Here is a 54,651-nt window from a genome sequence, read left to right on the forward strand (position 1 = left end):
CGCCCGGTCACATTCCGAACCCGGAAGCTAAGCCCTCCAGCGCCGATGGTACTGCACTCGTGAGGGTGTGGGAGAGTAGGACACCGCCGGACAATTTTTCGTCAGGGCCACCCCGCAAGGGGTGGCCCTGACGCATTTCCCACCTCAAGCTGCGCTTGGTCGACTCACTATCGCCGATGTGGGCCTGTCCCGTAGCGGGGTCACCGCCAGATCGGCGATACCGAGTCGATCAACGAAATGGTTACGCGACCGGCAATCCGGCGCGTGGTCAGTCCCGCGACTGCATGTCAGCGCGCAGGTTGCGCAGCAGGCCGCCGGCGTCGCTGACCGACCGTCCCGGGAACATCGCCATCACCACGCTGCCGTGGTCGGCCCAGCCGCACACCGCGAAGTCCCCGCCCTCGCCGCTGGTGTTGCCGCACTTCATCACACCGCCCAGGTCGCCTGCGGGCACCTCGCTCAGGCCGGTCACCGCACCGGTCTCGTCCGACATGAGGCCGAAGAGGCTGTCCAGGTCCCGCTCCGGCTGCCAGAGCAGGGTGGTGCCCCCGAAGATGAGCACGGAGCGCTTGTCGTCGGCCGGGTCGCGATAGACCGTGCCGAAGCTGCGATCCAGCTCAATGTCCGCAGCGAGGCCGCTGCGCAGGTAGTCGGCCGTACTCTTCGCCCGTTCGCTGTCGTCCCGGGTCAGGCCCGCCACCTGGTCGGGCGACGTCAGCTGCGTGTCCTTCTGCTGCGCCACCCGCCACCCACCGGCACCCAGCACCCCGGCGCCGGCGAGGCCGACCACCAGCGCGACCGTCCAGCCGACCTTGCGCCGTCGGGACCAGCCGCCGGAACCCTCGTCGGGGTCGCCCCCGGAGTCACGGGTGCTCAGCTGGATCGGCTCTTCGGTCAGCTCCACCGGCTCGCGACCGCCGTGGAGCGACCGCTCGGTGAGATGTGCGTCGGACATAGCCGACACCGTACGCGAACCACAGGTGGCGCACGTCCGGTCCGCAGAAGCCCTCCGTAGACTTGTCAGGTGACCGAGAGACTGGATGCCCGACGCCCCGACGCCCCCACCCTTGCCGGCCAGTACCAGCCCGGCGAGGTCGAGCAGCGACGGTACGAGCAGTGGGTAGCCGCCGGACACTTCCGGGCCTCCGCCGACAGCGACAAGCCCCCCTTCACCATCGTCATCCCGCCGCCGAACGTCACCGGCTCGCTGCACATGGGCCACGCGTTCGAGCACACGCTGATGGACGCGTTGACCCGGCGTAAGCGGATGCAGGGCTTCGAGGCGCTGTGGCTGCCCGGCATGGACCACGCTGGCATCGCCACCCAGAACCTGGTGGAGCGTCAGCTCGCCGCCGAGGGCCTTTCCCGACACGATCTCGGCCGGGAAAAGTTCGTCGAGCGGGTCTGGCAGTGGAAGGCCGAGTCCGGTGGGACGATCCTGGGGCAGATGCGGCGCCTCGGCGACTCCGTCGACTGGGACCGTGAGCGTTTCACCATGGACGAGGGGTTGACCCACGCCGTCCAGACGATCTTCAAGAAGCTCTTCGACGAGGGCCTCATCTACCGGGCCAACCGGATCATCAACTGGTGCCCGCGCTGTCTGACCGCGCTCTCCGACATCGAGGTCGAGCACACCGACGACGACGGTGAGCTGATCTCCATCCGGTACAGCGACGAGGTCGTGGTGGCCACCACCCGGGCCGAGACGATGCTGGGCGACACCGCCGTGGCGGTGCACCCGGACGACGAGCGCTACCAGCACCTGATCGGCACCGAGGTCGAGGTGCCGCTCACCGGCCGCCGCATCCCGATCGTCGCCGACCCGCACGTCGACCCGTCCTTCGGCACCGGCATGGTCAAGGTGACCCCTGCCCACGACCCGAACGACTTCGAGATCGGCCAGCGCCACGACCTGCCCGCGCTGACCGTGATGGATGAGCGCGGTGTCATCACCGTGCCCGGCCCGTTCGAAGGGCTCGACCGGTTCGAGGCGCGGCCCGCGATCGTGGCGGCGCTGCGCGAGCAGGGCCGGATCGTGGCCGAGAAGCGGCCGTACGTGCACGCGGTGGGGCACTGCTCGCGGTGTAAGACGACCGTCGAGCCTCGGCTGTCGCTGCAGTGGTTCGTCAACACCGCGCCCCTCGCCCAGGCCGCTGGCGACGCGGTGCGCGACGGTCGGGTCCGCATCGAGCCGGCCGAGCTGGCCAAGCGCTACTTCGCCTGGGTCGACAACATGCACGACTGGTGCATCTCCCGCCAGCTGTGGTGGGGGCACCGGATCCCGGTCTGGTACGGCCCGCAGGGCGAGATCGTCTGCGTCGGCCCCGGCGAGCAGCCGCCGACCGGCGATGGCTGGCGGCAGGACGAGGACGTGCTGGACACCTGGTTCTCCAGCGCGCTGTGGCCGTTCTCCACCCTCGGCTGGCCGGAGCGGACCCCGGACCTGGCCAAGTTCTATCCGACCAGCGTCCTGGTCACCGGCTACGACATCCTCTTCTTCTGGGTCGCCCGGATGATGATGTTCGGCCTGTACGCGATGGACGGCAAGCAGCCGTTCGACGTGGTGGCCCTGCATGGCATGGTCCGCGACGAGCACGGCAAGAAGATGTCCAAGTCGTTCGGCAACGTGGTCGACCCGCTGGACTGGATCGACCGGTTCGGCGCCGACGCCACCCGGTTCACCCTGGCCCGGGGTGCGAACCCCGGCCAGGACGTGCCGGTCAGCGAGGAGTGGTGCCAGGGCTCGCGCAACTTCTGCAACAAGCTCTGGAACGCCACCCGTTTCGCCCTGATGAACGGTGCGCACACCACGGGCGACCTGCCCGCCGCCGAGCAGCTCTCGACCGTGGACCGGTGGATCCTGTCCCGGCTGGCGCACGTCACCGCGGAGGTCGACGAGCAGTTCGAGGCGTACGAGTTCGCCAAGGTGTGCGACCTGCTCTACCACTTCGCCTGGGACGACGTCTGCGACTGGTACGTCGAGCTGAGCAAGCCGGTGCTGGCCGAGGGCGGCGAACGGGCGGACGCCTCCCGCCGGGTGCTCGGGCACGTGCTCGACCAGCTGCTGCGGCTGCTGCACCCGGTCATCCCGTTCGTCACCGAGGAGCTGTGGCTCGCGCTGACGGGCGGCGAGACGGTGCAGAGCGCCGCCTGGCCGGTGGCCGACCGTTCGCTGGTCGACGACGCCGCCGAGGCCGAGCTGGTCAGTGTGCAGCGCGTGGTCACCGAGATCCGCCGGTTCCGCTCCGACCAGGGGCTGCGCCCGACGCAGCGGGTGGCGGCCCGACTGGACGGGCTGCCCGGTGCGGGCATCGCCGCCCACGAGCCGCTCATCCGTTCACTGGTCCGGCTGGACCCGGCCGGCGACGACTTCCAGGCCAGCGCCACGCTGGCCATGCCCGGCGCGGTCGGTGTCGCGTTGGACACCCGGGGGACGATCGACGTGGCCGCCGAGCGGGCCCGGCTGACGAAGGACCGCGCGGCGGCCGAGAAGGAGGTCGCGCAGGCCCGGGCGAAGCTCGACAACCCTGCCTTCATCGGCAAGGCCCCCGAGCCGGTGGTCGCGAAGATCCGCGACCGGCTCGCCACCGCCGAGACCGACCTGGTCCGGATCGACGCTGCTCTGGAGACGCTTTCCTCGTGACCGACCGTAACGATTTCGCCGCCGTCGAGGCTGAGCTGGCCGCCCGCGGTTTCACCCGCATGGTCTTCGAGCTGGACCGGATCGAGTCGCTGCTCGATCTGCTCGGCAGCCCCCAGCGGGCGTACCCCTCGATCCACCTGACCGGCACCAACGGCAAGACCTCGACCGCGCGGATGATCGACTCGCTGCTGCGGGCGTTCGGGCTGCACACCGGGCGATACACCAGCCCGCACCTGGAGACCGTTCGGGAGCGGATCAGCCTCGACGGCGAGCCGGTCAGCGAGGAGCGGTTCGCGGCGGTGTACCGGGAGATCAAACCGCTGGCGGAACTGGTCGACGCGCAGTCGGACGAGCCGCTGACGTACTTCGACATGACCACTGCGCTGGCGTTCGCCACGTTCGCCGACGCGCCGGTCGACATCGCGGTGGTCGAGGTGGGCCTCGGCGGTGCCGAGGACGCCACCAACGTCATCCAGGCCGGGGTCTGTGTGATCACCCCGATCGGGCTGGACCACACCGAATGGCTCGGCGACACACTCCAGGACATCGCGCTGGCCAAGGCCGGCATCATCCACGCGGGCGCCACCGTGATCGCGGCGGCGCAGGAGGAGGAGGCGGCGCGTCCTCTCCTCGAACGCTGCGCGGAGGTCGGGGCCACCATCGCCCGGGAGGGCGCCGAGTTCGGCGTGCTGAGCCGGGCGGTCGCGGTCGGCGGCCAGGTGCTCAGCCTGCAGGGCCTGGGCGGCGTCTACGACGACGTGTTCATCCCGCTGCACGGTGCCCACCAGGCGCAGAACGCCGCGGTGGCGCTCGCCGCCGTGGAGTCGTTCCTGGGTGCGGGGACTCGACGGCAGCTCGACATCGAGGTGGTCCGGGAGGCCTTCGCCTCGACCAGTTCCCCAGGACGGCTGGAGCGGGTCCGCAACGCCCCGACCGTCCTGCTGGATGGCGCACACAACCCGCACGGCATGGCCGCCACCGTCACCGCCCTCCAGGAGGAGTTCGCGTTCAGCAAGCTGGTGGCGGTGATCGGCGTGCTCGCCGACAAGGACGCTGCCGGCCTGCTGGAGCTGCTGGAGCCGGTGGTCGACCAGGTGGTGGTCACCCGCAACAGCTCGCCACGGGCGATGCCGACGGCGGAACTCGCCGAGCTGGCCGCCGAGATCTTCGGCGAGGAGCGGGTGGATTCGGCCGAGGAGATGCCGGACGCGATCGAGTTGGCCGTGGCGCTGGCCGAGGAGAACGTCCCCGGTGAGCTCAGCGGGGTCGGGGTGCTGGTCACGGGTTCGGTGGTGACGGTGGCCGACGCACGTCGGCTGCTGAAGCGATGACCGGCCCGGAGCGGGACTCCCGCGCCACCGAGGACCTGACCGGCTCGCCAGCCGTCGGCTCTCCAGCCGATCAGCCCACCAGGGAAGAGCCCACCGGGGAAGAGCCCGCGGCCGGGCAGCCGCGACGCTCCGGGTTGCGCAACCCGGAGCGGGCGGTACGCGGCCTGGGCGCTGGCACCCTCAGCCTGGAGGCGCTGGTGCTGCTGCTGGCGATCCAGCCGATCCGGGTGGTCGGCGGTGACCTGAGCGGCGCAGCGATCGGTGCCGTGGTGGCACTGGCGGTGGCCGCCGTCGTACTCGCCGGCATGATGCGCCGCCCCTGGGCCTGGCACGCCGGCACCGTGCTCCAGGGTCTGCTGCTACTGGGCGGCCTGCTGCACTGGTCACTGTTCGGGCTGGGCATCATCTTCGCCCTGGTCTGGGCGTACGCGCTGCACGTCCGCCGGGTCATCCTCGGCTGACGCCCGACCCGGTTGGCGGCACCCCGAGAGGGGGACCGGGCCGGGTCAGGCGTCCGCGCGTTCGCGCCACTGGGTGAGCGCGATGCCGTGGCTGTCCGGGTCGCGGAACGCCGCCGCCCACACCTCCAGCCTGGTGCCTCGATTGACCACCCGGGGCGCGTACGTGAAGCGGATGCCCGACTCGCGTAACCGCTCGTACGCCGCTTCGATGTCGTTCACCTCGAGGTTGACGTGCACCAGCCGGCGGCTGATCGGCGCCGCCCCGGTGACCTCGCGCAGGACGAGCCGGGTCGTGCCCGAGGCGAGGACGGCGTTGTGAGCGCCCTGATCGACCTCGGTGAAGCCGAGCACGTCGCGGTAGAAGCCGAGCGAACGGGACAGGTCGGTCACCAGCAGGGTGAGGCCCACCCCGCTGATCGGGGCGGCCGGGTCCGCTGCCGCACCCGCGTCGAACCCGAAGATCGCCTCGTCCAGTTCCTCATCGGTGACGGTCTCGCGCGCCGTCCCGGCCGGGGCGGGATCGTCGAGCGGAAGGTCGAGTGGATCCAGCGGGTCTGTCACGCCCGGGCCGGAGCGCTGCGCGGGCGGCTGGTCGGAGCGCTGCACGCTGGGTTGGTCGAAGCTCTCCGCGCTGGGCGGGTCGAAGGAGTCCCCGGCGGGCGGGCGGACCCGGTCGTCCTCCGGGAGGTCGAACCGGTCGGCGTCGGGCTCGTCGAAGCGCTCCTCGGCGGGCGGGCGCGGCGCCGGGGTGGCCCGCCGGGGCAGCCCGCCGCTGGCCTGCTGCTCGACGACGACGCCCTCCAACACCACCGGGCCGCCCGGGCTCTGGTGCATCACCACGGGCTCGCGCTCCTCGGGCACGACGCCCGGGTCGTCCCGCAGGGGGTCGTCGCGCAGGGCGTCGGTGCGCAAGTGGTCAGGGCGCAGGTGGTCGGGGCCGAGTGGGTCACGGAACGGGTCACCGAGCGGGTCGCGGAAGTCGTCCCGGAAGTCGTCGTCCGGCGCGCGGTCGGCCCACGGCGGGGCATCCTGCTGGATCAGCACCTCGTCCACGACGTCGGCGTCGGCGAACTCCGGCGGGAGGTCGGCGACGGCGGCGGCGGTCTCGGCGTGGGTCGGCACCTCGTCCCAGAGGACCTTGACGTGCCGCTGGTCGTCCAACGCGACCCGGATCGGCAGGGTCTGGCCCAGTGACGGCCACTTGGAGACCGGCACCCGCGGCTCGATGATCTTCTTGGATCGGGGCGGCAGACCGGGCGCGTCGATCACCAGTTGCAGCTCGCAGCGGCCGAACGCGTACTGGGTGGGTGGTTCGGAGGCGCTGTGCACGTGCCCGACGCCGACCACCCAGGTGCGCCCGCCACCGCGTACGGTGGCCAGCGCGATCGCCAGCACCAGTAGGGCGACCCCGAGAGCCACGATGGCCCAACTGGTCATGCCCAGCCCGAAGAGGACGACGAACGTGGCCACGGTGCCCAGCACCGTGCCGATCAACTTGCGTACCGGCGCGATGGGTCGGTTCCCGCCATTCGCCACAGTGGACCTCCCGGGGGTCAGGGCCAGGCTAGGCCGGATCGGCCACCGGGGGGAAGACCGGCCGCCGCGCCGGCGCCGGGACCGGGTCGCTAGGCTGACCGTACCGATCCCAAGCGTTCAGCTCGTACAGGAGGAACCCAGCGTGTCCAGCAACAGCCCGGATGAGCGCAGCCTCGTTCTGATCAAGCCGGACGCGGTTCGCCGCGGCCTGGTCGGCGAGGTCCTCTCCCGCTTCGAGCGCAAGGGGCTGTGGATCGACGCGATGGTGCACCGGACGATGGACGCCGCGCTCGCCGACGAGCACTACGCCGAGCACGTCGACAAGGCGTTCTACCCGCCGCTGAAGGACTTCATGACCGGCGGCCCGCTGGTCGCTCTGGTGCTCTCCGGCGACCAGGTCATCGACGTGGTCCGTGGGCTGGTCGGCGCGACCGACGGTCGCAAGGCCGCCGCCGGCACCATCCGGGGTGACCTGTCGCTGTCCAACCGGGAGAACCTCGTGCACGCCTCCGACTCGACGGACAGCGCCAAGCGCGAGATCGCGCTCTGGTTCCCCGAGCTGGGCTGACGCGGCCGCACCGGAGTCAGTCGACCTGCGGCAGCTTCTCCGGGTTGCCGACCACGTAGACGCCGGTGATCCGGCCGTCGGCCGCGCTGACGGTCAGGGTGTAAAGGCTGCCGTCCCCATGGGTCATCAGTGCCGCCGGTTCCCCGTTCAGCTCCACCCGCCGCATCGTCCACGGGCGGCTCGGGCCGTAGATCCCAGCGAAGAACCGGGCGATCCGGTCCGCGCCGGTGACGGGGTTGCGTGCGGCCTTTACCCGACCGCCACCGTCGTTCCACGCGGTGGCGTCGGCGGCGACCAGGCCGGTGAGCGTCGCCAGGTCACCGTCGCGGGCGGCGGCGAGGAACGCGTCGAGCAGCCGTTCCCGTTCGGCACGGCTGGCGGTGAAGCGGCGCTGCTCCTGGCGTACCCGGGCGGTCGCGCGGTGGTGGAGTTGGCGGCAGTCCGCCGGGGACCGGTCCAGGATCTCGGCGATCTCGGCGTACGGCAGATCGAAGGCCGTGTGCAGGACGTACACCGCCCGCTCCGGCGGGGTGAGCCGCTCCAGGACGTGCAACAACGCGGTGGAGAGCGAGTCGCGTAGCTCCGCGCGATCCAACGGACCGAACGGCGAGGGCGCGGTCGGCACCGGCTCGGGAAGCCAGGTGCCGACGTACGTCTCGCGGGCCGCCTGCCGGACCCGCAACCGGTCCAGAGCCAGCCGGGTGACGACCCGCGACAGGTAGCGGCGCGGCTCGGCAACCGTCGAGCGATCCACGCCAAACCAGCGCAGGTACGCCTCCTGGAGCACGTCCTCCGCGTCGTGCCGGCTGCCGAGCAGGCGGTACGCGAGCCCGAGCAGCATGGGCCGGTGCTCCTGTAGAGCACCGGCCGCCTCTGCTGCCGCGGTCGTCACGCCTGGGCGGGAGGCTCCAACCGCATCGTTACCCCAATCCGATTCCACACGTTGATTGTGGCAATCGCGATGACGAGGTCGGCCAGTTCCTTCTCCGACCAGACCTTCGCGGCGGCGTCCCACACCTCATCCGGCACCCCGTGCTCGCCGAGCCGGGTGACGGCGTCGGTGAGGTCCAGCGCGGCCCGCTCCCGCTCGTCGAAGAACGGCGACTCCCGCCAGGCGGCCACCGCGAACAGCCGCCGGCTCGACTCGCCGTCGGCGAGCGCGTCCCGGCTGTGCATGTCCACGCAGTACGCGCACCCGTTGATCATCGACGCCCGTAGCTTCACCAGCTCCAGCACGGTGCGGTCGACGTTCGACTGGACGTACTTCTCCAGCCCCATGACGGCCTGGTACGCCTTCGGCGCCACTTCACCGGGATTCATTCGCTGCATGACTACCTCCCCTGATCGGTTCGACACCCTCACGACGGATGGGCCGGGGCAAGTCGTGACAGCCGAGGCTGTGACTCCGGTCATGCCGACCGGACAACCGGCGTTCCGGCCAACGTCACCCGCATCGCCGATCACGGTCATCTCGGGCCGGTAGACCGACGTGGTCAACCCTGATCGGGAGGAAACATGACCGAGCTTGATCGACGTACCCTGTTGCGTGCTGGCCTGGTGGCCGGTGTCGGAGTCGCCGGCGGCGGCCTGCTGGGCGGTGCCGGCGCGACCGCGGCCCCGGCCTGGCGCCCGTCGGGACGCCCGGTACTCACCCACGGTGTGCAGAGCGGTGACGTCACCGCGGACTCGGCGCTGGTCTGGACGCGGGCGGACCGGCCGGGTCGGATGCTGGTCGAGGTGAGCCGTCGGCCGGACTTCCGGGGCGCCCGGAAGCTGCGCGGCCCGGTGCTCGCCCCGAACGGCGACTTCACCGGGAAGGTCCGGCTGCGGGGCCTGCCGGACGCCGAGCGGCTGCACTACCGGGTCCGGGTGGAGAGCCTGGATCGGCACGGGGTGGTCAGCGAGCCCCTGACCGGATCGCTGACCACGGCACCGGGCCGGCACCGGCGACGCGACGTGAAGTTCGTCTGGACCGGGGACGTCGTCGGGCAGGGCTGGGGGATCGCCCCCGACTTCGGCGGGATGTCGATCTTCCGGGCGATGCGGCAGACCCGGCCGGACTTCTTCCTGTGCAGCGGCGACACGGTGTACGCCGACGGCCCGCTGGTCGAGTCGGTGACGCTGCCCGACGGGCGGATCTGGCGCAACCTGGTGACCCCGGAGAAGAGCAAGGTCGCCGAGACGCTGGCCGAGTACCGGGGGCAGTTCGCGTACAACCTGCTCGACGAGCACCTGCGGGAGTTCGCCGCGGCGGTGCCGCAGATCAACCAGTGGGACGACCACGAGGTCCTCAACAACTGGTACCCGGGTGAGGTGCTGGACGACCCGCGCTACACCGAACAGCGGGTGGACGTGCTCGCCGCGCGGGCCCGGCAGGCGTTCAACGAGTGGCTACCGGTGCCGGTTGACGGGCCGATGTACCGGCGGCTGTCGTACGGGCCCCTGCTGGACGTGTTCGTGCTCGACATGCGGACCCACAAGGACCGGAACGACGGCAACACGTACGCCGACCCGAAGCGCGGTCTGCTCGGCCGCGAGCAGCGGGCGTGGCTGATCCGGGAGCTGAAGCGGTCGACGGCGACCTGGAAGGTGATCGCCAACGACCTGCCGATCGGCGTCGTGGTGCCGGACGGTCCGGGGGCCCAGGAGGGTGTCGCGCAGGGCGACCCGGGCGCGCCGGCCGGGCGTGAGCTGGAGTTCGCCGAGGTGCTGCGGGCCACCCACCGGGCCGGGGTGACCGGCTTGGTCTTCCTCACCGCCGACGTGCACTACTCGGCCGCGCACCACTACGACCCGTCCCTTGCGGCGGTCGGCGACTTCACCCCGTTCTGGGAGTTCGTCTCCGGCCCGGCGCACGCCGGCGCGTTCGGCCCGAACGCGCTGGACGGGACGTTCGGCCCGCAGGCGGTCTTCGTGCACGCCCCACCGCGGGCCAACACCTCCCCGGCCGAAGGTTTCCAGCACTTCGGTGAGGTCTTCATCAACGGCGAGTCGGGGGCCCTGACGGTCCACCTCCGCGACCGCGACGGCGCCTCCCTCTGGAACACCACCCTCCCGGCCCCGTAACCCCACCTGGTCCGGCCCGCCCCTCTCCCGGTTGATCATGAAGTTGTTGCCACGACACGCCGGTATGGGCGGCGACAACTTCATGATCAACGGGGTCGGGCTGGGGTGGATTGGCACGCGGGATTACTCGGCGGCGGAGCGGTAGGAGGGTCGAGTATCGTTGAGCACCGTAAGGCGATGACCCGGCCATCACCGGTGAGCCTCCGGAAGAACAGCCGGGCAACCGGCCCAGTAGAACCGGACGGGTCCGGCCCGTCACAGCCGGCCAATGAGCGGGCGGTCGCACGTTGACCGCCAAGCGGGGTGGTACCGCGGACCACCCGGGAGCGCCGTTGCAGGCGTACCCCCGGAAGGTTCGTCCTCGCAGACCCACTGATGAGTGAGCTGCGCGAGGAGAGCGACCCCCGATGGCCTATCCGTTGCACGACCCGACCGCCGCCGGTGTGCCGGCGAGCCCGGACCTGCCCGCGGTCGAGCGCCGGGTGCTGGAGCACTGGACGGCCGACAAGACCTTCGAGGCCTCCATCGAGGCGAGGCCGACCTCCGGTCGGCAACCGGAGACGACGGGCTCCGCCGATGGCGGCGTCGCGGGCAACGCCGAGAACGAGTACGTCTTCTACGACGGCCCCCCGTTCGCCAACGGCCTGCCGCACTACGGCCACCTCTTGACCGGCTACGTCAAGGACGTGGTGCCGCGCTACCAGACCATGCGGGGTCGGCACGTCGAGCGGCGCTTCGGCTGGGACTGCCACGGCCTGCCCGCCGAGGTGGTGGCCGAGAAGCAGCTCGGCATCACCAGCAAGGCGGAGATCATCGACCTCGGTGTGGCCCGGTTCAACGAGGCCTGCCGCGCGTCGGTCCTGGAGTTCACCCAGGACTGGGAGCGGTACATCAACCGGCAGGCCCGCTGGGTCGACTTCGACAACGGCTACAAGACCCTCGACCTGGACTACATGGAAAGCGTCATGTGGGCCTTCAAGACCCTGCACGACAAGGGACTGATCTACGAGGGTTTCCGGGTGCTCGCGTACTGCTGGCGGTGCGAGACGCCCCTGTCGAACACCGAGACCCGGATGGACGACGTCTACCGGGACCGGCACGACCCGACCTTGACCGTGTGGTTCGGGCTGACCGCCGACGAGTCCGCGCCGGAGCTGGTGCGTGGGCCGGTCAAGCTGGGCGTCTGGACCACCACGCCGTGGACGCTGCCGTCGAACCTGGCGCTCGCCGTCGGCCCGGACATCGAGTACGCGGTGCTGGAGCGCGCGGGGGAACGTTACGTCGTCGGTGCGGCGCGGCTGGCCGCGTACGCCAAGGAGCTGGACGGGTTCGAGCAGGTCGGCACGGTGTACGGCCGTGACCTGGTCGGACGCCGCTACACCCCGCTGTACGACTTCCTCGTCGAGCAGGCCGGCGAGAACGCCTACCAGGTGCTCGGCGCGGAGTTCGTCACCACCGAGGACGGCACCGGGATCGTGCACCTGGCCCCGGCCTTCGGTGAGGACGACCAGAACGTCTGCAACGCCGCCGGCATCCCCACCATCGTCACGGTCGACGACCACACCCGGTTCACCGCGCTGGTCCCGCCGTACCAGGGTGAGCAGGTCTTCGACGTCAACAAGCCGGTGATCCGGGAGCTCAAGGAGCGGGGGGTGGTGCTCAAGCAGGACACCTACACCCACTCGTACCCGCACTGCTGGCGCTGCGACACCCCGCTGGTCTACAAGGCGGTGTCGTCGTGGTTCGTCGCGGTGACGCAGTTCCGGGACCGGATGGTCGAGCTGAACCAGGAGATCAACTGGACTCCGGGGCACATCAAGGACGGCTCGTTCGGCAAGTGGCTGGCCAACGCCCGCGACTGGTCGATCAGCCGGAACCGGTTCTGGGGTTCGCCGATCCCGGCCTGGAAGTCCGACGACCCGAACTACCCACGGCTGGACGTCTACGGCTCACTGGCCGACATCGAACGGGACTTCGGCGTACGCCTGACCGACCTGCACCGGCCGGCGGTGGACGACCTGGTCCGCCCCAACCCGGACGACCCGACCGGGCAGGCGATGATGCGCCGGGTGCCGGAGGTGCTGGACTGCTGGTTCGAGTCCGGTTCGATGCCGTTCGCCCAGGTGCACTACCCGTTCGAGAACGCGGACTGGTTCGAGCACCACTACCCCGGTGACTTCATCGTCGAGTACATCGGGCAGACCCGCGGTTGGTTCTACACCATGCACGTGCTGGCCACCGCGCTGTTCGACCGGCCGGCGTTCCGCAACTGCCTCAGCCACGGCATCCTGCTCGGCTCGGACGGGCGCAAGATGTCCAAGAGCCTGCGCAACTACCCGGACGTCTACCACGTCTTCGACGCGTACGGCTCGGACGCGATGCGCTGGATGCTGATGTCCTCGCCGGTGCTGCGCGGCGGTGACATGGCGGTCACCGAGTCGGGCATCCGGGACGCCGTCCGCCAGGTGATGCTGCCGCTCTGGAACGTCTGGTACTTCTTCTCGCTCTACGCCAACGCCGACGGGCACACCGCTCGTCGCCGCACCGACTCGACACACCTGCTCGACCGGTACGTGCTGGCGAAGACGAACGAGCTGGTGTCGACGGTCGGCGCGCAGATGGACGCGTACGACATCTCCGGCGCCTGCGCCACCGTCCGGTCGTTCCTGGACGCGTTGACCAACTGGTACGTGCGCCGGTCCCGGGACCGGTTCTGGTCCGGTGACGCGGATGCGTTCGACACGTTGTGGACGGTGCTGGAGACGCTCTGCCGGGTGGTGGCGCCGCTGGCGCCGCTGACGGCGGAGGAGATCTGGCGTGGGTTGACCGGCGAGCGGTCGGTGCACCTGACCGACTGGCCCTCGGCGGAGGAGTTCCCCGCTGACCACGAGCTGGTGGCGGCGATGGACAACGTGCGGGCGGTCGCCTCGGCGGCGCTGTCGCTGCGCAAGGCCAAGGGGCTGCGGGTGCGGCTGCCGCTGTCCAAGCTGGTCGTGGCCTCGCCGGCGGCGGAGCAGCTGCGCCCGTTCGCCGACCTGGTCACCGACGAGGTCAACGTGAAGGCGGTGGAGTTCAGCGCGGACCTGGCCGAGTACTGCCAGCAGGTGCTGACCGTGGTGCCCCGGGCGCTCGGCCCGCGGGTCGGCAAGCAGGTCCAGCAGGTGATCAAGGCGGTCAAGGCGGGCGACTGGGAGTTGGTCGACGGCGCCCCGGTGGCCGCCGGTATCACCCTGGCCGAGGGTGAGTACGAGCTGCGTCTCGTCGCGGCCGACGCCGAGCACTCGGCGCCGTTGCCCGGCGCTGAGGGCGTGGTGGTGCTGGACACCGAGGTCACGCCGGAGTTGGCCGCCGAAGGGCTGGCCCGCGATGTGGTGCGGGTGGTGCAGCAGGCCCGTCGCGACGCCGACCTGAACGTCTCGGATCGGATCGTGGTGTCGGTGTCGGCGTCCGACGAGGTGCGCGCGGCGGTGTCCGCGTACCTCGACTTCGTCTCCGGGGAGGTGCTGGCCGACTCGGTGGACTTCGCCGAGGGCCTCGACGGATTCGCCGGCGAGGTCGGCGAGGGCGACCGGGTAACGGTGGTCGTCCGCCGCGTGTAAGGGACCAATGTCAGGGTGCGGACGCCTCGACACCTCCGTCGGAGGGGGTGTGGAGGCGTCCGCTACCGTGACACCGCCTGTTCGCATCTGATCTGCCGGAGGACCAGTGCCCCTGCTCTACACCATCGGCAAGCTCACCGTGGCGCCCACGCTGCGGTTGGCGTTCCGCCCGACCGTGGAAGGGCTGGAGCACGTGCCGGAGACCGGCGGCGCGGTCTTCGCCGGCAACCATCTCTCGGTGGCCGACGAGTTGTTCCTCGGCACGGTCGTGCCCCGGCATCTGGCGTTCTGGGCGAAGTCGGAGTACTTCAAGGGCGCCGGTGTGAAGGGCGCGATCTCCAAGTTCGTGCTCACCGGCCTGGGCGCCATTCCGGTCGAGCGGGCCGGCGGCCGCGCCGCGTTGTCCGCGTTCGACGCGGCGATCCCGGCGTTGAAGGGCGGGGACCTCGTGGTGGTCTACCCGGAGGGCACCCGCTCGCCGGACGGCAAGCTCTACCGGGGGCGGACGGGGGCGGCCCGGCTGGCGATCTCCGCCGGTGTGCCGATCATCCCGGTCGGCATGATCGGCACGGACAAGGCGCAGCCGATCGGTGCCCGGGTGCCCCGCCCCGGCACCGCCAAGATCACCGTTCGGTTCGGCAAGCCGCTGGACTTCACCGGCCGGCCCGACGACCGCACCTCGCTGCGGCAGATGACCGACGAGCTGATGAGTGAGATCCAGAAGCTCACCGGCCAGGAGTACGTACCCCGCTACGCCCCACCCCGCGCCCACCCGGACCCAACCCGCGAAGCCTGACCCCACCCCACCCCACCCGTGTTGATCAAGAGGTTTGCGTCATTCACGGGGCTGGAACTGACCGAAACCTCTTGATCAACGTTGGGTCAACGTTGGGTCAGGCCTTGGGTTGGACGATCTCGCTGCGCAGGGTGTTCAGCAGGGTGGCGCTGTCGGCGACGGAGAGCCGGGTGAACACCCCGGTGGCGATGCTGCCGTGGTCGACCGAGGTGCAGACCACCACGTCGCTGCCGTCAGCTCGACCCACCGCGCAGCGCTCGTGTCTGCCTCGCACACCGGTGTCCACGCTCTCGGCGGCTTTCAGCGCGTAGCGCTCGGTGAGCCGGCTGATCTCGGCCTCCGCGTCCGACTCCGGGCTCAGCCGGAAGCCGGTGCCGCCGAAGACCGTCACCTGCTTGCCCCCGGAGGTGGAGTAGACGCCGGCGAACGTGTCCTCGGCCAGCCAGTGCTCCTGGCGTACCTCGCCCTCCAGCTGTCGGGCGGCGTCCTCGCTGCGCTTGTCCTGACGCAGGCTCAGGTCGTCCACCTGCGCGGGCAGTGACACCTGGACCGGGTACTGGGCCGAGATCGGAAACGCGTAGTAGGCGGGGCAGCCGCAGCAGCAGGCCAGGGTGAGCAGCAGCAGCCACGGCCAGCGGCGACGTCGGCGGACCGGCACCGGCACGTACCCCTTGGGGGCCTGCCAGCCCGGCGGCGGTGCTGGTGGTGGCGCCATGGGTGGCGTGGCCGACCGCCGGCCCCGGCGCTGCTTCGGCAGCCTGGGCGGCGCCGGGGCCGGTGCGGGCGGCGACATCGGCCGGGCCGGCATCGTGGGCCTGGCGGCCTGCGGCGGTCGGGGTGCGGCCTGTGGTGGCATCGGGGCAGCCGGCAGAGACGCCGGGTGCGACCCGACCGGGGGAGCGGGCGGGGCAGACCACTGTCGGGTCACCGGTGGTGCCGGGTAGTGCGTCGTCGACGGCAGCGGGGGCAGTTCGGCGGACGGCAGGTCCCATCCGCCGGTGTCCACGCCGGCCCACGGGTCGACAGGCGTCTGGTCCTCCGGTGGTCCGACCGACACGGGCGGTGGTGGGGTCGGCTCGGCCGACTCGCCCCACGCGGGTCGGCGCGGCAGCGGAGGCGGCACCGGGGCCGAGCCGCTCCACCTGGGCGCGGGAGCCTCCGCGGTCGCGGGCTCGGGCTGGTCCGACGGCTCCGGTTGGTCCGCAGCCGTGGGCTGCGTCGAGGGTTCGGGCTGCGCCGATGGTTCCGGCTGGTCCGGGGGTACGGGTGGGGAGGTCGGCTCGTCGGCGGTCGCCGGATCCCGGTCCGGCTCCGCGCCCGGGGTGCTCCCGTCGGCGGGCCGTGCTCCCGGCTGGGGCTCGGGCATCGCGGCAATCTCCTCTCACGCCGGTCCGAGGTTAGTACCGCGCCGCCACCACCGCCGATTGGGCGTGCGCGCGGGCGTCGGCGGACGGGCGCGTACCCTTGGGCATCATGAGTGCCCCGTCCACGACGCCGCGCGCGGCCGCGACCAATTCCGTTTGGTCCCAGCTTGAGCCGCTACTGCCCCAGGTCTCCAAGCCCATCCAGTACGTCGGTGGCGAGCTGGGCGCGGTGACCAAGGATTGGGACGCGGCGACCGTGCGCTGGGCGCTGATGTATCCCGACGCGTACGAGGTGGGTCTGCCCAACCAGGGTGTGCAGATCCTCTACGAGGTGCTCAACGAGCTGCCCGACACCCTCGCCGAGCGGACGTACGCGGTCTGGCCGGACCTGGAGAGCCTGATGCGCACGCACGGCGTGCCGCAGTTCACCGTCGACGCGCACCGGGCGGTCCGCAACTTCGACGTGTTCGGCATCTCCTTCTCCACCGAGCTGGGTTACACCAACATGCTCACCGCGATCGACCTGGCCGGCATTCCGATGCTGGCCGCCGACCGCACCGACGCCGACCCGGTGATCCTGGCCGGCGGGCACGCCGCGTTCAACCCGGAGCCGATCGCCGACTTCATCGACGCCGCGGTGCTCGGCGACGGTGAGGAGGCGGTCCTGGAGATCACCGCGATCGTTCGGGAGTGGAAGGCCGAAGGCTCCCCGGGCGGCCGCGACGAGCTGCTGCTGCGGCTGGCCCGCACCGAGAGCGTCTACGTGCCGCGCTTCTACGACGTCGACTACCTCCCCGACGGGCGGATCCAGCGGGTCGTGCCGAACCGGGCGGACGTGCCGTTCCGCGTGCACAAGCGCACGACGATGGACCTGGACGCCTGGCCGTACCCGAAGAAGCCCCTCGTCCCGCTCGCCGAGACGGTGCACGAGCGGTACGCGGTGGAGATCTTCCGGGGCTGCACCCGGGGCTGCCGGTTCTGCCAGGCGGGCATGATCACCCGTCCGGTGCGGGAGCGGTCGATCACCACGGTCGGGCAGATGGTCCGCGAGGGGCTGGAGTTCTCCGGCTTCTCCGAGGTGGGCCTGCTGTCGCTCTCCTCGGCGGACCACTCCGAGATCGGTGACATGTGCTCTGGCCTGGCCGAGCAGTACGCGGGCACCAACGTCTCGCTGTCTCTGCCGTCGACCCGGGTGGACGCCTTCAACATCGACCTCGCGCAGGAGTTGTCCCGCAATGGGCGGCGTACCGGCCTGACCTTCGCCCCGGAGGGCGGGTCGGAGCGGATCCGCAAGGTCATCAACAAGATGGTGTCGAAGGAAGACCTGATCCGCACCGTCGTCACCGCGTACAGCAACGGCTGGCGGCAGGTGAAGCTGTACTTCATGTGCGGCCTGCCCACCGAGACCGACGAGGACGTCCTCGAGATCGCGGACATGGCGCACGAGGTGATCAAGGCCGGTCGGGCCGCCACCGGCTCCAAGGACATCCGCTGCACCGTCTCCATCGGCGGGTTCGTGCCGAAGCCGCACACCCCGTTCCAGTGGGCCCCGATGGAACGTCCGGAGGTCATCGACCACCGGCTCAGGATCCTCAAGCAGGCGATCAACTCGGACCGCTCGTTGGGCCGGGCCATCGGCTACCGCTACCACGACGGCGAGCCGTCGCTGATCGAAGGGCTCCTCTCCAGGGGTGACCGCCGCGTCGGTTCGGTGATCCGCAAGGTGTGGGAGAACGGCGGCCGGTTCGACGGGTGGAGCGAGCACTTCTCGTACCAGCGTTGGGTCGACGCGGCGGCCGAGACGCTGCCCGCGTTCGGGGTGGACCTCGACTGGTACACCACCCGGCAGCGCGACGGGTTGGAGGTCCTGCCCTGGGACCACCTGGACTCGGGCCTGGACAAGGACTGGCTCTGGCAGGACTGGCAGGACTCGGTCAGCGAGTTCGAGCAGGACGACTGCCGCTGGACGCCCTGCTTCGACTGCGGCGTGTGCCCATCGATGGACACCGAGATCCAGATCGGCCCGACCGGCAAGAAGCTGCTGCCGCTCACCCCGCTGGGCGGCAACGGCATGAAGGTGCCGGCGAGCGACCCCTCCGTCTGACCGCCTGCCGCCAGGCGGCGCCGGATGGCGGTGAACGCCACCCTCCACATCCGACATGTCACCCAACGGGCCCGCGTATCGCGGGCCCGTTGGCGCTGGTCGGGCGTCGCAGCACGCGGTGACCTTCGTGCCATCGACCGCGGTCTGTGCGCCCTGGTAGTGGCTGGGGCTGCCCCGACTAGGTCAGACTCGATACGCTGCGTCTGACATGGACCGACCCCGCGGGTCGGGAACGGGGGAGGAAGCGCATGGGTGACATCCCGCCGCCGAACGTCGGCGATCTGCACGTCAGTGTCGAGGACCTGGACGCCGCCGCGGCCTACGTCGAGCGGCTGAAGCAGTACGTCGAGGACACCCTCAAGTACGAGATGGAGCGCATCAAGGAGCGGATGAAGGGCGACAGCAACAACGCCCAGACCGTCCCGAACGGCACCCCCTTCGGCGCGTACGAAGACGCCCGCATGCAGTGGCAGGCCCTGACCAGGTCCACGGGCAACATGGAGATGCACCTCACGACGCTCTCCCAGAAGCTCGCCGCGTTGAAGGAGGGCACCGAGGACATCGCCAAGGCGTTCCGCGACACCGAGGCGCGTAACGCCGCCAACGGCAAGGAGATCGAGCGACTGCTGGAGTCGGCGGCTCCGCCGCCCGCTGCCGGCGGCCCGCCCACCTACCCGTACACGGCCTGAGGGGGACGTCATGGCTGGAGGAACTTGGGAGCGGTGCGTCCGCGAGGTGACGCTCTCCGCCGACCCGGAAACGGTCGGATCGGTCGGGATGGGGTGGAGCAACCTCTCCGCCGGCCTGCAACAGTTGCGGGACGCGCTCGTCGGCCGGTCCTTCGTCGGGCCGATCGCGACGGGTCAGGAGCGCCCGCACGTCGGCGGTCTGCCCGGGATGCTCGCCGGTTGGAAGGGCAGCGGCGGTGACGCGTACCGCGAGCACCTGGGCAAGATCGGCAAGCAGATCGAGGATCTGATCACCGACGCGAGCAACGTCAGTGGCGCGTTGACGCGGATCGAGGGCGACATCCGCAAGTCGGTCTCCACGATTCCGATCCCCCTGATGGACGACTTCGGCATCAACGAGTGGAGCCTGCCCAACGGCACCGAGCTCGACGATGCCCGGGACGGCGAGAGCTCGTCGGGGTTCCTCGCCGCGCTGCGCAAGGACTACCAGAGCAACCCCGGGTCGTACGCCGATGGCGCGTTCCGCGACAAGGCCGACGACCTGGAAGCGACCATGAAGGTCGACGGCCAGGCCGGCGACGACAAGCGGGGCGGCTGGTGGGACACCAAGTCCCACCTGGACAACTGGTACCGGGACAATCAGCAGGCGGCGAACACGGCGATGTCGCCGCTGCCCAAGGCGGTGTACACCGAGCGTCCCAAGCTGACCGTGGTAGGGCCGGATGGACAAAACATCACCGACGACCTCCGTCGCGACCCCCGGGTTCCGCCGACGGGGCGGCCCGACATCGGTGGTGGCGGTGGACCCGGCGGGAACCCCGACATCGGTGGTGGCCCCACGATCGGCAGCAGGCCACCGAGCATCGGCGAGACGGGCGTTCCCACGTCCAGCGTCGACCCGTTCTCACCGCCCTCATCCCGTGAGTTCGGTGAAGGGGCGCCGCCCGTCGGCTCCGGCCAGCTCACGTCCCCCCCGACCGGTTCCGGTTACTCCGGCTACCCGGACGGCGACGATGGCTACACCAGCGGTCTGGCTGGCGCCAGCCCGAGCGGCGTCGGTGGCGGGTACGGCGGCATGAGTGGTGGCACCGGGGTCGGCAGCGCCGGTCTCGGTGGCGCCGGCGGTGGTTTCGGGGGTGGCCCCGGCGTCGGCGCGGCCGGCGGGATCGGTGCCGGCGGTGGCCTGGGCGCAGGCGCCGGGATGATGGGCGGCGGCATCCCCGGCATGGTGGGCGGCGGCAACGGAAAGGTGCCGCCGATGACGAGCGCGGCGAACGCGCTGCGCACCGCCGCGGGCGCGGGCGGCGGCGCCGGAATGGCGGGCGGCGCGCGTGGCGGTGCCGGAGTCGGCGGCGCCGGGATGATGGGCGGCGGCATGATGGGCGGCGGCGCGGGTGGCGCCGGGCACGGTGGCGGCACCGGCTCCGAGCACTCGTCGTGGTTGACTGAAGATGACGATCCGTGGGGCCCTGGTGACGGGGCGTCCCCGGGCGTCCTTCGATGAGGACGGACGGATGAGGGTGAACATTGGAGCGCTCCGGCCGGTGACCGCCTGCCTGCTGGCGGGGCTCCTGGTGGTGGGGGCCGCCCAACCGGCGGCCGCTGCTCCCCGGCGGGCCGAGCAGTGGTATCTGGACGAACTGCGGATCGACCAGGTGCACAAGATCTCGACCGGGCGGGGCGTGGTCGTGGCTGTGCTCGACACTGGTGTCGAGGCCAGCCACCCGGACCTGCGGGGTCAGGTGCTGGCCGGTGGCCGCAGTTACGGCGCCTCCGGCGATGGCCGCGCCGACGAGGACGGGCACGGCACGCACATGGCCGGCATCATCGCGGCGAAGAGCGATGGCCGCGACGGTGTGGACGGCGTCGCCCCAGGTGCGAAGATCCTGCCGATCAAGTTGCGGAAGGGCAGCGGGACCAACAGCGACGCGGCCTTGGCCCGCGGCATCCGGATGGCCGTCGACGGCGGCGCCAAGGTGATCAACATGTCCGTGGGAGGCCCGGGCTTTGCCAGCCCCGAAGAGGAAAGCGCGATCAAGTACGCGTTGGACCGTGACGTCGTCGTGGTCGCCTCCGCCGGCAACACCGCCAGGGGCAGCGTCGCCGTGGACAACCCTGCCAACACCCCCGGTGTGATCGCGGTGACCGGGACGACCCGGGGCGGCAAGTTCTGGTCCGGGTCGGTCCAGGGGCCGGAGGCGGTGGTCGCCGCCCCGGGTGACGGCATCTACAACGTCGCGAACGAACAGGGGTACGGCTGGGGCGACGGGACCTCCGACTCCAGCGCGATTGTCTCCGGTCTCGCCGCGCTGATCCGGGCCAAGTATCCGGACCTCGACGCCCCGAACGTGATCAACCGGATCATCCGGACCGCCCGGGACGCCGGCCCGTCCGGCCGTGATTCGCAGTACGGCTTCGGCGTGATCGACCCGATGAAGGCGCTGACCGCCAACGTGCCGTCGGTCTCCGCCAACCCGCTGCTCGACCCGGCCGCCGCGACCGACCCGGAACCCGCCCGCACCGGGGGCCCGGACGAGGAATTCGACGTCACCCAGCACGGCGACCGGGGTGGCCCCACGGACCAGCAGGTCATGGTGGTGGTCATCGGTGTCGCCGTGGTGCTGGTGCTGTTGCTGGGGCTGGCGGTGTTCCTCATCTGGAACCGACGTCGCTACCGCCGTGAGGCGGCCCTGGCGGCCGACGTGCCGGACGAACGGCTCGACCAGGTGCCCCCCGGCGGGTACCCGCCGCCGGACGCTGGTTACGCCCCGCCGCCCGGCTATCCGCCACCACCCGGTTACGGCCCGCCCTCCGGGTACGGCCCGCCCTCCGGGTACGGCCCGCCCTCCGGTTACGGCCCACCTGGAGGGGCGCCGCCCGCCCCGCCGCGGGAGCGGTAGCCCGTCCTGATCGTGGTGGCCGGCTGGTGACCTGTGCGTCACCGGCCGGCCATCGGCATGTCCGGCGGGTGGTCACGAACCCTACCGACCGATTTGAGCCGGTCTGCCGGGGCGATTCGACCGCCCCGGCTGCGTACCGTCACGAGCCCTGGGCCAGGATGGGCGGATACGCAGGTCCACCCGAGGAGCCCACGATCGCCAGAAAGCCTCAACCCGAGGGCGGCCAGGCACCGGTCGTCCAGCGCGTCCGCATCCGGTACGCCAAGCGCGGGCCGCTGCGGTTCACCTCGCACCGGGACTTCGCCCGGGCGTTCGAGCGTGCGCTGCGCCGGGCCGCTGTGCCGATTGCCTTCTCCCAGGGCTTCACCCCGCACCCGAAGATCTCCTACGCCAGCGCCGCGCCCACCGGGGTGGCGAGCGAGGCGGAGTACCTGGAGATCGGCCTCCAGGCGGCGGTCGACCCGGAGGCGCTGCGCGCCGCGTTGGACGCCGCGCTCTCGCCGGGGCTGGACGTCCTGGACGCCGTGATCGCCGAAGGGGGCAATCTGCCGGACAGGATCGAGGCGTCGCTCTGGCGCATCGAGTTGCCCGAGGTCGACACGGCGGTGCTCCGCGCCGCGGTGGACGCCTTCGTCGCGGCCGACGAGGTGCTGGTCGAGCGGATGACCAAGCAGGGCCGACGCACGTTCGACGCCCGTGCCGCCGTGATGTCGGTCGATGTCCTCGCACCAACGCCGACGCCTTCCGGGGTGCCGGCCGTACCGTGTGCGATACTCGAACTGGTCGTGCGGCAGGTCACCCCGTCCGTACGACCCGATGACGTCCTTTCCGGCCTCCGCGTGGTGGCCGACCTGGAGCCGCCGGTTTCGCCGAGGGTGACCCGGCTGGCTCAGGGCACGTTGACCGCGCAGGGTGCGATCGTGGATCCGTTGGATGCGGACCGCGACGGGGCAGCCATCGTTGGGCACTGACCGACGGTCGGTGCTCTGGCAGGCAGACTTCGGCGGTCGCGCACCACGCGCGCCCGGCGGAAACACTTTTGCGGCGACCCTGCGTGGCAGCGCTCACCCGCGCCCGGGCTAGCCAGAACTGGAGAACGTCCATGCTCGAGAACGAGCCCGAGGGCGGCGAACGGACCGGTTCACAGCCGGCCAGCGAGACCGCCGACCAGAGCGCCACCGCCGACGGTGCCGCCGTCGCGACCCCCACCACGGCCGTCGGTTCGGCCTCGGTGGAACCGGCTGGCGCGGAAAGCGCTGCCGGTGCGGAGAGCGCCGAGCCCCCCGCGCCGGTGCGCCGCACCCGGACGACCCGGCGTCGGGCCGCCCCGCTCAACCAGCCGGAGCAGACCGACGTGCCGATCGAGGCGTCCACTGGCGGGGCCGGCAGCGCCGAGTCGCCGCAGGCGGAGGTCTTCGCCCCGGTCTCCGGCGATCTGGATGTCGCCCCGAAGACCCCCCGGCGCCGCCGCAAGGCGACCCCCGTCGAGACGACCGCCGAGGAGCCGCTGGTAGCGGCCTCCGCGGAGGTGGCCTCGACCGAGGTGGTTCCGCCGGTCAAGGTGACCCGCACCCGGCGCAAGAAGGCCACACCTGCTGCCGTCGAGGAGCCGCCCGCCACCGAGCAGCCGGCTGCCGTCGAAGAGGTGCCCGCGGTCGAGGAACCGGTCGTTGCCGGGGAGGCGGCGGAGTCCGACCTGCGCGAGGCCGAGGCCGAGTTGAACGAGGCGGAGGCCGTCCCGAGCGCGACCGCTGCCGAGCCGGCGTGGACCAGCGGCAGGCAGGAGCGCTCCGGTGAGGTGTCGCCGGGTGCCGCCGTGGCCGGTGTGACCGATGAACCGAACGAGCCGGCCGAGGTCGAGCCGGAGCAGCCGCGTACCCGTCGTCGGCGGGCCGCGCTCTCCGCGCCCACCGTGTTGTTCATGGCACCCCAGCCGGACGCCGTGCCGGTGACCCGACCGGTGGAGCCCGCACCGGTCGCCGAGGAGCCGGCCGTCGAGGAGGCCGCCGAGCCGTCCCGCCGTCGCCGGCGCGGTCGCCGCGAGGTCGAGCCGGTCGAGGCAATCGAGGCCGAGGAGGAGCCGACCGAGGAGGCCGACGAGGCCGCCGAGGCGGATGAGGACGACGAGGACAGCGCCGCCGCGCGCCGCCGTCGCCGGCGTGGTCGCCGGGGTCGGGGCCGGGGCAAGGGCGGGGCCGACGACGCCGAGGACGACGAGTCCGAGGAGGCGGCGCAGGCCGATGAGGAAGAGACCGCCGAGGTCGAGGCCGAGAGTGACGAGGACGAGGAGGCCGAGGGCGGGGACGGCCTGACCCGTCGCCGCCGGCGTCGTCGTCGCCGTGGCGCCGGTGACACGGAGGGTGCCGCCGACGACGGCGTGCCGACCGTGGTGAAGATCCGCGAGCCGCGCCGGACCGTCGACGAGGTCCAGGGCGTGTCCGGCTCGACCCGGCTGGAGGCCAAGCGCCAGCGCCGCCGGGATGGCCGGGAGCAGAGGCGTACCCGGCCGCCGATCCTCAGCGAGTCGGAGTTCCTGGCGCGCCGGGAGGCGGTCGACCGGGTGATGGCGGTCCGCCAGCGCGGTGACCGCACCCAGATCGCCGTCCTGGAAGACGGTGTGCTGGTCGAGCACTACGTCACCCGCAACTCGTCCGGGACGATGGCCGGCAACGTGTACCTGGGCAAGGTGCAGAACGTGCTGCCGAGCATGGAGGCGGCGTTCGTCGACGTCGGCCGGGGCCGCAACGCGGTGCTGTACGCCGGTGAGGTCAACTGGGACACCTCCGGTCTGGAGGGGCGCGCCCGCTCGATCGAGCACGCGCTGCGCTCCGGCGACTCGGTGCTGGTCCAGGTCACCAAGGACCCGATCGGGCACAAGGGCGCGCGGCTGACCAGCCACATCGCCCTCTCCGGCCGGCACCTGGTCTACGTGCCCAACGGCAACGCCTCCGGGATCAGCCGGAAGCTGCCGGACAACGAGCGCAAGCGGCTGCGGGACGCGCTCAAGAAGCTGGTTCCGGACGGCGCGGGCGTGATCGTCCGTACGGCCGCCGAGGGTGCCAGCGAGGATGAGTTGGCCCGCGACGTCAAGCGGCTCCAGGCGCAGTGGGAGGACATCCAGGCCAAGGCCGCCGAGGGTGGCGGTCCGACGCTGCTCTACGGGGAGCCCGACCTGGTCATCCGGGTGGTCCGGGACCTGTTCAACGAGGACTTCCGCGAGTTGGTGATCGAGGGCGAGCAGTCGTACGACGTGGTCGAGTCGTACCTGTCGCACGTCTCGCCGGATCTGGTCGACCGGATGCGTCGGCACGTCGGCACGAGCGACGTCTTCGCCGAGTACCGGATCGACGAGCAGATCATCAAGGGCCTGGACCGCAAGGTCTTCCTGCCCTCCGGCGGCTCGCTGGTGATTGACCGTACCGAGGCGATGACGGTCGTCGACGTCAACACCGGCAAGTACACCGGCTCCGGGGGCAACCTGGAGGAGACCGTCACCCGTAACAACCTGGAGGCGGCGGAGGAGATCGTCCGCCAGCTCCGGCTGCGGGACATCGGTGGCATCGTGGTGATCGACTTCATCGACATGGTGCTGGAGTCGAACCGCGAGCTGGTGCTGCGCCGACTCACCGAGTGCCTTGGTCGGGACCGCACCAAGCACCAGGTCACCGAGATCACCTCGCTCGGCCTGGTGCAGATGACCCGTAAGCGGATCGGTGCGGGCCTGCTGGAGGCGTTCAGCGAGACCTGCGAGTGCTGCAAGGGCCGGGGTGTCATCATCCACACCGAGCCGGTGCCGGAGAAGCCGCGCCCCGCCGGTGCGGGGGAGAAGGTCAAGGCGGTCGCCTCGTCGGTGGCCGCCCCCCCGGCCGCCGAGCAGGGCAGCACGTCGTCCCGCCGCCGGACGCGCAAGAACGCCCCGGCCGAGCGGGCCGTGGTCGAGGTCGTCGACACCGACACCAGCGTCGAGCCGGAGGCCGGCTACCAGGACACCATGGGCTACGACCTGTCCCGCTACGAGTCGGAGACGGCCGCCGCGCCGGCGATCTCCGACAGCCAGCAGGGAGAGTCCGCTCGGCTGGCCGCAGCGGACGACCCGGACGCGCTCGCCGACGGTGAGGGCGACGAGGAGAGCGCCGAGGGAGGCGCCGGCCGTCGCCGTTCCCGCCGGGGCGGCACCCGTCGGCGTACGCGCCCCTGACCGCCTGACCGGCCAGGTGTTTGACGAGGTCCCTTCCCCGGCAAAGTGACCGGGGGAGGGACCTCGTCGTTCCGGCCACCCCCGGTCCAGGATCGGCCGCCCCGGGTCAGGAGAAGAAGATGCGTCGTCTGCTCGCTGTCACCGCGCTGGTCACCGTGCTCTTCGGCGCGGCGGGCTGCTCCACCGACCGGCCTGCGGGCGTTGCCCCGGGTTCGACCGGCGTGACCACCGGGGGCTCCGGCCCGGCGGCCGGTGGCACGTCACCCGGGTCGACCGGCATGCCGGCCACCGGTGGTACGGCGGGCGGCAACGCCACGCAGATCTGCGCCGCCGCCCAGCAGACCAGCACTACCGCCGTCCGGACGTATGTGGCGGAGTTGGGCCAGATGATCGCGGCGGTGGGCGCTGGGGACAGCAGCACGGCCGAGGCTGCCCGCGGGCGGGCCGAGGCGGCGTTGGCCGGCTGGCGGACCGAGCTGCGGGAGCAGTCAGCGCGGGCCACGGATCCGCAGCTCAAGACTCTGCTCACCGACCTCGGCACCGAGGTGGCCGCGCTCGGCGCCGACGTCGAGTCCATCGACGAGACCGAACTCGACCGGCTCCAGCAGCGCCTCGACCAGCTCTGCGCGCGCTGACCCAGGGCGGGCCGGTTTGGGGTCCGGGCCAGCAATGGCGTACTCTTGCCTCCGGCCCACCTTTGGTGTGCCGAGTTCCCGTGTGCCCGCGCCGCCGTGCACTGCTACCCGGCGAGCCGCTGCGGGGACGACCGCCAGCAGCCTCAACGACAGGGAGTCCGCCTCCGATGTACGCGATCGTCAAGACCGGCGGCAAGCAGTACAAGGTCGCCGAGGGCGACGTGATCGAGGTCGAGAAGCTCACCGGTGCCCCCGGTGACGCGGTGAAGCTCACCGCGGTGCTCCTCGTCGACGGTGACGACCTGGTGACCGACGCGGCAAAGCTTGCCGAGGTCGCGGTGTCCGGCGAAATCGCCGCGCACACCAAGGGCCCGAAGATCCGGATCCACAAGTTCAAGAACAAGACTGGCTACCACAAGCGCCAGGGTCACCGTCAGCCGTTGACCCAGGTCAAGGTGACCGGCATCTCCAGCGGGAAGTAGGTCGTCCTCCAATGGCTCACAAAAAGGGTGCGTCCAGCTCGCGTAACGGTCGTGACTCCGCGGCCCAGCGACTCGGCGTGAAGCGCTTCGGTGGTCAGGTCGTCAGCGCCGGTGAGATCATCATCCGGCAGCGTGGCACCAAGTTCCACCCCGGTGACCTGGTCGGCCGTGGCGGCGACGACACGCTGTTCGCGCTGTCCGCCGGTGCGGTCCTGTTCGGCACCAAGCGCGGTCGCAAGACCGTCAGCATCGTTCCGCCGCAGTAGTTCTCGGGCTAAGCGGGCCGCGGACCTCCGGGTCCCGGCCCGTTTGGCTTTTTTCGAAGTGCGGGGTCGGACCTCGCTGGAAGGATTGACGCCGTGGCAACGTTCGTTGACCGGGTCGTTCTGCATCTGCAGTCCGGCGATGGCGGGCACGGCTGTGCCTCGATCCACCGCGAGAAGTTCAAGCCCTTCGGTGGGCCGGACGGCGGTAACGGTGGGCACGGCGGCAGCGTGTCCCTGGTGGTCGACTCGCAGGTGACCACGCTGCTCGACTTCCACTTCCGCCCGCACATCAAGGCCGACAACGGCAAGGGTGGCGCGGGGTCGAACCGGGACGGGGCCAGCGGTCGCGACCTGGTGCTCAAGGTGCCCAACGGCACCGTGGTGCAGACCGCCGACGGCACGGTGCTGGCCGACCTGGTCGGCGACGGCACCACCTTCGAGGTTGCCCGCGGCGGGCGCGGCGGGCGGGGCAACGCCTCGCTGGCCAACGCCAAGCGCAAGGCGCCCGGCTTCGCTGAGCTGGGCGAGCCCGGCGACCAACTGGACGTGGTGCTGGAGCTGAAGAGCGTCGCCGACGTGGGCCTGGTGGGTTTCCCGTCGGCCGGCAAGTCGTCGCTGATCTCGGTGATCTCCGCCGCGAAGCCGAAGATCGCGGACTACCCGTTCACCACGCTGGTGCCCAACCTCGGCGTGGTACGGATGGACAACCACACCTTCACCGTTGCCGACGTGCCGGGCCTGATTCCCGGCGCGGCCACTGGCAAGGGGCTGGGCCTGGAGTTCCTGCGGCACATCGAGCGCTGCGCGGTGCTGGTGCACGTCATCGACTCCGCGACCCTGGAGCCCGGCCGTGACCCGGTCGCCGACATCGAGACGATCGAGGCCGAGCTGGCTGAGTACGGCGCCGGGCTCTCCGAGCGGCCCCGGTTGGTGGCCGTGAACAAGGTCGACGTGCCGGACGGCCGGGACCTCGCCGAGATCGTGCGCCCCGACCTGGAGGAGCGCGGCTATCGGGTGTTCGAGGTCTCCGCGGCCACCCGGGAGGGGCTCAAGGAGCTGACCTACGCGATGGCCGAGCTGGTCGAGGCGGAGCGGAAGGCCGCGCCGCCCGCCGACCCGACCCGGATCGTGATCCGTCCGATGGCCGTGGACGACGCCGGCTTCACCATCACGGCCGAGACGGACGGCTCGTTCACCGTTCTCGGTGTCCGGCCGGAGCGCTGGGTCAAGCAGACCAACTTCGACAACGACGAGGCGGTCGGCTACCTGGCCGACCGGCTGGCCCGGCTCGGGGTGGAGGACAAGCTGGCCAAGGCCGGCGCGAAGCCCGGTGACCTGGTCCGGATCGGTGCGCGGGAGTTCGACTGGCGGCCGACGCTCTACGCCGGCGCGGACTTCGTACCCGGCAACCGGGGCACCGACGTCCGCTTGGAGGAGAAGTCGAACCGGGCCTCTGCGTCGGACCGGCTCGCCGCCCGGAAGGCCCGCCGTGTGCGGTCGGCGGACGAGGTGGGCGCGGACGCGTCCGACGACCTCGACGACCTTGACGATCTCGACGACGAGGACGACGCCGAGTAGTCCGTTGCGCTCCGTGATCGGGTTGATTTCCAGAAACCTTCGCGAAATCCACCTGTCCTAGCGTGGGGTGATGCTGATCGAGTCCCGGCCCGCCGTCGATCCGGAGATCGCCGCCCTGATCATCGCGCAGCAGCGTGAGCTGCGCGACGCTGATGGCGGGTTGGATGGGCAGGTCTTCGTCCCGCACGACGACGTCCGCTACCTGGCGGTGGTGGTGAACGGTCGGGCGGTCGCCTGCGGAGGGCTCCAGTCGATCGATGCCGAGACCGGCGAGGTCAAGCGGATGTACGTCCGGCCCGCGTACCGGGGGCGGGGCATCGCCCGTCAGTTGCTGGCCGCGCTGGAAGAGTGTGCGTTCGGGCAGGGGCACTCGGTGGTCTGCCTGGAGACTGGCACCTACCTGCCAGCGGCGATCGGGCTGTACTCCTCGTGTGGCTACGACCGCATCCCGGTCTACGGCGAGTACGTGGACAACCCGTACAGCGTCTGTTTCGCCAAGCGGTTGCCCGTCGCGGCCTGACGGCTGGCGGCGGCGCTCAGGCGCCGGTGGTGGCGTGCGCGACGGTCACCGGCTTCGACTCGGCCGAGCCGCGCTGCACCAGGTACGCGGTGAGCAGCACGTACCCGCCCATCTGGAGGAACTCCGACTCCCAGTTCTCGAAGACCGCCTCGACGAAGTGCCCGGTGGTCAGGTACGCCGGCCAACTCAGCGGTGCGGCCCCGAACTCGGTCAGTTCCTCGTTGTGGGTCTGCCAGCCGAAGACGCTCTGCAACACCAGGAAGACCAGGAACGCGCCCAGCATGGCGACGGCCAGCGCGTTGTTGCGTAGCCAACGAGGCATGTCGCACCTCCCTCGCGGATCGGGTACCCCCGCAGGCTGGACCGCGAAACCCCTGGACCGCCAGGTCAGTGCCGGTCGGCGGGATTGTCCAGGCGACCTCCGGTGCCCGCCTGGTTCGACAGCAGCAGCCCGAGCGCGATCATCCCGAAGCCGAGCGCTAGGTGCAGCCAGTTGTCGGCGTCGTTGACCGGCAGGATGTTCGCCCCGCCCTCAGCGTCGATGGCCTCGATCCCCAGGCCGTACAGCCAGAGGGCGAGGTAGATGGCGCCCCCGCCGGCCAGGAAGAGTCGGGCGCCGGCGAGGCTCCGGGCCAGCACCAAGCCGGCCAGCCCGAACAGCAGGTGCACCGCGTTGTGCAGGACCGACACCTGGAACAGCCCGAGCAGCCGGGCGTCCGAGTGGTGTCCGGCGAACCTCAGCTCGTCGTAGTTGGTGGTGATGCCGGGGATGAAGCCGAGGACGCCGATCAGCAGGAAGGCCCCGGCCACGACCAACGCGGCCAGTTGGACCCGGGGTCGGGGCCCGGCCGGTCGGCCACCTCGCACGTCTCGTGCCATCGCTGCCCCCTCCGTGGATCTGCCAGCCTCGCGAATCTCACTGTCCGCAGCGGCGACGTGACGCAGCCCGGCGATCCTTCATTTTGAAGTCGATCCAGCCGGCCGCGCAGAGAAATGCGGGAAGAGGTATGGAAGGCAAAACGCAGGGTAGGTCAATAGCCAGCGGCCGCGGCAACGCAGCCGCATCCCCCCAGCACAACCGCGACGACTTTCCGAGCGGAAGGGAAATCATGACTTACGATCTTTCACCTACGTCTTCCACCTACGGGCAGGAGTCGACCAACGGCGGTGGCGTCCGCGACCAGGCGCGCCAGGTCGGTTCAGAGGCCGCCAACGCCGGCGGTGCGGTCGCCCAGACCGCCAAGGAGCAGGGCACCGAGGTCGGCCGTGAGGCTGCCCGGCAGGCCCGCAACCTGTACGGCGAGGCCCGCACCCAGCTCGCCAGCCAGACCGGTGAGCAGCAGCGCCGGGCCGCCGGTGGGCTGCGCTCGCTGGCCGACGAGATGCGCTCGATGGCCGAGCAGGGTGGCCAGGCCGGCCCGGTGAGCGAGATGGCCCGCCAGGCCGCCGACCGGGTGCACGGCGTGGCCGGCTGGCTCGAGGCGCGCGAGCCCGGCGACCTGATCACCGAGGTACGCGACTACGCGCGACGCAACCCGGGCACCTTCCTGGTTGGCGCGGCGGTTCTCGGCGTACTGGCTGGCCGGCTGACCCGCGGCATCTCCGCGGCTGGCGACGACTCGGGCAACGGGTCCTCGGCCTACCGCGGCGCTGGGGCTTACGACCCCGAGCAGACCGCCGTGATCCCGACGCCGGCGCCCCGCGTGGCGCCGGACACTGTCCCGGCGGCCGGCTACCTCGACCCGACCCCCGGCACGTACACCGAGCCGACGCCCGGTGGGTACGCCGACCCGATGCCCGGCGACTACGCCGACCCGAGGCGGGGCGACTACCCGGAGCAGACCGGCACCGCCCAGCCGTTGCCGCCGGTGACCCAGACCGACCCGCTGCCGGGCGTGCCGTCCAGCGGCACCACCCGCCCGTGACCCACCGAGCCATCCGAAGGGAGGCGACGGCATGAGCATGCCGACGCAGGGGTCCGGTCTGGACTCCGGTTACCACCCCGACGCGGGTGCACCGCACACCGCGGCGGAGGTGAAGGGCAGCTCCATTGGTGAGCTGCTGCGCCAGGTCACCACCGACATGTCGACGCTGATGCGCCAGGAGGTCGAGCTGGCCAAGGCCGAGATCCGCCAGGAGGGCAAGAAGGCCGGCAAGGCTGCCGGGCTCTTCGGCGGCGCCGGCTTCGGCGGCTACATGGTGGCGCTCTTCGTGTCCATCGCCGTGTGGCAGTTCCTGGACAACGTCATGGACTCCGGCCTGGCCGCGCTGATCGTGGCCGTGATCTGGGCCGTGGTCGCCGCGGTCCTCTACTCCATGGCCAAGAAGAACGCCCAGCACGTACGCGGGCTCAAGCAGACCAACGACAGCGTGCAGCGGATCCCCGACGCGCTCAAGCCGCACCCGGAGGGAGTCACCCGATGAGCACCGATCCCGATCAGATCCGCCGGGAGATCGAAGCCACCCGTAACAGCCTCAGCTCCGATGTGGACGCGTTGGCGTACAAGGTCAACCCCAGCCGCATCGTCGACGACCGCAAGCAGCGGGCCCGTTCCGCTCTGCAGAATGTGAGGGACAAGGTCATGGGAACCGCGTCTGACCTCGGCCACGGCACCGGCCACGCCGCCCACTCGGTGGGCGACCGCGCCTCCTCGGCGGCCTCCAGCGTCAGCGACGCCGCGCAGTCGGCGGCCTCTACCGTCAGCGACGCCGCCCACAGCGCGCCGCGGGTGATCCGGCAGAAGTCCCAGGGCAACCCTCTCGCCGCCGGTCTGATCGCGTTCGGGGTCGGCTGGCTGGCCTCGTCGCTGATCCCGGCTTCTCGCCGTGAGCAGGAGGCCGCGACCCAGATCAAGGAGAAGGTCAGCGAGCACAGCGGGGTGGTGAAGGAGAAGCTGGGCGAGGTGGCCAGCGAGCTCAAGGAGGAGCTGCGCGAGCCGGCTCAGCACGCCGCCGAGTCGGTGAAGTCCACCGCCCAGGGCGCCGTGGACACCGTCAAGGGCGACACCAAGTCCGCCGCGCAGGACGTCAGGGACCAGGCCCAGCAGTCCCGGCACCAGGTCAGCTCCTGACCTCGCCGCATCGCAGTCGCGACAGCTCGCGGACACCTCGGTGTCCGCGAGCTGTCGCGTTTCCGTACTGCGATCTTGCAGTTTCGGTCTGACTCTTGCCGGCCGGTAACCGTTGTGTCCAGACCGGAAGCGCAAGATCGCGGGAGGGACTAGCGGGGGCGGGTTCGCAGGGTGTGGGTCTGGTGGGCGGCTCGGGTGATTCGGGTGTCGCCGTAGCGGACGCCGCCGAGCAGGAACCTCTGGGCGACCGCGAGCCAGCCGCACACACCGCGCTCCAGCAGCCAGACCGGGGCCGCCAGCGCCGTTGCCGGCGGGAAGACCGCAGTGCCGCCAGCGCGACGGCGCCCCAGCTCGGCAAGGGCGACGGTGCCGGCCGCCGCGACCAGCACCAGCGCGGGCCGCCGGGCCGCGACCGCCGCGGCCAGCGCCGGCAGCACCGCGAGCGCGGTCAGCAGGCGGGCCGGCTGGGCCAGATCGTCGTACGCCTGACGGACACGTTGGCCGCGGAAGTGGGCGGCATTCGGAGGCAGTCGGCGTACGTACAGCCAGGCCGGCGCGGCCTCGGTGCCGTCGTACGCGCGCATGGTGCGAATCAGCTCCAGGTTCTCGAAGAGCACGTCCGGGTCGTACCCGCCCATGGCGAGGAAGGTGCTACGACGCACGGCGAGGGTGCCCGGGTAGTCCGCGCCGAGGGCCCGGTTGAGCAGCGTCCGGCCGGTGTCCCACCAGGCGTGCCAGGGCAGCGGGTCGAAGTAGTTCTGCGGTCGTACCAGATCGACCCGGCCCAGCAGCCGGTGCACAGCGGTCAGCCCGGCCCCGTCGTACCTGATGTCGTCGTCGGCGATCACCACGTGCTCGTGGCCCGCCGCGCGGACGCCGGTGAGCACGCCGATCACCTTGCCGTTGAGCCCGCGCCCGGCGGGGTCGGGTGGGAGGTGCCGGATCAGCCCTCGCCACGCCTCGGCGTGCCGCGCGAAGAGTTCCGGTGCCGAGCCGTCGACCACGAGCACCTCGACCCTGTCAGCCAACCAGCGCAGGTAGCGGGTCAGCTCGGCCAGGCCGGTGTCGGTGTGCCAGCGCAGCGGCAGCACGTACGTCATCGGCAGGCGGGCCGGCGACGTGCTGGCACCGTCGTGTCCGACATCCCACCGGCGCGGCGCGCGGCGGGCGTCACCGGTGGGGCTGGCCAAGGACATTGCTGCCTCCTGGGCGGGACGGAAATGTCGCCGGTAGCTCGCCGTCGGCACCGCACCCGCCTCGCTACGGTCGCCCGAATGATCGGCAGGTGGGTCAGGCGGTACGGCGGATGTTGGTGAGGGTCGGGCCGATGGGCGGCAGCGCGGGCATCCGGTGCAGGTCCAGGGCCAGGTTCTGGGCGGGGATGTCGTATCGCATGGTGCTGGTCAGGTTGGCGACCGCCCGTTTCATCAGGTCGATGGTGATCCATTCGCCCGCGCAGCGGTGCCCGGCCCAGTGGTCACCGCCGCCCTGCGGGATCAGCTCGAAAGGGTCCACGTGGCGGCCGGCGAACCGCTCCGGGCGGAACAGCTCCGGTTGTGGCCAGAGTGTCGGGTGGTGGTTGGTGCCGTAGAGGTCGAGCAGCACCCGCCGGCCCCGGGGGAAGTGGTGGCCCTGCCAGTCGAAGGAACGCCGGACCCGGGCCGCCGCGATCGGAAAGAACGGGTAGTAGCGGCGTACCTCCTGGACGAAGTGCTCGGTGGCCTCGTCGTCGTCGCGGACCCGCTGCCGCCAGGCGGGATGGTCGTGCAGGGCGAGCGCGGCGAAGGCGATGTACTGGTCCACGGCGACCACCGGCCGCAGCACGTTGAGCAGTTCCACCGCCGCGATCCGCCGGGGGAGGAGCATGCCGCGCTCGTCCCGGTACTCGGCGATCACGGCCAGGGCACTGCCGGCCGGCGCCGGATGGAGGCCGACCCGGGTCCGCTCGATGAGGTCGGCGAGCCAGCGTTCGGCGCGGTGCCGGGCGAGCCGACCCCGCCAGTGCCGGGGGCCGACCACCGCCGGGGCCTCGATCATGGCGTGCAGCTCGACGGCGCGGCGGTCGACCTGTGACGCGGGCAGGGGCACCCCGGCCCAGGCGCAGACCACCCGGGTCAGCAGCCGGCCCAGCTCGTCGTAGAGAACCACCGGCCCGGCGGCCTCCCAGGCGGCGAGCCGGGCCTGCCACTCGTCGTCGAAGAGCTGGCCGAGCTGCCGGATGGCGGTCGGCGTCATGATCGACATGAACATGGCCTTGCGGTCGGAGTGCTCCGGCCCGTCCAGCCCCTGCACGCCGCCCCGACCGGTGAGGGTCCGCTGCACCCGCAACGGCATCGCGTTTCCCCGTTGGAAGCGTTCGTTGTCGTAGAACAGCACCGCCGCCGGCCGGCCGCGGAGGCAGATGGTCGGGGTGAGCAGGATCCGGGTCTGGAAGACGTCACTGCCGTACCGCTCGCAGCGTTCGCCGATGAACCGGTAGCCGGCGCGGAGCAACGCGAGGGTGCTGTCCGGGCTGCGGTCGGCCGGCATGGTCGCCATCGGGTCTCCTCACACGCAGGTGCGGCCGGTCACCGCCGGCCGGCTGCGTGTACCCCTGTCACCGCGGCTGAATCCCCGAGCCGACGCCGCGCCGGCTGGCCCCTCCCAGGGGCGTCGGAACCTGGTTTGCTGCTGGTGGGGCAACCACGGGGAGGGCGGATGCGAGACAACAGATCACCGTTCTGGCGGCAGCGGCGGGCCGTCGGGGCACTGGGAGGAGGCCGTGACGCGCGGTCATTGATCGGGCCGCCCCGGCGACCCACCCGGCCGCACCGGTTCTTCACCGTGCACCTGGGCTTCACCGCGCGGGATGTGGCCGACGCCCGCGAGCAGGCAGTGGCGTACGCGGAGGCGCTGAACCTGCTCCGCCCGGAGGTGGCGCTCGGTGCGGCGGCCCTGTCGCCGGCCGACGCCTGGCACCGGGCCGAGCGGTTGTTCTGCGGGGCGGTCGGCCCGGACGGAGAACGCTGCGTCGACGTGGCCGACCACCCCGGCTTCCACCACGCCCCGGGCCCCGGTGGCCTCGGCTGGGGTGACGGCTGACCGAGCTGTCCCCCAGGGGTCGGGCAGCCGCCCGGCCGGAGCGTGATGACTCTGCGGTATCACGATGCCCCAGAGTCATCAGGCTCGCGGGCTGCGCCGTCCGACGGTCAGTCCAGGTCGAACTCGCCGTCCTGCGCGCCGGCCACGAACGCGTCCCACTCGGCCTGGGTGAAGACCAGCACCGGCCCCGCCGGCTCGGCCGAGTTGCGCATCCCGATCAGATCGTCGACGAAGGCGACCTCAACGGCGCTGTCGGAGGTGTCCCCCTCGGCCCGCTGCCAGACCGCCCGAGAGAGGTCGAAGTCGCCCTTGGGGTGCTGCGCCATGGTTCTTTCCTCCAGTGCCGAGGGTCGTGTGGTGACCGGGTGCCGATCCCCATCGGGCAGGATAAGCGGATGCCGAGCCTGACCCGTGTAGAGGCGACCGCGCGTGGCGCGGCGATTACTGTCGAGTCCTATCAGGTGGACCTCGACCTGACCGATGGCACGGAGCTGTTCCACTCGCGCGTCGAGATCCGGTTCCGGGCGACCCCCGGCGCCTCGACCTTCGCCGAGGTCAAGCCCGCCACACTGCTGGGTGTACGCCTCAACGACCGCGACCTCGACCCCGCCCTGCTGACCGACAACCGGCTGCCGCTGAGTGACCTGGCCGCGGCGAACACGCTGGTCGTCGAGGCGGAGATGGCGTACTCCAAGACTGGGGAGGGGATGCACCGCTTCGTCGACCCGGCCGACGGTGAGACCTACCTCTACGCAATGACCTTCCTCGACAGCGTGCAGCGCATCTTCGCAGCCTTCGACCAGCCCGACCTGAAGGCGTCGTTCACCCTCGCGGTCAGCGCTCCAGCGGACTGGACGGTCGCCAGCAACGCCGAGGTGGCCGCCAACCCCGCTCCCGGTCGCTGGGAATTCGCCCCGACCGCGCCGCTGGCGACCTACTTCTTCTCACTGATCGCCGGGCCGTACCACGTGCGGCGGTCCGAGCACGACGGCGTGCCGCTGGGCATCTACTGCCGCCGGTCGCTCGCCGAGCACCTGGACGCCGACGCCGACGAGATCTTCACCATCACCCGGCAGTGCCTGGACCGGTTCCACCAGCTCTTCACCGAGCGCTACCCGTTCGGCAAGTACGACCAGGCGTTCGTGCCTGAATTCAACGCCGGCGCGATGGAGAACCCGGGCCTCGTGACCTTCCGCGACGACTACGTGTTCCGCTCGGCGGTCACCGACACCCAGCGTGAGCTTCGGGCCACCACCATCGCCCACGAGATGGCGCACATGTGGTTCGGCGACCTGGTCACCATGCGGTGGTGGGACGACCTGTGGTTGAACGAGTCCTTCGCCGAATATCTGGGCACCCGGGTCACCGCCGAGGCGACCCGCTTCGACCAGGCGTGGACCACCTTCGCCATGCGTCGCAAGGCCTGGGGCTACGCCGCCGACCAGCGCCCCTCCACCCACCCGGTCGCCCCGAAGGAGGTGGCCGACGCCGACGAGGGCCTGCTCAACTTCGACGGCATCTCGTACGCCAAGGGGGCCAGCGTGCTGCGGCAGCTGGTCGCGTGGCTCGGTGACGACGCGTTCCTCGCCGGCCTGAACGCGCACTTCGCCGCACACCGCTTCGGCAACGCCACCCTCGCCGACCTGTTGGCCAGTCTCACCACCGCGAGCGGCCGGGACCTGTCCGGCTGGGCCGATGTGTGGTTGCGCCGGCCGCAGGTCAACACGCTGCGCGTCGAGGTCGCCGTCGACGCCGACGGCAGCTACACCGAGGTGGCCGTGGTGCAGACCGCGCCGGAGGCGTACCCGGTGCTGCGCCCGCACCGGATCGGCGTGGGCCGTTACTCGGTGGACGGCACCGTGCAGCGCGACGAGGTGGACCTCGACCCGACCGCCGACGGTGGCCGGACCGTGCTGGGTGAGCTGACCGGCGCGCCGGCGGCCCAGCTGCTGCTGCTCAACGACGGTGATCTCACCTTCGCCAAGGTGCGCCTCGACCCGGTGTCGGCGGACGCCGTCCCGCTGGTGCTGCCCGGGCTGGCCGACCCCCTCACCCGGGCGGTCCTCTGGGGCGAGGCACTGGACGCGGCGACCGACGGGGAGCGTCCCGTCACCGGCGTGGTCGACCTGATGGTCGCCGCGCTGCCCGCCGAGACCGAGGTGATCATCGCGGAGGACGTGCTCACCCTCAGCCGTTCCCTGGTCGACCGCTACCTCGACCCGCTGACCCGGTCCGCGGCGCTGGCCCGGGTCGCCGGGGCATGCCAGCAGTTGCTCGACGGTGCGCCAACGGGGGAGTCGTTGCAGCTCGCCGCCGCACGGGGCTGGATCGCCGCGACCACCGACGCCGACCTGCTCGTCGGCTGGCTCGCCGGCCGGGACGTACCGGCCGGGCTGAAGGTCGACGCGGAGCTGCGCTGGGCGGTGCTGCGCCGACTGGTGGTGCTGGGCGCGGCCGGCGAGGCGGAGATCGCCATCGAGGCGGCTGCCGACAACAGCTCCACGGGCGCGGAGCGGGCCGCCCGCTGCCGGGCCGCCCTGCCCGACCCGGCCGCGAAGCAGGCAGCATGGGAGATCATCGTGGGGGACACCGAGCTGTCCAGCCGGCTGCTGGAGGCGACCGCCGAGGGGTTCTGGCAACCCGAACAGGCCGAGCTGACCGCCGCGTACGTCGAGCGGTACTTCGCGGACATGCCGGCCGCCGCGCGTCGGCGTACCCCGTGGACGGCCGACCGGGTGGCGGCCCTGGCGTTCCCCCGCTACGCCGTGGCACAGCCGACCCGGGAGGCGGCCGCGGCGCTGCTGGCCCGCGACGACCTGACCCCCGGCCTGCGCCGGGTGGTCATCGACGCCGACGACGACCTGCGCCGCGCGCTGGTCGCCCGGACGGCGGTGGCCGCCGCGGCGGCCTGAGGGCCGGTCGGGCGCGGGGTGGCTGGCGGGCCACCCCGCGCCCGGGTTCAGCGCAGCGCGGGCTCCGCCGTAACCGGAGCGTCCCAGTCGATGACGTAGCGCTGCTCGTGGGCGACCGTCTTCTCCGGGTTCATCGCGGTACGCGTCAGCAGGGGCATCAGCAGCGGCATCAGCGTCCGGGCGACCGCCCCCGGCGCCTTGGCGTGGTTGATCCGTGCCGCGCGGGCGGCGACCTTCTCCACCCGGGCGCGGCGCAGCCGCTCGTACGCGGCGAACGCCGAGGTCACGTCCGGCAGGTCGCGCAGGCAGCGGGCGAGCTGCACGGCGCTCTCGATGGCCAGCGACGCGCCCTGCCCGGAGCTGTTCGACGGTGCGTGCACCGCGTCGCCGACCAGCACCATCCGGCCCCGGTGCCAGTGCGGCACGGGCGGCATGATCTGCAGCGACCCGACCACCTGCAATTCGTCGGCGTTGCTGGTCGCCATCAGCTCCCGCCCCGGGTCGTCGTCGCCGTAGCTGGCGCGCAGCGTCTCCAGCCACTGCGCAGCCGGCACCGCGCGGGCCTCGACCATGCTCATCGGCCGCTGCTGTGGCAGGTTGGCCCCCCACCGGGTGCCGCCGCCGGGCTCCGGCCAGTAGAGGTAGTAGCCGCGTCGGCCGAACGCGAAGGTCATCGTGCCGGGCTCGACGTCCACCTCATGTCGGGCCACCGCCTCGAAGCTGAGCAGCCCGGTGAACCGGGGGCCGGGCGCGGCCGGGTCGATGAGGCCCCGGACCGTCGACCGGATGCCGTCCGCGCCGATCAGGATGTCGGCGGTGGCGGTGCTGCCGTCCTCGAACCGGGCGGTCACGCCACTCTCGGTCTGCTCGGCGTCGACCAGCCGCTTGCCGTACGCGAACGGGACGCCCTCGGCGGCCGCCCGGTCGTGCAGCACCCGGTGCAGCTCGGCTCGGTGCACCACGCGCAGCGGTGGCACTCCGGCCAGCGTGGGCAGGTCGATGCGGCGTCGGCCGACGGCCATGACGCTGCGCTCGATCGGGGTGGCGATCGCCGTCACCGCCTCGTCCGCGCCGACCGTGCGCAGCGCCGCCACCCCGTTGGGCGCGAGGGCGAGGGTGCCGCCGATGCCGCTGGTGGCGGCGGGGTACGCCTCGTGGACGGTGGCGGTGATGCCGGCGCGGCGCAGCGCGAGTGCTGTCACCGGCCCGGCGATGCCGCCGCCGATGACGATCGCGGTTCGTACCGTGGTCATGCTCTCTCCCTGGGTGTCGTCGGTGCGTGCGCGGGCGAACCGACCTGGGAGGGAACCCGGTTATCCTCGTGTTGCCGCTTCGGGCCGGGTGCCTTTCCAGGTGTCGGTTCGAGGTAAGGGCTCCGGCGGGGTGTTGGCGCACCCCGCCGGGGCCGTCCGTCAGTCGGGAGTGCTGGGGTCCGGCGTGCTGGTCCTCTGTGCCAGCTCGGTCAGCTCCGCCGGCATCTCGCCGGTCTCGTGGAAGGCCCGCCACATGGCGAGCCCTGGGTAGCTGCCCGAGGTCAGCTCGGCGAGCAGCGCCCGCAGCCAGGCCGCCTCGGCGGCTCGCATGGCCAGGTCGTACTCCGACTCCACCAGGAACAGCCGCGGGATCTCCCGCAGGTACGCGTCGAGCGTTTCGCGGTCCTGGCGGATCGCGTCCTCCAGCAGGTTGAGGCGCCGCCGCAGCAGGTCGGTGGCCTCGTCGGGATGCAGTGCGGCGAGCACGGACAGGCCGGCGCGGAAGCGGGGATGCTCGGGCATCGGGGTGGAGACCAGCTCGCGGGCCCAGTCGACCAGCTCGGCCCGCCCGGCGTCGGTGATCCGGTAGACGGTGCGTTCCGGGCGTCGGCCTTCACGGAGGCTCTCCACGGCCTCGATCATGTGGTGTTTGTCCATGTTGCGGATCACCGTGTAGAAGGACCCCCACTTGACCTCCATGTCCTGGTCCTTGCCCCAGGTGCGCAGTGTGGTGGCGATCTCGTACGGGTGCATGGGCCGCTGGACCAGGGCGGACAGCACGGCCAGCGCCAGCAGGTTGCCGACCTTGCGCCGCTTCGGCACGACGTCCTCCTATTCCTTGTATCCGATTACTTGTCTACGAGTATATGGCCACGGGTGCCCGGAACGCGACCCCTGGACCGGGCCCCAACGGTGCGCCGCGACGTCCGGCCTACGATCACGGGGTGGAGGAAGATATCCGGCGGATCGGGATCATGGGTGGCACCTTCGACCCGATCCACCACGGGCACCTCGTCGCGGCCAGCGAGGTAGCGGACCGGTTCGGCCTGGACGAGGTGGTCTTCGTCCCCACCGGGCAGCCGTGGCAGAAGGCCGACGAGCCGGTGAGCCCTGCCGAGGACCGGTACCTCATGACGGTCATCGCCACCGCCTCCAACCCCCGCTTCCAGGTCAGCCGGGTCGACATCGATCGCAGCGGGCCGACCTTCACGGTCGACACCCTGCGCGACCTCCAAGCTGAGTACGGCCCCAAGGTGCAGCTGTTCTTCATCACCGGCGCGGACGCGCTGCAACGCATCCTGTCCTGGAAGGACCTGGACGAGATCTTCGAGCTGGCCCACTTCATCGGGGTGACCCGGCCCGGCTTCCCGCTGACCGACAAGCACCTTCCGGCCGACACCGTCAGCCTGATCCAGGTGCCCGCGATGTCCATCTCGTCGACCGACTGCCGCGCCCGGGTCGCCCGGGGTGAGCCAGTCTGGTACCTGGTGCCCGACGGTGTGGTGCAGTACATCGCCAAGCGGAGCCTCTATCAACGCTGACCACGCCCGGTATGGCCCTGTCTGTGCGCCTAACCGACCAGAACTGACCGGTCGAGGCGTCGGCGGGTATGAGACGCTTGGAGGATCGCACGCTTGATCGAAGGAGAACGGTGACAGTTTCCGAACGCGCTCACGAGCTGGCTATCGCGGCCGCCCAGGCCGCCGCCGACAAGAAGGCGCAGGACATCGCGATCATCGACGTCGGCGACCAGCTCGCCATCACCGACGCGTTCGTGCTCGCTGCGGCCCCCAACGAGCGTCAGGTGCTGGCCATCGTCGACGCCATCGAGGAGAGCCTGCTGGAGCTACCGGAGAAGGCCAAGCCGGTGCGGCGCGAGGGCGAGCGGGGTGGCCGCTGGGTGCTGCTCGACTACGTCGACATCGTGGTGCACGTCCAGCACACCGAGGAGCGCGAGTTCTACGGGCTCGACCGCCTCTGGAAGGACTGCCCCACCATCCCGTTCGTCGACCGGGACCTGGTCGAGGCCGACGCCAGCGGGCCCGCCGCAGCCGAATGACCCGACTGATCGTCTGGCGGCACGGCAACACCGACTGGAACGCCGCCAACCGCGTCCAGGGGCAGACCGACGTACCCCTCAACGCGCTGGGTCGCGACCAGGCCCGCGCCGCCGCCCCGCTGCTCGCGGCGCTGCGGCCCGACGCCATCGTGGCCAGCGACCTGAGCCGCGCAGCGGAGACCGCCGCCGCGCTCGCCGCGTTGACGGGGCTGCCGGTACGCACCGACGCCCGGCTGCGCGAGCGGCACTTCGGCCAGTGGCAGGGTCTGCACCTCACCGAGGTCGCCGAGCGCTTCCCGGAGGAGTACGCCCGCTGGCGGGCCGGCGACCCCGCCCCGGGCGCCGACCTGGAACCGCTGCACGACCTCGGCGAGCGGGTGGCCGCCGCGCTACTGGAGGCCGCTGACACGGCACCCGGCGGCACTGTGGTGATCGCCACCCACGGTGGCGGCTCCCGGCAGGGCGTCGGTCACCTGCTCGGCTGGGAGTCCAGCGTGCTGCGCAGCATCGGCTCCCTGGCCAACTGTCACTGGACCGAGCTGCGCCACGACGACGTCCGGGGTTGGCAGTTACGGGCCCACAACGTCGGCCTGATCACCGCCCCGATCACCGTCGACGCCGTCTGAGCACGGCGCTCGTCCCGGCTCGGTGCACTCGCGCTTCGGCGTTCGGGGCCTCGATCGGCTAGCGTGCCGGGCATGCCAGTCGCGGTCGTCATCGACTCCACCGCCTATCTTCCGCCCGAGCTGGTGCAGGCACACCGGCTGACCGTCGTCCCGTTGACCGTCGTGCTCAACGGCGCGGAGGGGCTGGAGGGGGTGGAGACCCAGCCGGCCGACGCCACCCTGGCGCTGAGTGGTCGCCGGGTCACGGCGACCACCTCCCGCCCCGCGCCCGAGCAGTTCGCCCGGACGTACCGCCAACTGCTCGACGCCGGCGCCGACGGGATCGTCTCCGTGCACATCTCCGCCGCGCTGTCCGGCACGGTCGAGGCCGCCCGCCTGGCCGCCGCCGACCTGGACGGCCGGGTCGAGGTCGTGGACAGCCGCTCGGCCGGCATGGGGCTGGGGTTCCCGGCCATCGCGGCCGCCACGGCCGCCGCTGGTGGCGCCGACCTGTCCGGGGTGCGCGACGCGGCGCTCACCGCCGTCGAACGGACCACCGTCTGGTTCTACGTCGACACGCTGGAGTTCCTTCGCCGGGGTGGCCGGATCAACGCGGCCGAGGCACTGTTCGGCACCGCCCTGTCGGTCAAGCCGATCATGCACATGCCGGACGGGGCGATCGTGCTGCGGGAAAAGGTCCGTACCGCCAGCCGGGGAGTGGCCCGACTCGTCGAGCTGGCCGTCGAGGCGGCCGGGGACGACGACGTGGACCTCGGGGTGCACCACCTGGCCGCGCCGCAACGGGCCGAGGTGCTGCTCGCCGCGCTGACCGAGCGGCTCGGTGACCGGCTGCACGACACGTACGTCTCCGAGGCGGGCGCGGTCGTCGCCGCGCACGCCGGCCCGGGCCTGGCCTGCGTGGTCGTCCACCGCCGACCGGAGGGCTGAGCAGTGCCCACGTCGTGCGTGGTGGTGACCGGGGGCGGCCGTGGTGTCGGGCGGGCCGTGGTGGAGCGCCTGGTGGCGACCGGTGCCACCGTCGTCGTGCTGGAGCGCGACGCGGACGCGGTCGACTGGCTCGCCGGGCACCCGGCCGCCGACCGGCTCGTCGCCGTTGTCGGCGACGCCGCTGACGAGCGGGTGGCCGAACACGCCGCCGAGCTGGCCGAACGCGCCGCGCCCCTGACCGGCTGGGTGAACAACGCGGCGGTGTTCCGCGACGCCATGCTGCACTCCGCGTCGGCCGACGTGGTGCTGGACCTGATCGGGCTGAACCTGCGCCCGGCCGTGGTGGGCGCCGCGGTGGCCGTCCGCCGGTTCCTGGCCCGCTCCGCCGGCGGCGCGATCGTCAACGTCTCGTCGCACCAGGCCCGCCGCCCCGTGTCGGGGGCCCTGCCGTACGCGACGGCGAAGGCCGCCGTTGAGGGGCTGACCCGGGCGCTGGCGGTCGAGTACGGGCGGCACGGTATCCGCGCCAACGCCGTCGCGCTCGGCTCCATCGCCACCGAGCGGCACACCGACTTCCTGGCCGCGCAGGATCCCACCCAGGCCGAGTGGATCGACGCCGAGCTGACCCGGCTGCACCCGGTGGGCCGGATCGGGCGGGCCGACGAGGTGGCATCGGCCGTCGCGTACCTGCTGTCGCCTGCGGCGAGCTTCATCAACGGGGTGACGCTGCCGGTGGACGGGGGACGGGCAGTGCTCGGCCTCGACCCGGAGGCCCGCGAGTAGCTGGTGTGAGCGTGAGCCGATCCGGCTCGCCGTGTTAGCGTTCGTCCGCGCCCCAGATGGGCCTACCCCCCGGAGGTTCTGGCTACTTCAGCCACCACGCCGAGATCGACGCGACGCACGCGTCTCTCGCGCGGAATCCGGGGCGACGGCGCCCTCGGGGCTTCGTCATCGGTGTGGCTGGGTGAACGCTGGGGGCTTCCGGTCGGGTCATGGGATCGACCGGGAAGACGGTACGCATGACAGTCACGTTCAACCACACCATCATCGCCACCAAGGACAAGCACGCCTCGGCCGCGTTCTACCGGGAGCTGTTCGAGCTGCCGGAGGCGCCCTCGTGGGGGCCATTCGTCAACATCCAGCTGGACGAGGGCGTACTACTGCAGTTCGCCGAGCCGCCGGTGGACATCCAGATGCAGCACTACGCGTTCCTGGTCGACGACGAGCTGTTCCCGAGGTGTCTGGCGTTCGTCGAGGGGCGCGGCATCACGTACTGGGCCGACCCGCAGATGAAGCGCGAGGGGGAGACCAACACCGAGCACGGTGGGCGGGGCTTCTACTTCATGGACCCGGCGGGGCACGCGATCGAGATCATCACACGGCCGTACCTGTAGCAGCCTCAACGCCGGCGACCGGCCAAACGCTCTGCTGCCACAACCGGCACTCGACCACGGCGAAAGCGCCCTCGGGGTAAGAGGGATCACCGCTCCTCGGGCGGTCCGCGGATGGAGCCCTCGCCCGCCTGGACTCCTGAACCACGGGCCGTCTTCCTTAGCAGATCAGGGCTTGATCAGGGCGTTGTCCACAGTGGCGCGGGTTGTCCACAGGGCGGTGCCGCCACACCCCACTGTCCCGGCCGTCGCCATAGCGTCGCGCTGTGTCGCACGACGAGGAGACAGAGGTACGCCAGCGCCTGCGCCGGCTGACGGACCCGCCGCTGGGTGTGCCGCCACCCACGGCAGGGGTGCCGCTCGTGGGCGTACCTCTGGTGGGCGCGCTGCCGCCCCGGGTCGGGGTGCCGCTCACCGAGCCGGGCGCGGGCGTACCCGTCGCAGCGGAAGGCAGCGCGGCCTCGCGGCTGCCCGGGCCTGGGGCGTTCGATCCCGGGCGGCGTGGCGTACGGGCGCTGGCGGTCGTCGCCGTGGTGGTCGTGTTGGGCGCGGCCGGTTGGGCCTGGCGGTCCCGGCCGCAGTCGGAGCCGGTCACCCCGCTGGTCAGCGAGGCCGCGCCGGTCGATCCGGTGGGCGACCCCAGCGCGTCCGGCCCCGGCGATTTGGTGGTGGCGGTCGCGGGCAAGGTTCGCAGGCCTGGTCTGGTGCGGTTGCCGGCCGGGTCCCGGCTCGCCGACGCGGTGCAGGCGGCCGGTGGTGCGCTCCCCGGGGTCGACGTGGCGCTGCTCAACCCGGCACGCAAGGTCACCGACGGCGAGCTGATCGTGGTCGGGGTGACGCCGCCGCCGGTGCCGGGCGGTGCGGCCGGGCCGGCGGCGGGTGGGGCGGCACCCGCCGCCGGGCCGCTGAACCTCAACACCGCCACGCTGGCGCAGCTCGACGCGCTGCCCGGGGTCGGGCCGGTGCTCGCCCAGCGGATCCTCAGCCACAGGGACCAGCACGGCGGGTTCAAGGCCGTCGGCGACCTGCGCCAGGTCGATGGGATCGGCGACGCACGGTATGAGCAGCTCAAGGACCTGGTGACGGTGTGAACGGCCGTCCCGTCGCCGGGGACCCGTCGCCGGCGAGCATGAGCGTTGCCCAGGAACAGACCTTGCCGCCGGATCTGCGGCTCGCCGGGCTGGCCGTGGCCGCCTGGCTCACGGCGCTCGCCGGCCTGCATATCGGCAGCCGCTCGCTCCTGCTGGTGGCCGGGGTGGCGGCCATCCTGACGGCCCTCAGCGCCCTGCACCTGCTCGGTCGCCTCGGCCGTCCCGGGGCCGCAGTCCGCCGCTACGGCTGGATCGCCGTCGCGGTCGGCCTCGGTGTGGTCTGCGCAGGGGCGGTCACGGCAGCCCGGCTCGCCGTCCGGGACGCGCCGCCGATCCGCGCCCTGGCCGAGCAGCGCGTTCTGGTGACCGCCGACCTGGTGGTTCGGGACGATCCGCGGCCGATCCGGAGCGCCGGCCGGCCGGGCATGCTGCTGGTGCCGACCGAGATGGTTCGCCTCACCGGCCCGGATGGCCGTCGGATCCATGCGTCGGTGCGGCTGCTCGTCCTGGCCACCGACCCGGCCTGGCAGGGTCTGCTGCCCGGGCAGCGCCTCGCCGCCGAGGGACGCCTCGGCGTTCCGCGCGGTGGTGACCTCACCGCGGCGGTGCTCAGCACCAACGGTCCACCGGAGCGGCACGGTGTGTCGTCCTGGGCGCAGCGTGCCGCCGGGACGCTGCGGGCCGGCCTCCAACGGGCCTGTGCGCCGCTGCCCGACGATCCGGGCGGGCTGTTGCCAGGGCTGGTCGTGGGGGACACCAGCCGGTTGCCACCCGCCGTCGAGGCGGATTTCCAGGCCACCGGGATGACGCATCTCAATGCCGTTTCGGGGTCCAACGTGGCAATTGTGGTGGGCGCGGTGTTGCTGCTGGCCCGGTGGGCACGGGCCGGCCCGTGGCTCGCTGTCGGGCTCTGCGGGGTGGCGCTGGTGGGTTTCGTCATCCTGGTCCGCCCGTCGCCGAGCGTCGTACGGGCCGCCACGATGGGGGCGATCGGGCTCGCCGCGCTGGCCGCCGGTCGTCCCCGGGCCGCACTGCCCGCGCTGGCTGCCGCCGTCACCGTGCTGGTGCTGGTCGACCCGGAGTTGGCCGGCGACGCCGGGTTCGCGCTCTCGGTGCTGGCCACCGGTGGTCTGCTGCTGCTCGCGCCCGGCATGCGGGACGGGCTGCGTCGGCGGGGCGTGCCGGCAGGGCTGGCCGAGGCGTTGGCCGTGCCGGCGGCCGCGCAACTGGCCTGCGGGCCGGTCGTCGCCGGGATCTCCGGCACGGTCAGCCTGGTGGCGGTGCCGGCCAACCTGCTGGCGGTGCCGGCCATCGCGCCAGCGACCATGCTGGGTGTGGCAGCGGCCATGGTCTCGCCGATCTGGCCGGCCGGCGCAGAGTTCGCCGCGTGGCTGGCGAGTTGGCCGGCCTGGTGGCTGGTCGTCATCGCCCACCAGGGCGCTCGGCTGCCAGCCGGCAACCTGCCCTGGCCGGGCGGGGCGTTGGGGGCGCTGCTGCTGGCCGGGTTGACCGTGGCGCTGCTGATCGCGGTGCGCCGGCCACTGGTACGTCGGCTGGTAGCGGTGGTTGGTGTCGGCGCGCTGCTGGGGGCTCTCCCGGTCCGGCTGGTGGCCTCCGGCTGGCCACCCGCTGGTTGGGTGGTGGTGGTCTGCGCGGTGGGCCAGGGAGATGCCGTGGTGTTGCCGGTCACCCCCGGGCGGGCGGTGGTGGTGGACGCCGGGCCGGAGCCTGCGGCGGTGGACGGCTGCCTGCGTCGGCTCGGCGTACGGGAGGTGCCGCTGCTGGTGATCAGCCACTTCCACGCCGACCACGTGGGTGGGGTGGCCGGCGTGTTCCGGGGACGACGGGTGGGCGCCGTGCTGATGCCGTCATCAACGGATCCGGAGAGCGGCCGGGACCTGGTCCGGGCGGTGGCGACCGCCGGCAGGGCTGCGCTGCTGACCACCGTGGCCGGTGCGCGACATCCGATCGGTGGAGTCGACCTGCTGGTGCTCGGCCCGCCGTACCCGCTCGCCGGCACGAGATCCGATCCGAACAACAACTCGCTGGTGCTGCGCGCCACGGTGGCCGGGGTGCGGATCCTGCTGCCTGGCGACGCGGAGACCGAGGAGCAGCACGCGATGGTGGAGCGGGCGGCGCCCGGCCAGTTACGGGCGGACGTGTTGAAGGTCGCCCACCATGGTTCGGCGTACCAGGACCCGGGTTTCCTTGACGCCGTTCGGCCGGCAGTCGCGCTCGTACCGGTGGGCACAGGCAACACCTACGGGCACCCGAACCCGGGGCTGCTCGCCCGGCTGAGCAGGGGCGGCGCCCGGGTGCTGCGCACCGACACCGACGGCGACCTGGCGGCGGTGCGGACGAGCGACGGCCTGGCGGTGGCCCGGCGAGGCGTGCCAGCGGGCCGACAACCCTGATAGGCCGGAGCAACGCGACGAGGACTTCAAATTGGGATCGCCGACGTGGGGGTATCACTGGCGGTTCGACAGCGCGATATCGCTGATCTCGTGTGGATCAAGCGAGGGGCTTTCATGCGGTGGTCGGCCGGGTGTCGAGCCATCCCTGCGTTGGGGCTGAATCAGTGGGTGAATTGCGAATTGAATGGCAAAATAGGATTAATGTCGGGATTTGCGCCTAGTGCAGGCTGCGCCGACCAAGTAGCGAATGAGCAGGCACGATCCCGGCGCGGGCCGTGCGAATATGGGCGGCGTGACCCCCGCCAGCCTCGCCCCCATTCTGCTCGTCCTCGGTGACGAGGAGCTGCTCGCCACGCGCGCGGTCACCGAAGCTGTCGCGAAGGTTCGCAGCGTCGACCCCGAGGTGGACGTCCGCGAGTACCAGGCCGGTGCGCTCACCGTCGGCGAGATCGCCGAGATGCTCAGCCCCTCGCTGTTCGGCGGCCGACGGCTGCTCATCCTGCGCTCCGGCCAGGACGCCCGCAAAGACCTGGTCGCCGCGCTGCTGGCGTACGCGAAGAACCCCGACCCGGAGGTCCAACTCCTGGTGCTGCACCTGGGCGCTGCCAAGGGCAAGGCGTTCGCCGACGGGTTGCGGGCGGCCGGCGCGACGGTGGTCCCGGCGGCCAAGCTCAAGGGGCACCGCGACCGGGTGGCCTTCGTCCGCGACGAGGTCCGTCGAGCTGGCGGGAAGTGCACGGACGACGCCGCCGAGGCGCTGATCGCGGCGGTCGGCAACGACCTGCGTGAGCTGGCCGCCGCCTGTTCCCAACTGATCGCCGACACCGACGGGCGGATCGGCGCCGACACGGTCAGCCGTTACTACCGGGGCCGGGTCGAGGTGACCGGCTTCACCGTGGCGGACGCCACCATGGTCGGCGACGTGCCGGCGGCGCTGGAGGCGCTGCGCTGGGCCCTGCACGTCGGGGTCGACCCGGTGCCCATCGCCGACGCACTGGCCGACGGGGTGCGCACGGTGGCACGGGTGGCGTCGGCCGGGCGAGGCAACCCGTACCAGCTCGCCAGCAGCCTCGGCATGCCCGCCTGGAAGATCGAGCGGGCGCAGCGACAGGGACGCGGCTGGACACCGGAGGGCCTGGTCCGGGCCATGCAGGTCGCCGCCGAGTGCAACGCGGCCGTCAAGGGCGGCTCCGACGACCGGGCGTACGCCCTGGAACGCGCGGTCTTCTCGGTCGCGGCGGCCCGGCAGGGCAGCGCCAGGTGACGGGGGCGAACCGCCCGGCGTGGGCCACCATCGGAGTCGACGAGGAGCGTTACCGGCCGCTCTACGCCCGACTCCTCGGCCTGCGGTTCGTCAACCCCGGTGGGGTGCTGTGCTTCCTGTTCTTCGAGGGCACCATCGCCCTGGCGGTGCTGCTCGCCCTCGCCGAGCTGGTCACCTGGTGGGCGGTGCTGGTGCTGCCCGCCGTGGTGGCGGCGATGGTCAAGCTCAACGACATGGTGGCCGCGATCGTGGTCCGTTCCGCCGCGCTCGTGCCCGAGCAGGAACGCGACCGTTTTCGCCGGCAGATGGAGCCGGTGGTCGGCCGAGCCCGGGTGGAGTGGATCTCGCACAGCGTCACCGGTGTGGTGATCACTGCCGAACCGGTGCCGCCCAGCCGCCGTTCCGACCCGTCAGACTGAGCGTCGACCGGCCGACCTGCGGACATACGGAAGCCCCGGACCGAGGCCCGGGGCTTTCCGAATCAATCTGACGGTGAAGTCGTCAGACGGAGAGCGCCACCACGCGCTTCGCGATCGCGGACTTGCGGTTCGCGGCCTGGTTGGAGTGGATCACGCCCTTGCTGACGGCCTTGTCCAGCTTGCGCGAGGCGTCCTGCATGAGCGCGGTGGCCTTCTCGACGTCACCGGCCTCAGCAGCCTCGTTGAACTTCCGGACGGCGGTCTTCAGCGACGACTTGACCGACTTGTTGCGCAGCCGGGCCTTCTCGTTCTGCCGGTTGCGCTTGATCTGGGACTTGATGTTCGCCACGCGACAGCCTCGTCTTGATAGCTCGGGTTGGTCAGCTTATGCGCGGGATGACGAACATGCGTCATCGCTGCGCGAAGAGCCAGGCTATCAGGTCGCCCCGGCCGAGCCAAAACGGCTCGACCATGGCGCGGACGGACCCGGCCCGTCGGGGACCAGATTACCCGGCCGTTCCGACCGGTCGCCATCAGCCTTGGCGGAGGGCCAGCCCGTCACCGCCAGCTCTGGCAGGGGGCCAGCCCGCGTCACCGCCAACCCTGGCGGCGGGCCAACCAGTCGAGCGACTGCTCGCCGCTCCACCGCTGATGGGCGGGCAGGTGCGGCGAGGCCGTCGGCGGTGCCGCAGCGGCGCCGGTGAGGTAGTACCCGGCCAAAGCCGCCAGGGTCGCGTCCAGCGCGTCCGGGGGTGCGCCCGCGGTCGCCGGGTGCGCGGCGAAGATCCGGTCCGCGTCCAGCCCGCTGGCGTACGCGGTGAGCAGCAGGCCGGCCAGGTCGAACCAGGCCGGCCCGGAACAGACCCAGGTCCAGTCGCAGAACCAGGCTCGACCGTCCGCGTCGATCAGCACGTTGTCGATCCGCAGGTCGCCGTGGATCAGGCCGGTCGCGCCGGCGGCATATCGGGGGAGGCGGGACTCCAGCGCCACCAGCTCGGGGAGTCGGCCCCGGACCGGTGCGGGCAGCGACGGAGTGGGCTCCCGACCGGCGGCGACCTCCTCCCACCAGAGGATGTCCGACCGGGCCAGGTCGGCCAGGTGCGGCAGGCCGAGTGCGGTCAGCTCTACCGGGGGTTCGGCCAGGGCGGCGGCGAGGTCGGCGTACCCGGCGAGGGTGGCGTCCAACTCGGCGGGCACCCAGGGTAGGCGCGGGGTGTGGCCGTCGACGGCGTCGGTGCAGAGCACGAACCAGCCAGCTTCGTACAGGGTCCACCGGGGGCGGGGCGCCGGCAGGTCGGTCGGCAGCCGGTCCAGGATCGCGGCCTCTCGGGCGTACCAGTCGACCAGGTGCGGTTGCTCGGCGGCGGATGCCGCCTTCACGAAGGCCCGGCCACCGTCGGCGGTGCCGAGCACGGCGGCGAAGCCCCGGGTGAAGCCCGCGCCCGCGACCTGGGCGGTGACCACCGGCGCGCCGAGCCGCTCGGCGACCGCGGCCCGCAGCGCCGCCGGCAGCGTCGGCCACGACGGTCGCAGCGCGCTCGCGTGGTACGGCACCGGCGGCAGCATGGGAGGGGACACCCCACCATGCTGCCCCGGGGTACGTGCGCGACGCACGGCGACACTGCCAGACTGCCAAGCCATGAGGACCGAGGACTTCTGGCAGCTGATCGACCAGGCTCGGGCCGGCGGCGGGGGAGAGCCCGGCCCGGTCGCCGCGCGGGCCGTCGCGCTGCTCGCCGAGCGTGACCCGGAGGACATCGTCGGGTACGCCCGGCATCAGACGCGGGTGCTGGCGGCCTCGCACAAGGCGGATCTGTGGGGTGCGGCGTACCTGATCAACGGTGGCGCCTCGGCGGACGGCTTCGAGCACTTCCGGGGCTGGCTGATGACGCAGGGACGGGCGGTCTTCGCCCGCGCGGTCGCCGAACCGGACTCGCTGGCCGAATTGCCCCAGGTGCGGGCGGCCTCGCTCAGTGGCGAGGAGTTCTCCGCCGAGCGGATGCTGTCGGTGCCGTGGGACGCGTACCGCAAGGCCACCGCGACCGAGTTGCCGGCGGACCGGGATCCGGTGCGGACGCCGGACCTCAACGACTTCTGGGACTTCGACGACGAGGAGGAGGCGCGTCGTCGGCTGCCCCGGCTGGCCGCGCTCTTCGTCGAGCCGCCAGTGGAGTGAGGGCCCCAGGGCTGATCCGTCGCCCGCGCAGCGGACGTACCCCGGCGGCGTGGGAACATAGAGGGGGTCGGCGGCGCGCCGGCCTGTTCACGTCAGCCGACCAGAACGGACCGCTGTGCCACCGAAGCTCGATCCCGGCGCGAATGCTCCTGGTGCCACCGAACCCGGTCGCCTCCGGAACTTCGGCATCATCGCCCACATCGACCACGGAAAGTCGACCCTGGCCGACCGGATGCTGCAGCTCACCGGCGTGGTCGACCCCCGGCAGATGCGCGCCCAGTACCTGGACAAGATGGACATCGAGCGCGAGCGCGGCATCACCATCAAGAGCCAGGCCGTCCGCATGCCGTGGACCATCCGCGAGGGTGAGCGGGCCGGCGAGCACGCGGTGCTCAACATGATCGACACCCCTGGTCACGTCGACTTCACCTACGAGGTGTCCCGATCGCTGGCCGCCTGCGAGGGCGCCGTGCTGCTGGTCGACGCCGCGCAGGGCATCGAGGCGCAGACCCTGGCCAACCTCTACCTGGCGCTCGAGAACGACCTGCGCATCATCCCGGTGCTCAACAAGATCGACCTGCCGGCCGCCCAGCCGGAGAAGTACGCCGAGGAGTTGGCGCACCTGATCGGCGGCGACCCGGCCGACTGCATCCGGGTCTCCGGCAAGACCGGCGAAGGCGTTCCGTACCTGCTCGACGAGATCGTCCGGCAGTTCATCCCGCCGGTCGGCGACGCCGCGGCGCCCGCCCGAGCGATGATCTTCGACTCGGTGTACGACGTCTACCGCGGTGTCGTCACCTACGTACGGGTCATCGACGGCCGGATCAGCGCCCGGGACCGGATCAAGATGATGTCCACCGGGGCGGTGCACGAGCTGCTGGAGATCGGCGTCATCTCGCCGGAGATGGTGAAGGCCGAGGCGCTCGGCGTCGGCGAGGTCGGCTATCTGATCACTGGTGTGAAGGACGTCCGGCAGTCCCGGGTCGGTGACACGGTCACCATCAACAGCCGGCCGGCGACCGAGGCCTTGGGCGGTTACAAGGACCCGAAGCCGATGGTCTACTCCGGCCTCTACCCGATCGACGGGTCGGACTACCCCAACCTGCGTGAGGCACTGGACAAGCTCAAGCTCAACGACGCCGCGCTGGACTACGAGCCAGAGACGTCCGGCGCGCTCGGCTTCGGCTTCCGCTGCGGCTTCCTCGGCCTGCTCCACCTGGAGATCATTCAGGAGCGGCTGGAGCGCGAGTACAACCTCGACCTGATCTCCACGGCGCCGAACGTGGTCTACCGGGCGATCACCGACGACGGCGAGGAGATCGTCGTCACCAACCCCAGCGAGTACCCGACCGGCAAGATCGCCGAGGTGTACGAGCCGGTGGTGCGGGCCACCGTCCTGACGCCCAACGACTACGTGGGCGCGGTGATGGAGCTGTGCCAGGGTCGGCGGGGCACCCTGCTGGGCATGGACTACCTCTCCGCCGACCGGGTGGAGTTGCGCTACACGCTGCCCCTCGCCGAGATCATCTACGACTTCTTCGACCAGTTGAAGAGCCGTACCAAGGGTTACGCCTCCCTCGATTACGAGCCCTCCGACGAGCAGGCGTCCGACCTGGTGAAGGTGGACATCCTGCTGCACGGCGAGCCGGTGGACGCGTTCAGCGCCATCGTGCACAAGGACAAGGCGTACAACTACGGCGTGACCATCGCCGCCAAGTTGCGCACCCTGATCCCGCGCCAGCAGTTCGAGGTGCCGATCCAGGCCGCCATCGGCAGTCGGGTCATCGCCCGCGAGACGATCCGGGCGATCCGCAAGGACGTGCTCGCCAAGTGCTACGGCGGTGACATCAGCCGTAAGCGCAAGCTGCTGGAGAAGCAGAAGGAAGGCAAGAAGCGGATGAAGATGGTCGGCCGGGTGGAGGTGCCGCAGGAGGCCTTCATCGCCGCCCTCTCCTCCGACTCCGGCGACGGCAAGGCCGCCGGGAAGAAGTGAGCCCGCTGCCGGTGCCCCGGCGCTGAAGTGACGAAGACGGCCGGCGCCCCGGCCGGACCGGTCGCGACGACCGGTCGTACGTCGGGGCACCGGCCGTCACCGTGTCCGGGTACGGCACCGGGGTCTCTGCGTGTCCGCCTGCCCGGGGTCTCTGCGTGTCCGCCTGCCCGGGGTCTCTGCGTGTCCGCCTGCCCGGGGTCTCTGCGTGTCCGCCTGCCCGGGGTCTCTGCGTGTCCGC

The 54,651-nt window shown here is 71.7% G+C and carries 49 protein-coding genes and 1 rRNA gene; 36 read left to right on the top strand and 14 right to left on the bottom strand.

All coding sequences use genetic code 11. The features are described 5' to 3' along the window. Positions 1 to 92: ribosomal RNA gene (gene rrf, locus ABZT18_RS27595) — 5S ribosomal RNA — on the top strand; the annotation flags it as partial. Between the two features lie 176 nt (positions 93 to 268). On the opposite strand, the gene ABZT18_RS27600 is transcribed toward rrf, so the two are convergent. Further along, positions 269 to 955, bottom strand: a complete 687-nt coding sequence (locus ABZT18_RS27600; RefSeq protein ID WP_354997240.1) for a hypothetical protein — start codon at positions 953 to 955, stop codon at positions 269 to 271. Positions 956 to 1,024: 69 nt separating this feature from the next. Between ABZT18_RS27600 and ABZT18_RS27605 the strand changes: the two genes are divergently transcribed. Genes ABZT18_RS27605 through ABZT18_RS27615 form a run of 3 tightly spaced genes read left to right on the top strand, consistent with a single transcriptional unit; the run spans position 1,025 to position 5,435 of the window. Further along, complete coding sequence (locus ABZT18_RS27605; protein ID WP_354997239.1) at positions 1,025 to 3,643, top strand: valine--tRNA ligase; 2,619 nt, start codon at positions 1,025 to 1,027, stop codon at positions 3,641 to 3,643. Then, entirely contained in the window at positions 3,640 to 4,974 is a 1,335-nt protein-coding gene (locus ABZT18_RS27610; RefSeq protein WP_354997238.1) for a folylpolyglutamate synthase/dihydrofolate synthase family protein, read from the top strand. The genes ABZT18_RS27605 and ABZT18_RS27610 overlap by 4 nt, the downstream gene beginning before the upstream one ends. Continuing rightward, entirely contained in the window at positions 4,971 to 5,435 is a 465-nt protein-coding gene (locus ABZT18_RS27615) for a DUF4233 domain-containing protein (protein ID WP_354997237.1), read from the top strand. Before ABZT18_RS27610 ends, ABZT18_RS27615 begins: the two co-directional genes overlap by 4 nt. Positions 5,436 to 5,480: 45 nt before the next feature. Here the strand turns inward: ABZT18_RS27615 and ABZT18_RS27620 are convergent, their stop codons facing one another. Beyond that, positions 5,481 to 6,971 carry a VOC family protein gene (locus tag ABZT18_RS27620; RefSeq protein ID WP_354997236.1) on the bottom strand — a complete coding sequence of 497 codons (1,491 nt, stop codon included), beginning with the start codon at positions 6,969 to 6,971 and terminating at the stop codon, positions 5,481 to 5,483. A gap of 142 nt (positions 6,972 to 7,113) precedes the next feature. On the opposite strand from ABZT18_RS27620, the gene ndk reads away from it, so the two are divergent. Continuing rightward, the gene (gene ndk, locus ABZT18_RS27625) at positions 7,114 to 7,539 is read left to right on the top strand and encodes a nucleoside-diphosphate kinase (protein WP_355252846.1); all 426 of its coding nucleotides are present in this window, start codon (positions 7,114 to 7,116) and stop codon (positions 7,537 to 7,539) included. A 16-nt stretch (positions 7,540 to 7,555) separates the two neighbouring features. On the opposite strand, the gene sigJ is transcribed toward ndk, so the two are convergent. Together sigJ and ABZT18_RS27635 are read right to left on the bottom strand one after the other, a co-directional pair. Further along, on the bottom strand, positions 7,556 to 8,431 hold the full coding sequence (sigJ, locus tag ABZT18_RS27630; RefSeq protein WP_354997235.1) for an RNA polymerase sigma factor SigJ: 876 nt from the start codon (positions 8,429 to 8,431) through the stop codon (positions 7,556 to 7,558). Further along, positions 8,428 to 8,868, bottom strand: coding sequence for a carboxymuconolactone decarboxylase family protein (locus ABZT18_RS27635; protein ID WP_354997234.1), 441 nt, complete (start codon positions 8,866 to 8,868; stop codon positions 8,428 to 8,430). The genes sigJ and ABZT18_RS27635 overlap by 4 nt, the downstream gene beginning before the upstream one ends. Before the next feature lie 186 nt (positions 8,869 to 9,054). On the opposite strand from ABZT18_RS27635, the gene ABZT18_RS27640 reads away from it, so the two are divergent. From ABZT18_RS27640 to ABZT18_RS27650, 3 genes are all read left to right on the top strand, one after another. After that, the gene (locus ABZT18_RS27640; protein WP_354997233.1) at positions 9,055 to 10,605 is read left to right on the top strand and encodes an alkaline phosphatase D family protein; all 1,551 of its coding nucleotides are present in this window, start codon (positions 9,055 to 9,057) and stop codon (positions 10,603 to 10,605) included. A 407-nt stretch (positions 10,606 to 11,012) separates the two neighbouring features. Next, entirely contained in the window at positions 11,013 to 14,204 is a 3,192-nt protein-coding gene (ileS, locus tag ABZT18_RS27645) for an isoleucine--tRNA ligase (RefSeq protein WP_354997232.1), read from the top strand. Between the two features lie 106 nt (positions 14,205 to 14,310). Then, the gene (locus tag ABZT18_RS27650; protein ID WP_354997231.1) at positions 14,311 to 15,000 is read left to right on the top strand and encodes a lysophospholipid acyltransferase family protein; all 690 of its coding nucleotides are present in this window, start codon (positions 14,311 to 14,313) and stop codon (positions 14,998 to 15,000) included. 97 nt (positions 15,001 to 15,097) lie between these two features. Here the strand turns inward: ABZT18_RS27650 and ABZT18_RS27655 are convergent, their stop codons facing one another. Then, positions 15,098 to 16,366: a hypothetical protein gene (locus ABZT18_RS27655; RefSeq protein ID WP_354997230.1), complete on the bottom strand. Its 1,269-nt coding sequence runs from the start codon at positions 16,364 to 16,366 to the stop codon at positions 15,098 to 15,100. A 107-nt stretch (positions 16,367 to 16,473) separates the two neighbouring features. Here ABZT18_RS27655 and ABZT18_RS27660 point away from each other — a divergent pair, with 107 nt between their 5' ends. The 11 genes from ABZT18_RS27660 (at position 16,474) to ABZT18_RS27710 (ending at position 29,736) form a co-directional block, all read left to right on the top strand. After that, positions 16,474 to 18,468, top strand: a complete 1,995-nt coding sequence (locus ABZT18_RS27660; protein WP_354997229.1) for a TIGR03960 family B12-binding radical SAM protein — start codon at positions 16,474 to 16,476, stop codon at positions 18,466 to 18,468. Between the two features lie 248 nt (positions 18,469 to 18,716). Further along, positions 18,717 to 19,157 (top strand): hypothetical protein, encoded by a 441-nt coding sequence (locus tag ABZT18_RS27665; protein WP_354997228.1) that lies wholly within the window; start codon positions 18,717 to 18,719, stop codon positions 19,155 to 19,157. A 10-nt stretch (positions 19,158 to 19,167) separates the two neighbouring features. Next, positions 19,168 to 20,661 carry a hypothetical protein gene (locus ABZT18_RS27670; protein WP_354997227.1) on the top strand — a complete coding sequence of 498 codons (1,494 nt, stop codon included), beginning with the start codon at positions 19,168 to 19,170 and terminating at the stop codon, positions 20,659 to 20,661. A 10-nt stretch (positions 20,662 to 20,671) separates the two neighbouring features. Beyond that, positions 20,672 to 22,057 (top strand): type VII secretion-associated serine protease mycosin, encoded by a 1,386-nt coding sequence (mycP, locus tag ABZT18_RS27675; RefSeq protein ID WP_354997226.1) that lies wholly within the window; start codon positions 20,672 to 20,674, stop codon positions 22,055 to 22,057. Positions 22,058 to 22,215: 158 nt separating this feature from the next. Then, complete coding sequence (locus tag ABZT18_RS27680; protein ID WP_354997225.1) at positions 22,216 to 23,028, top strand: TIGR03936 family radical SAM-associated protein; 813 nt, start codon at positions 22,216 to 22,218, stop codon at positions 23,026 to 23,028. A gap of 131 nt (positions 23,029 to 23,159) precedes the next feature. Further along, the gene (locus ABZT18_RS27685; protein WP_354997224.1) at positions 23,160 to 26,255 is read left to right on the top strand and encodes an Rne/Rng family ribonuclease; all 3,096 of its coding nucleotides are present in this window, start codon (positions 23,160 to 23,162) and stop codon (positions 26,253 to 26,255) included. Positions 26,256 to 26,374: 119 nt separating this feature from the next. Continuing rightward, the gene (locus tag ABZT18_RS27690; RefSeq protein ID WP_354997223.1) at positions 26,375 to 26,890 is read left to right on the top strand and encodes a hypothetical protein; all 516 of its coding nucleotides are present in this window, start codon (positions 26,375 to 26,377) and stop codon (positions 26,888 to 26,890) included. 167 nt (positions 26,891 to 27,057) lie between these two features. Beyond that, a complete protein-coding gene (rplU, locus tag ABZT18_RS27695) occupies positions 27,058 to 27,372 on the top strand; it encodes a 50S ribosomal protein L21 (protein WP_007464063.1) in 315 nt (104 codons plus the stop codon). A gap of 11 nt (positions 27,373 to 27,383) precedes the next feature. Next, positions 27,384 to 27,638 (top strand): 50S ribosomal protein L27, encoded by a 255-nt coding sequence (gene rpmA / locus ABZT18_RS27700; RefSeq protein ID WP_354997222.1) that lies wholly within the window; start codon positions 27,384 to 27,386, stop codon positions 27,636 to 27,638. Positions 27,639 to 27,731: 93 nt separating this feature from the next. Then, positions 27,732 to 29,216, top strand: coding sequence for a GTPase ObgE (gene obgE / locus ABZT18_RS27705; RefSeq protein ID WP_354997221.1), 1,485 nt, complete (start codon positions 27,732 to 27,734; stop codon positions 29,214 to 29,216). Between the two features lie 70 nt (positions 29,217 to 29,286). After that, positions 29,287 to 29,736, top strand: a complete 450-nt coding sequence (locus ABZT18_RS27710) for a GNAT family N-acetyltransferase (RefSeq protein ID WP_354997220.1) — start codon at positions 29,287 to 29,289, stop codon at positions 29,734 to 29,736. Positions 29,737 to 29,752: 16 nt separating this feature from the next. Here ABZT18_RS27710 and ABZT18_RS27715 read toward each other — a convergent pair whose 3' ends face one another. After that, positions 29,753 to 30,058, bottom strand: coding sequence for a DUF6766 family protein (locus tag ABZT18_RS27715; protein ID WP_354997219.1), 306 nt, complete (start codon positions 30,056 to 30,058; stop codon positions 29,753 to 29,755). Between the two features lie 65 nt (positions 30,059 to 30,123). Continuing rightward, complete coding sequence (locus tag ABZT18_RS27720) at positions 30,124 to 30,615, bottom strand: DUF4383 domain-containing protein (protein ID WP_354997218.1); 492 nt, start codon at positions 30,613 to 30,615, stop codon at positions 30,124 to 30,126. Between the two features lie 230 nt (positions 30,616 to 30,845). On the opposite strand from ABZT18_RS27720, the gene ABZT18_RS27725 reads away from it, so the two are divergent. From ABZT18_RS27725 to ABZT18_RS27735, 3 genes are read left to right on the top strand one after another with little or no spacing between them, the layout of a single operon-like run. Continuing rightward, complete coding sequence (locus tag ABZT18_RS27725) at positions 30,846 to 31,661, top strand: hypothetical protein (RefSeq protein WP_354997217.1); 816 nt, start codon at positions 30,846 to 30,848, stop codon at positions 31,659 to 31,661. Between the two features lie 31 nt (positions 31,662 to 31,692). Next, positions 31,693 to 32,160, top strand: a complete 468-nt coding sequence (locus ABZT18_RS27730) for a phage holin family protein (protein WP_354997216.1) — start codon at positions 31,693 to 31,695, stop codon at positions 32,158 to 32,160. Beyond that, entirely contained in the window at positions 32,157 to 32,807 is a 651-nt protein-coding gene (locus ABZT18_RS27735) for a DUF3618 domain-containing protein (RefSeq protein ID WP_354997215.1), read from the top strand. The genes ABZT18_RS27730 and ABZT18_RS27735 overlap by 4 nt, the downstream gene beginning before the upstream one ends. 149 nt (positions 32,808 to 32,956) lie before the next feature. Here the strand turns inward: ABZT18_RS27735 and ABZT18_RS27740 are convergent, their stop codons facing one another. Next, positions 32,957 to 34,003: a glycosyltransferase family 2 protein gene (locus ABZT18_RS27740; RefSeq protein WP_354997214.1), complete on the bottom strand. Its 1,047-nt coding sequence runs from the start codon at positions 34,001 to 34,003 to the stop codon at positions 32,957 to 32,959. 94 nt (positions 34,004 to 34,097) lie between these two features. Then, positions 34,098 to 35,345 carry a cytochrome P450 gene (locus ABZT18_RS27745; RefSeq protein ID WP_354997213.1) on the bottom strand — a complete coding sequence of 416 codons (1,248 nt, stop codon included), beginning with the start codon at positions 35,343 to 35,345 and terminating at the stop codon, positions 34,098 to 34,100. Between the two features lie 159 nt (positions 35,346 to 35,504). On the opposite strand from ABZT18_RS27745, the gene ABZT18_RS27750 reads away from it, so the two are divergent. After that, positions 35,505 to 35,888, top strand: coding sequence for a hypothetical protein (locus ABZT18_RS27750; RefSeq protein WP_354997212.1), 384 nt, complete (start codon positions 35,505 to 35,507; stop codon positions 35,886 to 35,888). Between the two features lie 107 nt (positions 35,889 to 35,995). On the opposite strand, the gene ABZT18_RS27755 is transcribed toward ABZT18_RS27750, so the two are convergent. Continuing rightward, complete coding sequence (locus tag ABZT18_RS27755; RefSeq protein ID WP_354997211.1) at positions 35,996 to 36,214, bottom strand: DUF397 domain-containing protein; 219 nt, start codon at positions 36,212 to 36,214, stop codon at positions 35,996 to 35,998. 69 nt (positions 36,215 to 36,283) lie between these two features. Here ABZT18_RS27755 and pepN point away from each other — a divergent pair, with 69 nt between their 5' ends. Continuing rightward, the gene (gene pepN / locus ABZT18_RS27760; protein ID WP_354997210.1) at positions 36,284 to 38,800 is read left to right on the top strand and encodes an aminopeptidase N; all 2,517 of its coding nucleotides are present in this window, start codon (positions 36,284 to 36,286) and stop codon (positions 38,798 to 38,800) included. Between the two features lie 47 nt (positions 38,801 to 38,847). On the opposite strand, the gene ABZT18_RS27765 is transcribed toward pepN, so the two are convergent. Both ABZT18_RS27765 and ABZT18_RS27770 read right to left on the bottom strand, forming a co-directional pair. Further along, positions 38,848 to 40,053, bottom strand: coding sequence for an FAD-dependent monooxygenase (locus ABZT18_RS27765; RefSeq protein ID WP_354997209.1), 1,206 nt, complete (start codon positions 40,051 to 40,053; stop codon positions 38,848 to 38,850). Positions 40,054 to 40,212: 159 nt separating this feature from the next. Next, positions 40,213 to 40,875, bottom strand: a complete 663-nt coding sequence (locus ABZT18_RS27770; protein ID WP_354997208.1) for a PadR family transcriptional regulator — start codon at positions 40,873 to 40,875, stop codon at positions 40,213 to 40,215. Positions 40,876 to 40,997: 122 nt separating this feature from the next. Here ABZT18_RS27770 and nadD point away from each other — a divergent pair, with 122 nt between their 5' ends. The 10 genes from nadD to ABZT18_RS27820 all read left to right on the top strand — a co-directional run bounded on the left by nadD (position 40,998) and on the right by ABZT18_RS27820 (position 50,244). Continuing rightward, positions 40,998 to 41,594 (top strand): nicotinate-nucleotide adenylyltransferase, encoded by a 597-nt coding sequence (gene nadD / locus ABZT18_RS27775; RefSeq protein ID WP_354997207.1) that lies wholly within the window; start codon positions 40,998 to 41,000, stop codon positions 41,592 to 41,594. Between the two features lie 110 nt (positions 41,595 to 41,704). After that, on the top strand, positions 41,705 to 42,112 hold the full coding sequence (gene rsfS / locus ABZT18_RS27780) for a ribosome silencing factor (protein WP_354997206.1): 408 nt from the start codon (positions 41,705 to 41,707) through the stop codon (positions 42,110 to 42,112). Then, positions 42,109 to 42,738, top strand: coding sequence for a histidine phosphatase family protein (locus ABZT18_RS27785; RefSeq protein ID WP_354997205.1), 630 nt, complete (start codon positions 42,109 to 42,111; stop codon positions 42,736 to 42,738). Before rsfS ends, ABZT18_RS27785 begins: the two co-directional genes overlap by 4 nt. 72 nt (positions 42,739 to 42,810) lie before the next feature. Beyond that, positions 42,811 to 43,665 carry a DegV family protein gene (locus ABZT18_RS27790; RefSeq protein ID WP_354997204.1) on the top strand — a complete coding sequence of 285 codons (855 nt, stop codon included), beginning with the start codon at positions 42,811 to 42,813 and terminating at the stop codon, positions 43,663 to 43,665. 3 nt (positions 43,666 to 43,668) lie between these two features. Then, positions 43,669 to 44,448: an SDR family oxidoreductase gene (locus ABZT18_RS27795; protein ID WP_354997203.1), complete on the top strand. Its 780-nt coding sequence runs from the start codon at positions 43,669 to 43,671 to the stop codon at positions 44,446 to 44,448. 236 nt (positions 44,449 to 44,684) lie between these two features. Continuing rightward, positions 44,685 to 45,059, top strand: a complete 375-nt coding sequence (locus ABZT18_RS27800; RefSeq protein WP_354997202.1) for a VOC family protein — start codon at positions 44,685 to 44,687, stop codon at positions 45,057 to 45,059. 263 nt (positions 45,060 to 45,322) lie between these two features. Continuing rightward, positions 45,323 to 46,147, top strand: a complete 825-nt coding sequence (locus ABZT18_RS27805) for a ComEA family DNA-binding protein (protein ID WP_354997201.1) — start codon at positions 45,323 to 45,325, stop codon at positions 46,145 to 46,147. Positions 46,148 to 46,185: 38 nt separating this feature from the next. After that, positions 46,186 to 48,561 (top strand): ComEC/Rec2 family competence protein, encoded by a 2,376-nt coding sequence (locus tag ABZT18_RS27810; RefSeq protein ID WP_354997245.1) that lies wholly within the window; start codon positions 46,186 to 46,188, stop codon positions 48,559 to 48,561. 283 nt (positions 48,562 to 48,844) lie between these two features. Beyond that, positions 48,845 to 49,825 (top strand): DNA polymerase III subunit delta, encoded by a 981-nt coding sequence (gene holA, locus ABZT18_RS27815; RefSeq protein WP_354997244.1) that lies wholly within the window; start codon positions 48,845 to 48,847, stop codon positions 49,823 to 49,825. After that, complete coding sequence (locus ABZT18_RS27820; protein WP_354997200.1) at positions 49,822 to 50,244, top strand: hypothetical protein; 423 nt, start codon at positions 49,822 to 49,824, stop codon at positions 50,242 to 50,244. The genes holA and ABZT18_RS27820 overlap by 4 nt, the downstream gene beginning before the upstream one ends. Positions 50,245 to 50,326: 82 nt before the next feature. Here ABZT18_RS27820 and rpsT read toward each other — a convergent pair whose 3' ends face one another. Both rpsT and ABZT18_RS27830 read right to left on the bottom strand, forming a co-directional pair. Continuing rightward, positions 50,327 to 50,593, bottom strand: coding sequence for a 30S ribosomal protein S20 (gene rpsT, locus ABZT18_RS27825; protein ID WP_354997199.1), 267 nt, complete (start codon positions 50,591 to 50,593; stop codon positions 50,327 to 50,329). A 242-nt stretch (positions 50,594 to 50,835) separates the two neighbouring features. Continuing rightward, complete coding sequence (locus ABZT18_RS27830) at positions 50,836 to 51,810, bottom strand: phosphotransferase (RefSeq protein ID WP_354997243.1); 975 nt, start codon at positions 51,808 to 51,810, stop codon at positions 50,836 to 50,838. Between the two features lie 73 nt (positions 51,811 to 51,883). On the opposite strand from ABZT18_RS27830, the gene ABZT18_RS27835 reads away from it, so the two are divergent. Together ABZT18_RS27835 and lepA are read left to right on the top strand one after the other, a co-directional pair. Continuing rightward, positions 51,884 to 52,420, top strand: a complete 537-nt coding sequence (locus tag ABZT18_RS27835) for a DUF4240 domain-containing protein (RefSeq protein WP_354997198.1) — start codon at positions 51,884 to 51,886, stop codon at positions 52,418 to 52,420. Positions 52,421 to 52,535: 115 nt separating this feature from the next. Next, positions 52,536 to 54,413, top strand: coding sequence for a translation elongation factor 4 (gene lepA, locus ABZT18_RS27840; protein WP_355252850.1), 1,878 nt, complete (start codon positions 52,536 to 52,538; stop codon positions 54,411 to 54,413). The last annotated feature ends 238 nt before the right edge of the window (positions 54,414 to 54,651 follow it).

This window comes from Micromonospora sp. NPDC005291, assembly GCF_040607415.1.
Lineage (GTDB): Bacteria > Actinomycetota > Actinomycetes > Mycobacteriales > Micromonosporaceae > Micromonospora.

What these genes read in the sequence shown, in the direction of transcription:
- ileS (WP_354997232.1), top strand. Translation starts at nt 11,013, where the DNA reads ATGGCCTATCCGTTGCACGACCCGACCGCCGCCGGTGTGCCGGCGAGC.
- ABZT18_RS27735 (WP_354997215.1), top strand. Translation starts at nt 32,157, where the DNA reads ATGAGCACCGATCCCGATCAGATCCGCCGGGAGATCGAAGCCACCCGT.
- ABZT18_RS27790 (WP_354997204.1), top strand. Translation starts at nt 42,811, where the DNA reads ATGCCAGTCGCGGTCGTCATCGACTCCACCGCCTATCTTCCGCCCGAG.
- ABZT18_RS27730 (WP_354997216.1), top strand. Translation starts at nt 31,693, where the DNA reads ATGAGCATGCCGACGCAGGGGTCCGGTCTGGACTCCGGTTACCACCCC.
- holA (WP_354997244.1), top strand. Translation starts at nt 48,845, where the DNA reads ATGGGCGGCGTGACCCCCGCCAGCCTCGCCCCCATTCTGCTCGTCCTC.
- ABZT18_RS27685 (WP_354997224.1), top strand. Translation starts at nt 23,160, where the DNA reads ATGCTCGAGAACGAGCCCGAGGGCGGCGAACGGACCGGTTCACAGCCG.
- ABZT18_RS27830 (WP_354997243.1), bottom strand. Translation starts at nt 51,810, where the DNA reads ATGCTGCCGCCGGTGCCGTACCACGCGAGCGCGCTGCGACCGTCGTGG.
- ABZT18_RS27740 (WP_354997214.1), bottom strand. Translation starts at nt 34,003, where the DNA reads ATGTCCTTGGCCAGCCCCACCGGTGACGCCCGCCGCGCGCCGCGCCGG.
- ABZT18_RS27665 (WP_354997228.1), top strand. Translation starts at nt 18,717, where the DNA reads ATGGGTGACATCCCGCCGCCGAACGTCGGCGATCTGCACGTCAGTGTC.
- ABZT18_RS27715 (WP_354997219.1), bottom strand. Translation starts at nt 30,058, where the DNA reads ATGCCTCGTTGGCTACGCAACAACGCGCTGGCCGTCGCCATGCTGGGC.
- ABZT18_RS27600 (WP_354997240.1), bottom strand. Translation starts at nt 955, where the DNA reads ATGTCCGACGCACATCTCACCGAGCGGTCGCTCCACGGCGGTCGCGAG.
- rpmA (WP_354997222.1), top strand. Translation starts at nt 27,384, where the DNA reads ATGGCTCACAAAAAGGGTGCGTCCAGCTCGCGTAACGGTCGTGACTCC.
- ABZT18_RS27655 (WP_354997230.1), bottom strand. Translation starts at nt 16,366, where the DNA reads ATGCCCGAGCCCCAGCCGGGAGCACGGCCCGCCGACGGGAGCACCCCG.
- mycP (WP_354997226.1), top strand. Translation starts at nt 20,672, where the DNA reads ATGAGGGTGAACATTGGAGCGCTCCGGCCGGTGACCGCCTGCCTGCTG.
- ABZT18_RS27725 (WP_354997217.1), top strand. Translation starts at nt 30,846, where the DNA reads ATGACTTACGATCTTTCACCTACGTCTTCCACCTACGGGCAGGAGTCG.
- ABZT18_RS27660 (WP_354997229.1), top strand. Translation starts at nt 16,474, where the DNA reads ATGAGTGCCCCGTCCACGACGCCGCGCGCGGCCGCGACCAATTCCGTT.
- ABZT18_RS27750 (WP_354997212.1), top strand. Translation starts at nt 35,505, where the DNA reads ATGCGAGACAACAGATCACCGTTCTGGCGGCAGCGGCGGGCCGTCGGG.
- pepN (WP_354997210.1), top strand. Translation starts at nt 36,284, where the DNA reads ATGCCGAGCCTGACCCGTGTAGAGGCGACCGCGCGTGGCGCGGCGATT.
- rplU (WP_007464063.1), top strand. Translation starts at nt 27,058, where the DNA reads ATGTACGCGATCGTCAAGACCGGCGGCAAGCAGTACAAGGTCGCCGAG.
- ABZT18_RS27635 (WP_354997234.1), bottom strand. Translation starts at nt 8,868, where the DNA reads ATGCAGCGAATGAATCCCGGTGAAGTGGCGCCGAAGGCGTACCAGGCC.
- ABZT18_RS27720 (WP_354997218.1), bottom strand. Translation starts at nt 30,615, where the DNA reads ATGGCACGAGACGTGCGAGGTGGCCGACCGGCCGGGCCCCGACCCCGG.
- ABZT18_RS27615 (WP_354997237.1), top strand. Translation starts at nt 4,971, where the DNA reads ATGACCGGCCCGGAGCGGGACTCCCGCGCCACCGAGGACCTGACCGGC.
- ABZT18_RS27785 (WP_354997205.1), top strand. Translation starts at nt 42,109, where the DNA reads ATGACCCGACTGATCGTCTGGCGGCACGGCAACACCGACTGGAACGCC.
- ABZT18_RS27710 (WP_354997220.1), top strand. Translation starts at nt 29,287, where the DNA reads ATGCTGATCGAGTCCCGGCCCGCCGTCGATCCGGAGATCGCCGCCCTG.
- ABZT18_RS27755 (WP_354997211.1), bottom strand. Translation starts at nt 36,214, where the DNA reads ATGGCGCAGCACCCCAAGGGCGACTTCGACCTCTCTCGGGCGGTCTGG.
- ABZT18_RS27765 (WP_354997209.1), bottom strand. Translation starts at nt 40,053, where the DNA reads ATGACCACGGTACGAACCGCGATCGTCATCGGCGGCGGCATCGCCGGG.
- ABZT18_RS27640 (WP_354997233.1), top strand. Translation starts at nt 9,055, where the DNA reads ATGACCGAGCTTGATCGACGTACCCTGTTGCGTGCTGGCCTGGTGGCC.
- ABZT18_RS27835 (WP_354997198.1), top strand. Translation starts at nt 51,884, where the DNA reads ATGAGGACCGAGGACTTCTGGCAGCTGATCGACCAGGCTCGGGCCGGC.
- ABZT18_RS27680 (WP_354997225.1), top strand. Translation starts at nt 22,216, where the DNA reads ATGGGCGGATACGCAGGTCCACCCGAGGAGCCCACGATCGCCAGAAAG.
- ABZT18_RS27690 (WP_354997223.1), top strand. Translation starts at nt 26,375, where the DNA reads ATGCGTCGTCTGCTCGCTGTCACCGCGCTGGTCACCGTGCTCTTCGGC.
- ABZT18_RS27800 (WP_354997202.1), top strand. Translation starts at nt 44,685, where the DNA reads ATGACAGTCACGTTCAACCACACCATCATCGCCACCAAGGACAAGCAC.
- ABZT18_RS27670 (WP_354997227.1), top strand. Translation starts at nt 19,168, where the DNA reads ATGGCTGGAGGAACTTGGGAGCGGTGCGTCCGCGAGGTGACGCTCTCC.
- ABZT18_RS27810 (WP_354997245.1), top strand. Translation starts at nt 46,186, where the DNA reads ATGAGCGTTGCCCAGGAACAGACCTTGCCGCCGGATCTGCGGCTCGCC.
- ABZT18_RS27745 (WP_354997213.1), bottom strand. Translation starts at nt 35,345, where the DNA reads ATGGCGACCATGCCGGCCGACCGCAGCCCGGACAGCACCCTCGCGTTG.